The 55,937-nt window shown below is 67.4% G+C and carries 51 protein-coding genes, 1 pseudogene and 1 riboswitch (1 of these 53 cut by a window edge); of the genes and pseudogenes, 18 read left to right on the top strand and 34 right to left on the bottom strand.

The window, feature by feature from the left end; all coding sequences use genetic code 11:
• From F3I16_RS01935 to glyQ, 6 genes are all read right to left on the bottom strand, one after another.
• Positions 1-1,265, bottom strand: the 5' portion of a protein-coding gene (locus F3I16_RS01935; RefSeq protein ID WP_160492085.1) for a bifunctional alpha/beta hydrolase/class I SAM-dependent methyltransferase. Its footprint begins 490 nt before the window's first position; only the first 1,265 of its 1,755 coding nucleotides appear in the window; the start codon lies at positions 1,263-1,265; its stop codon lies off the left edge, out of view.
• Positions 1,266-1,284: 19 nt separating this feature from the next.
• Positions 1,285-1,899 (bottom strand): CDP-alcohol phosphatidyltransferase family protein, encoded by a 615-nt coding sequence (locus F3I16_RS01930; protein WP_160492084.1) that lies wholly within the window; start codon positions 1,897-1,899, stop codon positions 1,285-1,287.
• Between the two features lie 218 nt (positions 1,900-2,117).
• Positions 2,118-2,891, bottom strand: a complete 774-nt coding sequence (locus tag F3I16_RS01925) for a 1-acyl-sn-glycerol-3-phosphate acyltransferase (RefSeq protein WP_160492083.1) — start codon at positions 2,889-2,891, stop codon at positions 2,118-2,120.
• Between the two features lie 12 nt (positions 2,892-2,903).
• Positions 2,904-3,434: a D-glycero-beta-D-manno-heptose 1,7-bisphosphate 7-phosphatase gene (gene gmhB, locus F3I16_RS01920; RefSeq protein WP_160492082.1), complete on the bottom strand. Its 531-nt coding sequence runs from the start codon at positions 3,432-3,434 to the stop codon at positions 2,904-2,906.
• Positions 3,435-3,437: 3 nt separating this feature from the next.
• Positions 3,438-5,492, bottom strand: a complete 2,055-nt coding sequence (glyS, locus tag F3I16_RS01915) for a glycine--tRNA ligase subunit beta (RefSeq protein WP_160492081.1) — start codon at positions 5,490-5,492, stop codon at positions 3,438-3,440.
• The gene (gene glyQ, locus F3I16_RS01910) at positions 5,489-6,436 is read right to left on the bottom strand and encodes a glycine--tRNA ligase subunit alpha (protein ID WP_160492080.1); all 948 of its coding nucleotides are present in this window, start codon (positions 6,434-6,436) and stop codon (positions 5,489-5,491) included. The genes glyS and glyQ overlap by 4 nt, the downstream gene beginning before the upstream one ends.
• A gap of 81 nt (positions 6,437-6,517) precedes the next feature.
• Here glyQ and F3I16_RS01905 point away from each other — a divergent pair, with 81 nt between their 5' ends.
• The 3 genes from F3I16_RS01905 (at position 6,518) to F3I16_RS01895 (ending at position 8,339) form a co-directional block, all read left to right on the top strand.
• Entirely contained in the window at positions 6,518-7,069 is a 552-nt protein-coding gene (locus tag F3I16_RS01905; RefSeq protein ID WP_160492079.1) for a DNA-3-methyladenine glycosylase I, read from the top strand.
• 54 nt (positions 7,070-7,123) lie between these two features.
• Complete coding sequence (locus F3I16_RS01900; protein ID WP_160492078.1) at positions 7,124-8,011, top strand: lysophospholipid acyltransferase; 888 nt, start codon at positions 7,124-7,126, stop codon at positions 8,009-8,011.
• Between the two features lie 61 nt (positions 8,012-8,072).
• Complete coding sequence (locus F3I16_RS01895; protein ID WP_160492077.1) at positions 8,073-8,339, top strand: PilZ domain-containing protein; 267 nt, start codon at positions 8,073-8,075, stop codon at positions 8,337-8,339.
• Positions 8,340-8,549: 210 nt separating this feature from the next.
• Here the strand turns inward: F3I16_RS01895 and F3I16_RS01890 are convergent, their stop codons facing one another.
• From F3I16_RS01890 to def, 5 genes are read right to left on the bottom strand one after another with little or no spacing between them, the layout of a single operon-like run.
• Entirely contained in the window at positions 8,550-8,888 is a 339-nt protein-coding gene (locus tag F3I16_RS01890) for a tetratricopeptide repeat protein (RefSeq protein ID WP_160492076.1), read from the bottom strand.
• A gap of 9 nt (positions 8,889-8,897) precedes the next feature.
• Positions 8,898-10,271 (bottom strand): Trk system potassium transporter TrkA, encoded by a 1,374-nt coding sequence (trkA, locus tag F3I16_RS01885; RefSeq protein WP_160077369.1) that lies wholly within the window; start codon positions 10,269-10,271, stop codon positions 8,898-8,900.
• A gap of 11 nt (positions 10,272-10,282) precedes the next feature.
• Complete coding sequence (gene rsmB, locus F3I16_RS01880; protein ID WP_160492075.1) at positions 10,283-11,611, bottom strand: 16S rRNA (cytosine(967)-C(5))-methyltransferase RsmB; 1,329 nt, start codon at positions 11,609-11,611, stop codon at positions 10,283-10,285.
• Positions 11,608-12,540 (bottom strand): methionyl-tRNA formyltransferase, encoded by a 933-nt coding sequence (gene fmt, locus F3I16_RS01875; protein WP_160492074.1) that lies wholly within the window; start codon positions 12,538-12,540, stop codon positions 11,608-11,610. The genes rsmB and fmt overlap by 4 nt, the downstream gene beginning before the upstream one ends.
• A 60-nt stretch (positions 12,541-12,600) precedes the next feature.
• The gene (gene def, locus F3I16_RS01870; protein ID WP_160077363.1) at positions 12,601-13,107 is read right to left on the bottom strand and encodes a peptide deformylase; all 507 of its coding nucleotides are present in this window, start codon (positions 13,105-13,107) and stop codon (positions 12,601-12,603) included.
• A 133-nt stretch (positions 13,108-13,240) separates the two neighbouring features.
• On the opposite strand from def, the gene F3I16_RS01865 reads away from it, so the two are divergent.
• From F3I16_RS01865 to F3I16_RS01855, 3 genes are all read left to right on the top strand, one after another.
• The gene (locus F3I16_RS01865; protein ID WP_160492073.1) at positions 13,241-14,266 is read left to right on the top strand and encodes a LysM peptidoglycan-binding domain-containing protein; all 1,026 of its coding nucleotides are present in this window, start codon (positions 13,241-13,243) and stop codon (positions 14,264-14,266) included.
• Positions 14,267-14,330: 64 nt separating this feature from the next.
• Positions 14,331-15,428, top strand: coding sequence for a DNA-processing protein DprA (dprA, locus tag F3I16_RS01860; protein ID WP_160492072.1), 1,098 nt, complete (start codon positions 14,331-14,333; stop codon positions 15,426-15,428).
• 41 nt (positions 15,429-15,469) lie between these two features.
• The gene (locus F3I16_RS01855) at positions 15,470-16,027 is read left to right on the top strand and encodes an L-threonylcarbamoyladenylate synthase (RefSeq protein ID WP_160492071.1); all 558 of its coding nucleotides are present in this window, start codon (positions 15,470-15,472) and stop codon (positions 16,025-16,027) included.
• A 104-nt stretch (positions 16,028-16,131) separates the two neighbouring features.
• Here the strand turns inward: F3I16_RS01855 and F3I16_RS01850 are convergent, their stop codons facing one another.
• Positions 16,132-17,109, bottom strand: a complete 978-nt coding sequence (locus F3I16_RS01850) for an NADPH:quinone reductase (RefSeq protein ID WP_160492070.1) — start codon at positions 17,107-17,109, stop codon at positions 16,132-16,134.
• Between the two features lie 119 nt (positions 17,110-17,228).
• Here F3I16_RS01850 and hemF point away from each other — a divergent pair, with 119 nt between their 5' ends.
• The 3 genes from hemF to F3I16_RS01835 are packed head-to-tail and all read left to right on the top strand — an operon-like array spanning position 17,229 to position 19,853.
• On the top strand, positions 17,229-18,149 hold the full coding sequence (hemF, locus tag F3I16_RS01845; RefSeq protein WP_160492069.1) for an oxygen-dependent coproporphyrinogen oxidase: 921 nt from the start codon (positions 17,229-17,231) through the stop codon (positions 18,147-18,149).
• Positions 18,146-18,967, top strand: a complete 822-nt coding sequence (gene aroE / locus F3I16_RS01840) for a shikimate dehydrogenase (protein WP_160492068.1) — start codon at positions 18,146-18,148, stop codon at positions 18,965-18,967. Before hemF ends, aroE begins: the two co-directional genes overlap by 4 nt.
• Positions 18,968-18,971: 4 nt before the next feature.
• The gene (locus tag F3I16_RS01835; RefSeq protein WP_160492067.1) at positions 18,972-19,853 is read left to right on the top strand and encodes a DMT family transporter; all 882 of its coding nucleotides are present in this window, start codon (positions 18,972-18,974) and stop codon (positions 19,851-19,853) included.
• Here the strand turns inward: F3I16_RS01835 and F3I16_RS01830 are convergent.
• Complete coding sequence (locus F3I16_RS01830) at positions 19,850-20,383, bottom strand: flavin reductase family protein (protein ID WP_160492066.1); 534 nt, start codon at positions 20,381-20,383, stop codon at positions 19,850-19,852. The genes F3I16_RS01835 and F3I16_RS01830 overlap by 4 nt on opposite strands.
• Before the next feature lie 164 nt (positions 20,384-20,547).
• Between F3I16_RS01830 and pbpG the strand changes: the two genes are divergently transcribed.
• The gene (pbpG, locus tag F3I16_RS01825; RefSeq protein ID WP_160492065.1) at positions 20,548-21,462 is read left to right on the top strand and encodes a D-alanyl-D-alanine endopeptidase; all 915 of its coding nucleotides are present in this window, start codon (positions 20,548-20,550) and stop codon (positions 21,460-21,462) included.
• A 161-nt stretch (positions 21,463-21,623) separates the two neighbouring features.
• On the opposite strand, the gene F3I16_RS01820 is transcribed toward pbpG, so the two are convergent.
• The 3 genes from F3I16_RS01820 to F3I16_RS01810 form a co-directional block, all read right to left on the bottom strand.
• Entirely contained in the window at positions 21,624-22,976 is a 1,353-nt protein-coding gene (locus F3I16_RS01820; protein WP_160492064.1) for a glutamine synthetase family protein, read from the bottom strand.
• Between the two features lie 17 nt (positions 22,977-22,993).
• On the bottom strand, positions 22,994-23,545 hold the full coding sequence (locus tag F3I16_RS01815; protein WP_160492888.1) for a helix-turn-helix domain-containing protein: 552 nt from the start codon (positions 23,543-23,545) through the stop codon (positions 22,994-22,996).
• A 61-nt stretch (positions 23,546-23,606) separates the two neighbouring features.
• The gene (locus F3I16_RS01810) at positions 23,607-24,893 is read right to left on the bottom strand and encodes an FAD-binding oxidoreductase (RefSeq protein WP_160492063.1); all 1,287 of its coding nucleotides are present in this window, start codon (positions 24,891-24,893) and stop codon (positions 23,607-23,609) included.
• Between the two features lie 191 nt (positions 24,894-25,084).
• Between F3I16_RS01810 and F3I16_RS01805 the strand changes: the two genes are divergently transcribed.
• A complete protein-coding gene (locus tag F3I16_RS01805; RefSeq protein WP_160492062.1) occupies positions 25,085-26,209 on the top strand; it encodes a carboxypeptidase family protein in 1,125 nt (374 codons plus the stop codon).
• A gap of 10 nt (positions 26,210-26,219) precedes the next feature.
• On the opposite strand, the gene F3I16_RS01800 is transcribed toward F3I16_RS01805, so the two are convergent.
• The 4 genes from F3I16_RS01800 to trpB form a co-directional block, all read right to left on the bottom strand.
• Positions 26,220-26,444 (bottom strand): hypothetical protein, encoded by a 225-nt coding sequence (locus F3I16_RS01800; protein WP_160492061.1) that lies wholly within the window; start codon positions 26,442-26,444, stop codon positions 26,220-26,222.
• Positions 26,445-26,603: 159 nt separating this feature from the next.
• Complete coding sequence (locus F3I16_RS01795) at positions 26,604-28,709, bottom strand: TonB-dependent receptor (RefSeq protein ID WP_372239590.1); 2,106 nt, start codon at positions 28,707-28,709, stop codon at positions 26,604-26,606.
• Between the two features lie 164 nt (positions 28,710-28,873).
• A complete protein-coding gene (trpA, locus tag F3I16_RS01790) occupies positions 28,874-29,683 on the bottom strand; it encodes a tryptophan synthase subunit alpha (protein WP_160492060.1) in 810 nt (269 codons plus the stop codon).
• Complete coding sequence (gene trpB / locus F3I16_RS01785) at positions 29,680-30,891, bottom strand: tryptophan synthase subunit beta (RefSeq protein ID WP_160492059.1); 1,212 nt, start codon at positions 30,889-30,891, stop codon at positions 29,680-29,682. The genes trpA and trpB overlap by 4 nt, the downstream gene beginning before the upstream one ends.
• Positions 30,892-30,995: 104 nt before the next feature.
• Here trpB and F3I16_RS01780 point away from each other — a divergent pair, with 104 nt between their 5' ends.
• The 4 genes from F3I16_RS01780 to F3I16_RS01765 all read left to right on the top strand — a co-directional run bounded on the left by F3I16_RS01780 (position 30,996) and on the right by F3I16_RS01765 (position 33,637).
• Positions 30,996-31,883: a LysR family transcriptional regulator gene (locus F3I16_RS01780; RefSeq protein ID WP_160492058.1), complete on the top strand. Its 888-nt coding sequence runs from the start codon at positions 30,996-30,998 to the stop codon at positions 31,881-31,883.
• Between the two features lie 48 nt (positions 31,884-31,931).
• Complete coding sequence (locus F3I16_RS01775) at positions 31,932-32,147, top strand: dodecin (RefSeq protein ID WP_160077337.1); 216 nt, start codon at positions 31,932-31,934, stop codon at positions 32,145-32,147.
• 156 nt (positions 32,148-32,303) lie between these two features.
• Entirely contained in the window at positions 32,304-32,528 is a 225-nt protein-coding gene (locus F3I16_RS01770) for a DUF1161 domain-containing protein (RefSeq protein WP_160492057.1), read from the top strand.
• Positions 32,529-32,638: 110 nt separating this feature from the next.
• Positions 32,639-33,637 (top strand): LLM class flavin-dependent oxidoreductase, encoded by a 999-nt coding sequence (locus F3I16_RS01765; protein WP_160492056.1) that lies wholly within the window; start codon positions 32,639-32,641, stop codon positions 33,635-33,637.
• A 99-nt stretch (positions 33,638-33,736) separates the two neighbouring features.
• Here F3I16_RS01765 and F3I16_RS01760 read toward each other — a convergent pair whose 3' ends face one another.
• From F3I16_RS01760 to F3I16_RS01740, 5 genes are all read right to left on the bottom strand, one after another.
• Positions 33,737-34,144, bottom strand: a complete 408-nt coding sequence (locus tag F3I16_RS01760) for an SMI1/KNR4 family protein (protein ID WP_160492055.1) — start codon at positions 34,142-34,144, stop codon at positions 33,737-33,739.
• A gap of 148 nt (positions 34,145-34,292) precedes the next feature.
• Complete coding sequence (locus tag F3I16_RS01755; protein ID WP_160492054.1) at positions 34,293-36,296, bottom strand: PhoX family phosphatase; 2,004 nt, start codon at positions 36,294-36,296, stop codon at positions 34,293-34,295.
• 177 nt (positions 36,297-36,473) lie between these two features.
• Complete coding sequence (locus F3I16_RS01750; protein WP_160492053.1) at positions 36,474-36,920, bottom strand: hypothetical protein; 447 nt, start codon at positions 36,918-36,920, stop codon at positions 36,474-36,476.
• Between the two features lie 12 nt (positions 36,921-36,932).
• Positions 36,933-37,301: a VOC family protein gene (locus F3I16_RS01745; RefSeq protein WP_160492052.1), complete on the bottom strand. Its 369-nt coding sequence runs from the start codon at positions 37,299-37,301 to the stop codon at positions 36,933-36,935.
• A 285-nt stretch (positions 37,302-37,586) separates the two neighbouring features.
• Entirely contained in the window at positions 37,587-38,429 is an 843-nt protein-coding gene (locus F3I16_RS01740) for a Tim44 domain-containing protein (RefSeq protein WP_160492051.1), read from the bottom strand.
• A gap of 160 nt (positions 38,430-38,589) precedes the next feature.
• Here F3I16_RS01740 and F3I16_RS01735 point away from each other — a divergent pair, with 160 nt between their 5' ends.
• Positions 38,590-39,222 (top strand): FMN-binding negative transcriptional regulator, encoded by a 633-nt coding sequence (locus tag F3I16_RS01735; protein WP_160492050.1) that lies wholly within the window; start codon positions 38,590-38,592, stop codon positions 39,220-39,222.
• Positions 39,223-39,259: 37 nt separating this feature from the next.
• Here the strand turns inward: F3I16_RS01735 and F3I16_RS01730 are convergent, their stop codons facing one another.
• Together F3I16_RS01730 and uvrD are read right to left on the bottom strand one after the other, a co-directional pair.
• Positions 39,260-39,835, bottom strand: a complete 576-nt coding sequence (locus F3I16_RS01730) for a TetR/AcrR family transcriptional regulator (RefSeq protein WP_160492049.1) — start codon at positions 39,833-39,835, stop codon at positions 39,260-39,262.
• A gap of 158 nt (positions 39,836-39,993) precedes the next feature.
• Entirely contained in the window at positions 39,994-42,204 is a 2,211-nt protein-coding gene (gene uvrD, locus F3I16_RS01725) for a DNA helicase II (protein WP_160492048.1), read from the bottom strand.
• A gap of 137 nt (positions 42,205-42,341) precedes the next feature.
• On the opposite strand from uvrD, the gene F3I16_RS01720 reads away from it, so the two are divergent.
• Entirely contained in the window at positions 42,342-44,024 is a 1,683-nt protein-coding gene (locus tag F3I16_RS01720; protein ID WP_160492047.1) for a molecular chaperone HscC, read from the top strand.
• 6 nt (positions 44,025-44,030) lie between these two features.
• On the opposite strand, the gene F3I16_RS01715 is transcribed toward F3I16_RS01720, so the two are convergent.
• Positions 44,031-46,739 carry a J domain-containing protein gene (locus F3I16_RS01715; RefSeq protein WP_160492046.1) on the bottom strand — a complete coding sequence of 903 codons (2,709 nt, stop codon included), beginning with the start codon at positions 46,737-46,739 and terminating at the stop codon, positions 44,031-44,033.
• Positions 46,736-47,428: a DUF1266 domain-containing protein gene (locus tag F3I16_RS01710; protein WP_160492045.1), complete on the bottom strand. Its 693-nt coding sequence runs from the start codon at positions 47,426-47,428 to the stop codon at positions 46,736-46,738. The genes F3I16_RS01715 and F3I16_RS01710 overlap by 4 nt, the downstream gene beginning before the upstream one ends.
• Before the next feature lie 231 nt (positions 47,429-47,659).
• On the opposite strand from F3I16_RS01710, the gene F3I16_RS01705 reads away from it, so the two are divergent.
• On the top strand, positions 47,660-50,539 hold the full coding sequence (locus F3I16_RS01705; protein ID WP_160492044.1) for a bifunctional diguanylate cyclase/phosphodiesterase: 2,880 nt from the start codon (positions 47,660-47,662) through the stop codon (positions 50,537-50,539).
• A gap of 6 nt (positions 50,540-50,545) precedes the next feature.
• On the opposite strand, the gene F3I16_RS01700 is transcribed toward F3I16_RS01705, so the two are convergent.
• From F3I16_RS01700 to F3I16_RS01680, 5 genes and pseudogenes are all read right to left on the bottom strand, one after another.
• A complete protein-coding gene (locus F3I16_RS01700; protein WP_160077567.1) occupies positions 50,546-51,166 on the bottom strand; it encodes a trimeric intracellular cation channel family protein in 621 nt (206 codons plus the stop codon).
• 118 nt (positions 51,167-51,284) lie between these two features.
• A riboswitch (glycine riboswitch) is annotated at positions 51,285-51,373 on the bottom strand.
• 111 nt (positions 51,374-51,484) lie between these two features.
• On the bottom strand, positions 51,485-52,813 hold the full coding sequence (yegQ, locus tag F3I16_RS01695; protein ID WP_218573084.1) for a tRNA 5-hydroxyuridine modification protein YegQ: 1,329 nt from the start codon (positions 52,811-52,813) through the stop codon (positions 51,485-51,487).
• Between the two features lie 159 nt (positions 52,814-52,972).
• Positions 52,973-54,070, bottom strand: coding sequence for a hypothetical protein (locus F3I16_RS21145; RefSeq protein ID WP_256670053.1), 1,098 nt, complete (start codon positions 54,068-54,070; stop codon positions 52,973-52,975).
• Positions 54,071-54,650: 580 nt separating this feature from the next.
• Positions 54,651-55,079: pseudogene (locus F3I16_RS01685) on the bottom strand (transposase); the annotation flags it as partial.
• 190 nt (positions 55,080-55,269) lie between these two features.
• A partial coding sequence (locus F3I16_RS01680) for a hypothetical protein (RefSeq protein ID WP_160492043.1) occupies positions 55,270-55,937 on the bottom strand: 668 nt, incomplete at its 5' end.

The following is a 55,937-nucleotide window of genomic DNA, read 5'->3' as shown; positions in this document are numbered from 1 at the left end:
AGGATGTAGCGGCCGTGGCCGGCGGCGATATCGACGATGCGCACCGCCTTGCCGGATTCGCGCAGCTGGCCCATGGCCAGGCGCAGCAACTCCTCGGCATGCACCTTGCGCTGGCGGATGCCACGCCAGCCGATGGAGTTGAGGTAGTTCGCATCGATCAGCCGACCCAGGGCGCTCTTGCCGCTCGGCGTGTTGCGGTAGACATAGTCCAGGGTGCTGCCGGAGTCGAAGCCGGTGGCGAAGCCCAGCTTGACCCCGTCGGACAGCCCGCTGCCGAGCTTGAGGCCGGCCCGGGTGGCGCGCCAGTACAGGTCGGCGCAGGAGTTTTTCGGCAGTGGCGCCGCCAGCTCCTCGGCTTCCGCGCAGGTGGCGCCGAGGCGGTCGGCATCCAGCAGCGAGGGGCGGTTCAGCGGCTCCTCGAAACTGCGCAGGATAAAGCGCCGCGCACGCACCAGGGCATGGGCGCGGTCGCGCTCGCCGAGGGTGTCGTGGAAGAAACCGGGGAGGATGTGCTTCTCCTTGCGCAGGCTGTCCAAGCGCTCGAAGAACTGTTCCTGCGGCTTGCGGTGCACCACGAAGTCGGCGCCGGAAATCAGCAGCTGGGTGGGAATCTGGATCGCCTGGGCATCGGCCACCACACGGTCGGCGGCTTCGTACAGGCCGAGCAGCATGTTCACCGAGATCGGCCGGCTGATCAGCGGGTCGCTGTCGAAAGAGGCGATGCGCTCGGGGTCATGGCTGAGGAACCTGGCCTTGACGTAGCTGTTGACGAAGAAGTTGCCGCGCCAGGCGCGCATCAGCTTCAGGCCGGGACGGGCGAACGGCACGTAGAGCTTGACCTTGAACGCCGGCGAGGCGAGCACCAGGCAGCGGATCTGTGGCGCGTAGTCGTGGGCCCAAGTCGACACCACCACGGCGCCGACGCTCTGCGCCAGCACGGCCATATCCGTCTGCTGGATGCCATGGGTGGCGCTGATGTGGTCGAGGAAGGTCTGCACGTCGCGCACGCTGGTGGCGAAGCTCGGGCTGTCGCCGCGGGCGCCGGGGGACAGGCCGTGACCGCGGGCATCCCAGGCGAAGAAGTCGAACTCGGGCAGGTCCAGCTCGCCCGGCAGGTGGGCCATGCGCCCGCCGTGCTCGTGGCCGCGGTGGAACATCACCACGGCCTGGCGTGGGCCTGCAGTCGGGGCGGTGGCGGGCCAGTGGCGATAGAGCAGCTCGACGCCATCGTGGGTGGTGAAGATGTGGTTCTGAGATTCGCGCATCGAAATATCCTTATTCCGATCAGGAGGGTTGTGTCGCCTCGGCCAGACCTTGGCGCACGCGGTTGAACAGGGTGTACAGCAACAGGGCCAGAATCACGGCGAGCAGCCCGTTTATCCAAGACGCCGCCAGCAGCCCGCCCGCCACACCGGCACCCAGCACGCCGAAGCAGAAGGCACGGTCGCTCTTGCCCATGGGCCCGTCGTAGCGCCGCGCGGCGCCGACCATCGGGCCGAGCACCCCGGCGTATTCGCTGATCACGGCGAACAGCACCACCAGCACCACCAGCAGCGGCGAAACGCCTGGCAGCAGGGCGAATGGCAGGTACAGGGCGCTGTCGGCGATCACGTCGCACAGCTCGTTGAGGTAGGCGCCGAGCTTGGACTGCTGGCCGAACTCGCGGGCGAGCATGCCGTCCACGGCATTCAGCGCCATGCGCAGCAGCATCCACAGCGGGATCAGGGCGAACAGCCAGACGTGGCCGGGCAGCAGGGCGAGGAGGCCGCCGAGCAGCAGCGAGACGATCCCGGCGGCCAGCGTCACCTGGTTGGCGGTGACGCCACGATCGAACAGGCGTTGCACGCCGGGGCGCAGCAGATTCTGGAAACGCGGTTTGAGCTGATAGATCGACAGCATGAACGAAATTCCTTTTTCAGCGGGGCCGGCGGCCAGCTCCTAGCTTAGCCCGGTTGCCCTGGGTGCCAGCGTGCGCAATTCGTGGATTTGGCCGCCCGGTGCGGCGGGAAAAAACTTATGCCCCGCCGTGGGTTAGCCATGAACTACAGTTAATCCTTGTATTTCAACAACTTGTAGATAATGAGTGGATTTCGTGCACAGCTTATCCACAATCGCCCTCAAACGGTTTCGGATGTCTCTACGGGCTCGTCCCGCAGCGGCACGGCGGAGATTCGCTGCTGGGTCTGCTTGACCCAGGCGAAGGCCCGCTCGTTGAGTTCGGCGATGGCGCGCGGGCCGCTGCCCTCGGCATGCATCACCGGGCCGATCACCACCTTGATGGTGCCCGGGTACTTGGCCCAGCCCTGCTTGGGCCAGAACTCGCCGGCGTTGTGGGCGATCGGCAGCACCGGCAGGCCGGCATTCACCGCCAGTGCCGCCCCGCCGCGGGAGAACTTGCCGATCTGCCCTGGCGGAATCCGCGTGCCTTCCGGGAACACCAGCACCCAGGCGCCCTGCTCCAGGCGTTCGTGGCCTTGCTTGGCCAGTTGCTTGAGCGCCGCCTTGGGATTGCTGCGGTCGATGGCGATGGGCCTGAGCAGGGCCATCGCCCAGCCGAAGAACGGCACGTGCAGCAGCTCGCGCTTGACCACCTGCGACAGCGGCTCGAAGAAGGCGGAGAGGAAGAAGGTTTCCCAGGTGCTCTGGTGCTTGGCGAGGATCACGCAGGGCCGCTGCGGGATGTTCTCCACGCCTTCGACCTCATAGCGCAGACCCACCACGGTTTTCGCCAGCCAGGTGGCGCAGCGGCACCAGGTCTGGATCACCAGGCGATAGCGGGCGCGGAACGGCAGCAGCGGCGCGATGAACACGCACAGGGTGCACCAGACGAACGCGCTGGCAGACAGCAGCAGGTAGAAGAGGACGGTTCTGAGGGCCTGCACTGTCGACATTGAGCTTTGACCTTAGAGAAGAAGCTGATCGGCGATGGCCGCCAGATCATCGAATACCAGGGTCCCCGCGGGCAATGGCTTGCCGAGGGTCCGTTCGCCCTTGCCGGTTTTCACCAGTACGGGCTGGCAATGGACGGCCAGCGCGGCCTCGAGGTCACCGCGACTGTCGCCGATGAACCAGATCCCGTCCAGTGGCACGGCGTAGTGCGCGGCGATCTGCTGCAGCATGCCCGGTTTCGGCTTGCGGCAGGCGCAGCCATCGTCCGGGCCGTGTGGGCAGTGCACGATCAGGCCGACTTCGCCGCCCTGCTCCGCCACCAGCTCACGCAGGCGCGCGTGCATGGCGTCGAGGGTGCTCTGGTCATAATAGCCGCGGGCCAGGCCGGACTGGTTGGTGGCCACCGCCACGGTCCAGCCGGCCTTGCTCAGGCGGGCGATGGCCTCGACCGCGCCGGGCAGCGGAATCCACTCCTCCAGCGACTTGATGTAGGCGTCGGAGTCGTAATTGATCACGCCGTCGCGGTCGAGGATCAGCAGCTTCATCGATCAGCCCAGCAGCGAGATGTCGGCCACGCCGAGGAACAGGCCGCGCAGCTTGGCCAGCAGGGCGTAGCGGTTGGCCCGTACGGCGGCATCCTCGGCGTTGACCAGCACCGCCTCGAAGAACGCATCCACCGGCTCGCGCAGGCTGGCCAGTTGCTCCAGCGTCTCGCGGTAGCGGCGTGCGGCGGCCAGCGGTGCCACGGCCTGTTCGGCGGCGGCGACGGCGGCGGCCAGGGTCTGCTCGGCACCGGCTTCCAGCAGGGCGTTGTCGACGCTGGCCGGGATCTGCCCGTCGAACTTGCCCAGCAGGTTGGACACGCGCTTGTTCGCCGCGGCCAGGGCCTCGGCTTCGCTGCGCGCGCGGAAGGCCTGCACGGCCTGCACGCGCTGGTCGAAGTCCAGAGGCGCGGTCGGGTTGAGGGCACGCACGGCCTGGTACACGGCGACGTCGACGCCTTCGTCCTCGTAGCGCGCACGCAGGCGGTCGAAGATGAAGTCCTGCACCTGGGCGGCCAGGCCGTCGGCCTTGACCTTGTCGGCGTACTGGTCGATGGCGAAGGCGATGGCTGCGCCCAGATCCAGATCCAGCTGCTTCTCGATCAGGATGCGCAGCACGCCCAGGGCGGCACGGCGCAGGGCGTAGGGGTCCTTGGAGCCGGTGGGCAGCATGCCGATGCCGAAGATGCCGACCAGGGTGTCGAGCTTGTCGGCCACGGCCACGGCAGCCCCGGTGAGGGTCTGCGGCAGCTCGGCGCCGGCGCCGCGCGGCATGTATTGCTCGTTCAGCGCCTGGGCCACGTCGTCGGCCTCGCCGTCGTGCTTGGCGTAGTAGTAGCCGGCGATACCCTGCATTTCCGGGAACTCGCCGACCATCTCGCTGGCCAGGTCGCACTTGGAGAGGATGCCGGCACGCTCCGCACGGGTGGCGTCGCCGCCGATGCGTGCGGCGATAAAGCCGGCCAGGGCGGAAACCCGCTCGGCCTTGTTGAACACGCTGCCGAGCTGGGCCTGGAACACCACGTTGGCCAGGCGCTCGTTGCGCTGTTCCAGCGGCTGGCGCTTGTCCTGCTTGAAGAAGAACTCGGCGTCGGTGAGGCGCGGGCGCACCACCTTTTCGTTGCCGGAAACGATCTGCGCCGGGTCTTTCGACTCGATGTTGGCGACGGTGATGAAGCGCGGCAGCAGCTTGCCGTTGGCGTCCAGCAGGCAGAAGTACTTCTGGTTGTCTTGCATGGTGGTGATCAGGGCTTCCTGCGGCACTTCGAGGAAGCGTTCCTCGAACGAGCAGACCAGCGGCACCGGCCATTCGACCAGGGCGGTGACTTCATCCAGCAGCGCCGGCGGCACGATGGCGGTGCCGTTCTCGGCCTTGGCCAGTTCCGCCACGCGGGCGGCGATCTGCTCGCGGCGCTTGGCGAAGTCGGCGACCACGAAGGCGCCGCGCAGGTCGTGGGAGTAGCTGGCCGGGCTCTCGATCGCCACTTCGAAGTTGGCGTGGAAGCGGTGGCCGCGGGACATGCGCCCGGCCTTCTGGGCGAGGATCTCGCAGTCGACCACATGCTGGCCGAACAGCATCACCAGCCACTGGCTGGGGCGGACGAATTCGGTCTTGCCGGCGCCCCAGCGCATGCGCTTGGGAATCGGCAGGTCGTTCAGCGCTGCGGCGACGATGTCCGGCAGCAGGCTGACGGTCTTCTGCCCGGCGATGGACTGGCTGAACTTCAGCTTCGGGCCGCTCTGGTCGATCTGGCTCAGCTCGACGCCGCACTTCTTGGCGAAGCCCAGCGCTGCTTGAGTGGGGTTGCCGTCCTTGTCGAAGGCGGCCTGCACGGGCGGGCCGTCGAGGTTGACGGTGCGGTCCGGCTGCTGGCTGGCCAGGGTCTCGACCAGCACGGCTAGGCGGCGTGGCGCGGCGTAGTAGCGGGCCTTGACGTAGCCCAGGCCGGCGCCCTTGAGGCCCTTCTCGACACCGGCGAGGAAGGCTTCGCCGAGGCTCTTCAGGGCTTTCGGCGGCAGCTCTTCGGTGCCCAGTTCGACCAGGAAATCATGTGCACTCATTCTGCAATCTCCAGCTTCGCCAGTACTTCGTCACGCAGTTCGGGGGTGGCCATCGGGAAGCCGAGCTTGGCGCGGGCCAGCAGGTAGCTCTGGGCGATGTTTCGCGCCAGGGTGCGCACGCGCAGGATGTACTGCTGGCGCGCGGTCACCGAGATGGCGCGGCGGGCATCCAGCAGGTTGAAGCTGTGCGAGGCCTTGATCACCATTTCGTAGGCCGGCAGCGGCAGCTGCAGGTCCATCAGGCGGTTGGCCTCGGATTCGTAGAAGTCGAACAGGTCGAACAGCTTGTCGACGTTGGCGTGTTCGAAGTTGAAGGTGGACTGCTCCACTTCGTTCTGGTGGAACACGTCGCCGTAGGTGACCTTGCCGAACGGGCCGTCGGAGTAGACCAGGTCATACACCGAGTCGACGCCCTGCAGGTACATGGCCAGGCGTTCCAGGCCGTAGGTGATCTCGCCGGTGACCGGGTAGCACTCGACGCCGCCGACCTGCTGGAAGTAGGTGAACTGGGTGACTTCCATGCCGTTCAGCCAGACTTCCCAGCCCAGGCCCCAGGCGCCGAGGGTCGGCGATTCCCAGTTGTCTTCGACGAAGCGGATGTCGTGGACCAGGGTATCGACGCCGATGCGGCGCAGCGATTCCAGGTACAGGTCCTGGATGTTCGCCGGGTTCGGCTTGAGCACCACCTGGAACTGGTAGTAGTGCTGCAGGCGGTTGGGGTTCTCGCCGTAGCGACCGTCGGCGGGACGCCGGGACGGCTGCACGTAGGCGGCGTTCCAGGTCTCCGGGCCGATGGCGCGCAGGAAGGTGGCGGTGTGGAAGGTGCCGGCACCCATTTCCATGTCGTAGGGCTGCAGGATCACACACCCCTGCTCGGCCCAGTAACTCTGCAGGGCAAGGATCAGACCTTGGAAGGTGCTCACGTCGGGCGTAGTCTGGCTCACGAATTTCACCGGTATCGAGGCTTGGGCATAAAGCCGGGCAGTATACCCGATCAATTCTGCGGAAAGCGCAAGGAAGGCCCCATGCCACGCTGCTTCTGGTGCAACGACGACCCGCTGTACATCGCCTATCACGACCAGGAATGGGGCGTGCCGCTGCGCGATCCCCAGCGCCTGTTCGAGTTGTTGCTGCTGGAGGGCTTCCAGGCCGGCCTGGCCTGGATCACCGTGCTGAAGAAGCGTGCGCGCTACCGCGAAGTGCTGTGGGACTTCGATGTGCAGCGCCTGGCGCAGATGAGCGACGAGGAGATCGACGAGCTGATGCAGGACCCCGGCATCATCCGCAACCGCTTGAAGCTCAAGGCCGCACGGCAGAACGCGCGGGCCTGGCTGGAGCTGGAGGATCCGGTGGCGCTGCTCTGGTCTTTTGTCGGCGGTGCGCCGAAGATCAACCACTTCGCCGGCCGTGGTGATGTGCCCGCGGTGACCGCCGAGGCCGAGGCGATGAGCAAGGCGCTGAAGCAGCGCGGCTTCACCTTCGTCGGCCCGACCATCTGCTATGCCTACATGCAGGCGGCGGGGATGGTCATGGATCACACCAGCGACTGCGACCGTTACCACGCATTGCGTGGCTGAACCCGGCGGTCACACTGGTTACAATGCCCGCCCCTTTCCGTTCGGGAGTTGCTCGTGGAGAAGTTCAAAGGCGCCCTGGTCGTCGGTTTCCTGCGCTTGTTCGCCCTGCTGCCCTGGCGTGCCGTGCAGGCCGTGGGCAACGCCATCGGCTGGCTGCTGTGGAAACTGCCGAACGGCTCGCGCGAGGTGGTGCGCATCAACCTGGCCAAGTGCTTCCCGGAGCTGGATGCCCAGGCCCGCGAGGCGCTGGTCGGGCAGAGCCTCAAGGACATCAGCAAGACCCTGACCGAGAGCGCCTGCGCCTGGATCTGGCCGGCGCAGAAATCCCTCGCGCTGGTGCGTGAAGTCGAAGGGCTGGACGTGCTGCATGCGGCGCTGGCCAGTGGCAAGGGCGTGGTCGGCATCACCAGCCACCTGGGCAACTGGGAAGTGCTCAACCACTTCTACTGCGCGCAGTGCAAGCCAATCATCTTCTACCGGCCGCCGAAGCTGCAGGCGGTGGACGAGCTGTTGCGCAAGCAGCGGGTGCAGATGGGCAACCGGGTGGCGCCGTCGACCAAGGAAGGCATTCTCAGCGTGATCAAGGAAGTCCGTCGTGGTGGTGCCGTGGGCATTCCGGCGGACCCCGAGCCGAGCCGCAGCAGCGGGGTGTTCGTGCCGTTCTGCGGCACCCAGGCGCTGACCAGCAAGTTCGTTCCGGGCATGCTGAGCGGCGGCAAGGCGGTCGGCGTATTCCTGCATGCCCTGCGCCTGGACGATGGTTCCGGCTACAAGGTGATACTCGAAGCGGCTCCCGCCGGCATGTACAGCGAGAACGTGGAAGAAGGCGTGGCGGCCATGAGCGCAGTGATCGAGCGCTACGTGCGGCGCTACCCCAGCCAGTACATGTGGAGCATGAAACGCTTCAAGAAGCGTCCGGCTGGCGAGAAGAAATGGTATTGATGCGCTAGCCGTTAGCCAGTACCGTCAGCACAACTTTCCACGGCAAGGCAGCAGGGTAGGCATGGACAACAAGCGCGAGCACAACCGCACCCCGCTCAAGGTCCAGCTGCGCATCGACCATCCGGTGCACGGCCAGATGATGGTGACCACCCGCGACATTTCCGAGAGCGGCGTGTTCGTGGTGATCGACGATGCCCAGCGCCTGCTGCAGATCGGCGAGAGGGTCAGTGGCCAGGTGCAAGGCCTGCCCATGGAGGCGCCGGTGGTGCAGATGGAAGTGGTGCGCTTCGAGCCCAGTGGGGTAGCGCTGATCTTCCAGCGCGACTGAGAACCTGCATAGGGTCTCTTGATCGTCGGCCATGCTGCGTTGAAATCGGGCTCGGATTGCTCATTTACACTTCGTAAACTCCGCGTCCTCGCCCAATTTCGCCTTGCCTGGCTCTAGCTCAAAAGACCCTAAGTAGGTTCTAAGGGCTAGCCTAGGGTGCGCCGTGCGCACCGGGAAACCCACAGACGCCAATGGTGCGCACGGCGCACCCTACGGGGCCTGGTGACCCTGGCCCGCCGTCTTCTCCAGGCGCCGTAGAAACACCAGCATTTCCTTTTCCGTCTGCTTGTCGCCGCGCTTGCGCGCCACTTCCAGGCCGTTGTGCCAGGCCAGGCGTGCCTCCTCGAGCATGCCCTGACGCAGGCAGGCCTGGCCCAGCAGTTTCCACGCCGCCGAATAGTTGGGGTCGAAGCCCAGGCACTTCTGCAGGTGCTCGGCGGCCAGCGCCGGCTCGCCGGCATCGAGGTAGCCCTTGCCCAGGCCGAAGCGTAGCAGGGCGTTGTCGACGCCCTTGGCCAGTAGCTTTTCCAGGGAACTTGGCGTGGTCATGGCATCGCCTCAGAAGAAGGTCAGGCCTACCTGGAACAGACGCTCCACATCGCGAATGTACTTCTTGTCGACCAGGAACAGAATCACATGGTCGCCCGATTCGATCAGGGTGTCGTCGTGGGCGATCAGCACTTCCTCGTCGCGGATGATCGCGCCGATGGTGGTGCCTGGCGGCAGGGCGATCTCCTCGATCATCCGCCCGACCACCTTGCTTGACTTGGCGTCGCCATGGGCGATGGCCTCGATGGCTTCCGCCGCACCGCGGCGCAGCGAGTGCACGCTCTCGATGTCGCCGCGGCGCACATGGGTCAGCAGGGTGCCGATGGTGGCCAGCTGCGGGCTGATGGCGATGTCGATATCGCCGCCCTGGACCAGGTCGACATAGGCCGGGTTGTTGATGATGGTCATCACCTTGCGCGCGCCCAGGCGCTTGGCCAGCAGGGACGACATGATGTTGGCCTCGTCGTCGTTGGTCAGGGCCAGGAAGATGTCGGCGTCGTTGATGTTCTCTTCCACCAGCAGGTCGCGGTCGGAAGCGCTGCCCTGCAGGACGATGGTGCTTTCCAGGTTCTCCGAGAGGTAGCGGCAGCGCGCCGGGTTCATCTCGATGATCTTCACCTGGTAGCGGCTCTCGATGGCCTCGGCCAGGCGCTCGCCGATATGCCCGCCGCCGGCGATCACCACTTTCTTGTAGCTGTCTTCGAGGCGGCGCATCTCGCTCATCACCGCGCGGATATGCGCCTTGGCGGCGATGAAGAACACCTCGTCGTCGGCTTCGATCACGGTGTCGCCCTGCGGCATGATCGGCCGGTTGCGCCTGAAGATCGCCGCCACCCGGGTGTCGACGTTGGGCATGTGCTGGCGCAGCTGCTTGAGTTGCTGGCCGACCAGCGGGCCGCCGTAGTAGGCCTTGACCGCCACCAGCTGGGCCTTGCCCTCGGCGAAGTCGATCACCTGCAGGGCGCCGGGGTATTCGATCAGGCGCTTGATGTAGTTGGTCACCACCTGCTCGGGGCTGATCAGCACGTCGACCGGGATCGCCTCGTTGTCGAACAGGCCGGCGCGGGTCAGGTAGGCCGCCTCGCGCACCCGGGCGATCTTGGTCGGGGTGTGGAACAGGGTGTAGGCGACCTGGCAGGCGACCATGTTGGTCTCGTCGCTGTTGGTCACCGCCACCAGCATGTCGGCGTCGTCGGCGCCGGCCTGGCGTAGCACGGTGGGAAAGGAGCCGCGGCCGACCACGGTGCGGATGTCCAGGCGGTCGCCAAGGTCGCGCAGGCGGTCGGCGTCGGTGTCGACCACGGTGATGTCGTTGGCTTCCCCGGACAGGTGTTCGGCCAGTGTGCCGCCGACCTGGCCGGCACCGAGAATGATGATCTTCACTGATCGCTCCGTTAGCCGCGCGCTGAGGCGGCGATTTTTATCAGCTTGGCATAGTAGAAGCCGTCGTGGCCGTCGACCTGCGGTAGCAGCTGGCGGCCATGGGCCGTTTTCAGGCCGGCGGTCGGTTGTCCAGGCGGGCCGGCAATATCCAGCTCGCGCGCACCCGGGGTACGGGCGAGGAAGGCGGCGATGTTGTCACTGTTCTCCTGCGGCAGCACCGAGCAGGTGGCGTAGAGCAGCACGCCGCCGACCTCCAGGATCGGCCACAGGGCATCCAGCAGTTCGCCCTGCAACTGTGCCAGGGCAGCAATATCTTCGGGTTGGCGGGTCAGTTTGATATCCGGATGGCGACGGATCACCCCGGTGGCCGAGCAGGGTGCGTCCAGCAGGATGCGCTGGAACTGCTGGCCGTCCCACCAGGCGGCAGTATCGCGGCCGTCGGCGGCGATCAGGGTGGCGTCGAGCTGCAGGCGGTCGAGGTTTTCCTGCACCCGGGCCAGGCGGCTCGGCTCCAGATCCAGGGCGACTACTTGTTTGAGGCCAGGTTCGGCTTCGAGTAGATGGCAGGTCTTGCCGCCGGGTGCGGCGCAGGCATCCAGCACGCGCTGGCCGGGTGCCAAGTCGAGCAGCTCGGCGGCCAGCTGGGCGGCTTCGTCCTGCACGCTGACGCGGCCGTCCAGGAAGCCCGGCAGGGTCTTCACGTCGCAGGGCGCCAGCAGGCGGATGCCGTCGCGGCTGAAGGTGCAGGGTTCGGCCGCGAAGCTGGCGGCCTGCAGTTCGACCAGGTAGGCGTCGCGGCTGCCATGGCGGCGGTTGACCCGCAGCAGCAGCGGCGGATGCTCGTTGTTGGCGGCGCAGATCGCCTGCCAGTGCTCGGGCCAGTCGGCCTTCAGGCGTTTCTGCAGCCAGCGCGGGTGGGCGGTGTGCAGCACCGGGTCCTTGTCCAGGCTGGCGCACAGCGCTTCGCCGTCGCGCTGGGCGTTGCGCAGCACGGCGTTGAGCAGGCCCTTGAGCGAGGACTTCTTCAGCTTGTCGACGCAGGCCACCGTCTCGCCGATCGCCGCATGGGGCGGGATGCGGGTGTAGAACAGCTGGTACAGGCCGATCAGCAGCAGCGCCTCGACATCGCGGTCGGCGGCCTTGAACGGCTTCTGCAGGAGCTTGTCCATCAGCAGGGCCAGGTGCGGTTGCCAGCGCGCGGCGCCGAAGGCCAGGTCCTGGGCCAGGCCGCGGTCGCGCGCCTCGACCTTGTCCAGCAGCGGCGGCAGGCTGCTGCCCAGCGAGGCCTTGCCATTGAGCACGGCGGCCAGGGCGCGGGCGGCGGCCAGGCGCGGGTTCATTGCCCGAGCACCAGATCGATGGCGAACTGCTCGCGGCGGCTGTTGTACAGATCGCTGAAGGCCAGCGGCTTGCCGCCCGGCAGCTGCAGGCGGGTCAGGCGCAGCGCGCCCTCGCCGCAGGCCACGGTCAGGCCGTCCTTGCTGGCGGCGAGGATCTGTCCGGGCTGGCCTGCGCCCTCGCCCAGGCTGGCGGCCAGCACTTTCAGCGGCTCGCCGTTCAGGCTGCTGTGGCAGATTGGCCAGGGGTTGAAGGCGCGCACCAGGCGCTCCAGCTCCACGGCCGGACGGCTCCAGTCCAGGCGCGCCTCGTCCTTGTTCAGCTTGTGCGCGTAGGTGGCCTGGCTGTCGTCCTGCACTTCGCCGTGCAGCTCGCCGGCGGCCAGCTTGTCCACCGCTTCAACCACCGCCGCCGAACCCAGCTGGGCCAGGCGGTCGTGCAGGCTGCCGCCGGTATCGTCGGCGCTGATGGCGGTGCTGACCTTGAGCAGCATCGGCCCGGTATCCAGGCCGGCCTCCATCTGCATCACGGTGACGCCGCTGCTGGCATCGCCGGCCTGCACCGCGCGCTGGATCGGCGCCGCACCGCGCCAGCGCGGCAATAGCGAGGCGTGGCTGTTGATGCAGCCCAGGCGCGGGGTATCCAGCACCACCTGCGGCAGGATCAGGCCGTAGGCCACCACTACCATCAGATCCGGCTGCAGCGCGGCCAGTTCGGCCTGGGCCGCCGGGTCGCGCAGGGTCTGCGGCTGGTACACGGCGATGCCGTGCTGCAGGGCCAGCTGCTTGACCGGGCTGGGCGCGAGCTTCTGCCCGCGTCCGGCGGGGCGGTCCGGCTGGGTGTAGACGGCGACGATCTGGCGACCGGCGTCGAGCAGGGCCTGCAGGTGCTGGGCGGCGAATTCCGGGGTGCCGGCAAAAACGATACGCATGGATGACTCGCTACAGAAAAAGAAAAAGGCTTGCCGCAGCAAGCCTTTGGATATCGGGGGTCAAGCTTGCTGGCGGTGCTGTTTTTCCAGCTTCTTCTTGATCCGGTCGCGCTTGAGGCTGGACAGGTAGTCGACGAACAGCTTGCCGTTGAGGTGGTCGCACTCATGCTGGATGCACACCGCCAGCAGGCCTTCGGCGATCAGCTCGTAGGGCTGGCCGGTACGATCCAGCGCCTTGATCCTGACCTTCTGCGGGCGGTCGACGTTCTCGTAGAAGCCCGGTACCGACAGGCAGCCTTCCTGGTACTGGTCCATCTGTTCGGTCAGTGCTTCGAACTCGGGGTTGATGAACACCCGCGGCTCGCTCTTGTCCTCGGACAGGTCCATCACCACCAGGCGCTTGTGCACGTTGACCTGGGTCGCGGCCAGGCCGATACCGGGCGCGGCGTACATGGTCTCGAACATGTCGTCGATCAGCTGTTGCAGCGCGCCGTCGAACTGGGTGACCGGCTTGGCAATGGTGCGCAGGCGCGAGTCGGGAAATTCGAGGATGTTGAGAATCGCCATAGATGTTTGTGATGCACTTGTGGAATAAAGTCAAAAAGCGCTGCTAAGATGATGAACAGCTTTGAAAAACGGCTTTGAAGCCACGTATTCTGCGGCTTACAGGCGCCAGCCACATAATAAAGGGATTCACCGCATGAGGAAATCACTACTCGCCCTGCTGCTTCTCGCCGTTGGCGGTCTAGCCCAGGCAGAAGTGCAGCTCAAGGAAGGTCATCCAGACCGCTATACCGTCACCAAGGGTGACACGCTCTGGGATATCTCTGGCAAGTTCCTCAGCCAGCCGTGGAAGTGGCCGGAACTCTGGCATGCCAACCCGCAGATCGAAAACCCGCACCTGATCTACCCGGGCGATACCCTGAGCCTCATCTACATCGATGGCCAGCCGCGCCTGACCCTCAATCGCGGCGCCTCGCGTGGCACCATCAAGCTGTCGCCGCAGGTGCGCAGCACGCCGATTGCCGAGGCGATTCCCGCCATTCCGCTGGAAGCGATCAACAGCTTCCTGTTGACCAATCGCATCGTTGACACCCCGGAAGACTTCACCCAACGGCCTTACATTGTGGCCGGCAACGCCGAGCGCGTGGTCAGCGGCTCGGGTGATCGCATCTATGCCCGCGGCACCTTCGACCAGGCTGACCCGGTGTATGGCATCTTCCGCCAGGGCAAGGCCTATACCGATCCGGAAACCAATGAGTTCCTCGGCATCAATGCCGACGATATCGGCAGCGGTGAAGTGGTGGCCCAGGAAGGCGATGTCGCCACGATCAGCCTGAGTCGCACGACCCAGGAAGTACGTCTGGGTGACCGCCTGTTTCCCACCGAGGAACGGGCGGTCAATTCGACCTTCATGCCCAGCGAACCGGCCACCGATGTTTCTGGCGTGATCCTCGATGTGCCGCGCGGCGTGGCCCGTATCGGCCAGTTCGACGTGGTCACCCTGAACAAGGGCAAGATCGACGGCCTCAGCGAAGGCAACGTCCTGGCGATCTACAAGACCGGCGAAACCGTGCGCGATCGCATCACCGGCGAGTCGGTGAAGATCCCGGACGAGCGTTCCGGCCTGCTGATGGTGTTCCGCACCTACGAGAAGCTCAGCTACGGGCTGGTGCTGTACGCTACCCGCGACCTGGCGGTGCTGGACAAGGTGAAGAACCCGTAATACCCGGAACCCCCGCTGCTGCGGGGGTTCTGCTTTCTGTCTGCGCTTCGTCAACCGATCAAGGATGATCGCCGTGACCGTCACCTCGCCTGCCGAACTCGAGGCGCGCCTGCGCCTGCACTGCCTGCCCGAACTGGGGCCCCGGCGTTTCCGTCGTCTGCTCGATGCCTTCGGTTCGGCATCCGCCGCCCTCAGCGCGCCGGCTTCGGCCTGGCGCTCACTGGGCTTGCCGGCGGCCTGCGCGGAACTGCGCCGCGCGGCGAAAACCCGTGAGCGGGCGGCGCAGGCGCTGGCTTGGCTGGAGCAAGCCAACCAGCATCTGCTGATGTGGGATCAGTCGGCCTATCCGGCCCTGCTCGCCGAACTGGTCGATGCCCCGCCGCTGCTGTTCGTCGCCGGCGATCCGAACATCCTCGAACTGCCGCAACTGGCGGTGGTCGGTAGCCGCCGCGCCTCGCGTCCGGGGCTGGATACCGCCCAGGCCTTTGCCCGCAGCCTGGCCGGCGGCGGTTTCGTCATCACCAGCGGCCTGGCCCTGGGCATCGATGGCGCGGCCCACCAGGGCGCGCTGGATGCCGCCGGCAAGACGGTGGCGGTGCTCGGCACCGGCCTGCTGCGGCTATACCCGCAGCGCCATGTCGGCCTGGCCGCACGGATCGTCGAGGGTGGCGGCGCGCTGGTCTCCGAGCTGCCGCTGGACTGCCCGCCGCAGGCCAGCAACTTCCCCCGGCGCAATCGCATCATCAGCGGCCTGGCCCTGGGCGTGCTGGTGGTCGAGGCCAGCCCGTCCAGCGGCTCGCTGATCACCGCCAAGCTGGCGGCGGAACAGGGCCGCGAGGTCTACGCGATTCCCGGCTCGATCCATCATCCCTGTGCGCGTGGTTGCCACCAGCTGATCCGCGACGGCGCGACGCTGGTCGAGAGCGTCGAGCATATCCTCGAAGCCCTGCGCGGCTGGCAGAGTGTGCCGCCCGCCTCCGCCAGCCTACCGGTCGAGGAGCATCCGCTGCTGCTGCACCTGCGCGCGGCGCCACAGAGCAGCGAAAGCCTGGCGCAGGCCTGCGGCATGGCGCTGGGCGAAACCCTGGCGCTGTTGACCGAGCTGGAGCTGGAGGGCCGCGTGGTGTGTGAGGCGGGGCGCTGGCTACACCGCGCCGGCTGAGGCCGGTACACTCGCGCCAGTGATTCTGGCCGGGGGTAGGCATGTACAGCAGTTGGCAGGTAAAACGCATCGCGCAGATCGTTCGTCAGGGCGGGGTGGTCGCCTACCCGACCGAGGCCGTCTGGGGCCTGGGTTGCGATCCGTGGAACGGGGACGCGGTAGAACGCCTGCTGGCGCTCAAGGATCGCCCGCTGCACAAGGGCCTGATCCTGGTAGCGGACAACATTCGCCAGTTCGACTTCCTCCTCGAAGACCTGCCCGAGCGCTGGGTCGACCGTCTGGCCAGCACCTGGCCGGGACCGAACACCTGGCTGGTGCCGCACCAGGACCGCCTGCCCGCGTGGATCACCGGGCAGCACAACAGCGTGGCCCTGCGCGTCAGCGACCATCCGCTGGTGCGCGATCTTTGCGCCCTCACCGGCCCACTGGTGTCGACCTCGGCCAATCCGGCCGGGCGTCCGTCCGCCCGTTCGCGCTTGCGCGTCGAGCAGTACTTCCACGACCAGCTCGACGGCGTACTCGGCGGTGCCCTCGGTGGGCGGCGCAATCCCAGCCTGATCCGCGACCTGCAGACCGGCAATGTGGTGCGCCCGTCGTAGGTTGGGTTGAGGAGCAACGCGACGAAGCCCAACGGGCAATAACTGGCTCAGCCACAGAGGCGTCAGCAGGATTGCCCGTTGGGCTTCGCTGCGCTCAACCCAACCTACGGCAACAGGATGGTCGAGCCGGTGGTCTGCCGGCTGCTCAGCGCCGCATGGGCCTTGGCCGCCTCGGCCAGGGCGAAGCGCTGGCCGATGTCCACCCGCAGCTGGCCGTCGGCGACCAGGGCGAACAGCTCGTCGGCCATCGCCTGCAGGTGTTCGGCCGTGTTGGCGTAGTGGCCCAGGGTCGGCCGGGTGACATACAGCGAGCCCTTCTGCGCCAGGAGGCCCAGGTTCACCCCGGTGACCGCCCCCGAAGCGTTGCCGAAGCTGACCAGCAGCCCGCGCGGCGCCACGCAGTCCAGCGACATCTCCCAGGTGTCCTTGCCCACCGAGTCGTAGACCACCGGGCACTTCGCCCCGCCGGTCAGCTCCAGTACCCGCGCCGGCACGTCCTCGCGGCTGTAGTCGATGGTCGCCCAGGCGCCGTGGGCCTTGGCCAGCGCGGCCTTTTCCGCTGACGACACGGTGCCGATCAGCTGCACGCCGAACGCCCGTGCCCACTGGCAGGCGAGCAGGCCGACGCCGCCGGCCGCGGCGTGCCAGAGAATGGTCTGCCCGGGCTGCACCGCGTAGGTCTGGCGCAGCAGGTACTGCACGGTGAGACCCTTGAGCATCAGCGCCGCGGCCTGCTCGAAGCCGATCGACTCCGGCAGCCTGACCAGGTGGCTGGCCGGCAGCACGTGCAGCTCGGCGTAGGCGCCCAGCGGTCCGGTGGCATAGGCGACGCGGTCGCCCACCTTGAGGTGGCGCACCTCGCGGCCCACTGCCTCGATTTCGCCGGCGCCTTCGCTGCCGAGGCCGGACGGCAGCGCCGGCGGTTGGTACAGGCCGCTGCGGTAATAGGTGTCGATGAAGTTCAGGCCGATTGCCCGGTTGCGCACCCGCACTTCCTGCGGGCCCGGCTCGGCGGGAGTGAAGTCGGTGTATTCGAGCACTTCGGGGCCGCCGTGGCGGGAGAACTGGATGCGTTTGGCCATGTCCGCGATTCCTTGACGAAAGAGCCTCCATGCAAGCGCTCCGGCTGACCGCCGTCAAGCCTGCGGGACGGACGACGATGGTATGCTTGCGCCCTTTCCAGCTCGTCCGGATGACTGCCGTGAGTGACCGTACCCAGGCCGTGAAGGCCTACCTGCTCGACCTGCAAGACCGTATCTGCGCCGCCCTCGAAGCCGAGGACGGCGGCACCCGTTTCTTCGAGGACAGCTGGCAGCGCCCGGCCGGTGGCGGCGGCCGCACCCGGGTGATCGAGAACGGCGCACTGATCGAGAAGGGCGGGGTCAACTTCTCCCACGTGTTCGGCGACAGCCTGCCGCCGTCGGCCAGCGCCCATCGCCCCGAGCTGGCCGGGCGCGGCTTCGAGGCCATGGGCGTATCCCTGGTGATCCACCCGGAAAACCCGCACGTGCCGACCTCCCACGCCAACGTGCGCTTCTTCAGCGCCGAGAAGGCCGGCGAGGAGCCGGTCTGGTGGTTCGGCGGCGGCTTCGACCTGACCCCCTACTACGCCCATGAGGAAGACTGCGTGCACTGGCACCAGGTGGCCCGCGCCGCCTGTGCGCCGTTCGGTGCCGAGGTCTACCCGAAGTACAAGGAATGGTGCGACCGCTACTTCCACCTGAAGCACCGCGGCGAGCCGCGCGGCATCGGCGGGCTGTTCTTCGACGACCTCAATCAGTGGGACTTCGACACCAGCTTCGCCTTCCTGCGCGCCATCGGCGATGCCTACATCGACGCCTACCTGCCGATCGTCCAGCGGCGCAAGGCCACCCCGTTCACCGAGGCGCAGCGCGAGTTCCAGGCCTACCGCCGGGGCCGCTACGTCGAGTTCAACCTGGTGTTCGACCGCGGCACCCTGTTCGGCCTGCAATCGGGCGGGCGTACCGAGTCGATCCTCATGTCCCTGCCGCCGCACGTGCGCTGGGGCTACGACTGGAAGCCCGAGCCCGGCACGGCGGAAGCGCGCCTGACCGAGCACTTCCTCAAGGATCGCGACTGGCTGGCGGAGGCCGGGCTGTGACCGATCGTTACGGCGTATTCGGCAACCCCATCGGCCACAGCAAGTCGCCGCTGATCCATCGCCTGTTCGCCGCGCAGACCGGCCAGGATCTCTCCTACGAGGCCCTGCTGGCGCCGCTGGATGACTTCGCCGGTTTCGCCCGTGCCTTCTTCGCCGAGGGCCAGGGCGGCAACGTCACCGTGCCGTTCAAGGAGGAGGCCTATCGCCTGGCCGACGAGCTGAGCGAACGGGCCCGCCGCGCCGGCGCGGTGAATACCCTGAAGAAGCTGGCCGACGGCCGCCTGCTCGGCGACAACACCGACGGCGCCGGCCTGGTCCGCGACCTGACGGTGAATGCCGGGCTCGACCTGGCGGGCCAGCGCATCCTCCTGCTCGGTGCCGGCGGCGCCGTGCGCGGCGTGCTGGCGCCGCTGCTGGCGCACAACCCGCAGGCGCTGGTGATCGCCAACCGCACCGTGGCCAAGGCCGAGCAGCTGGCCCACGAGTTCGCCGACCTCGGCCCGGTGGCCGCCAGCGGTTTCGACTGGCTCAGCGAGCCGGTCGACCTGATCATCAACGGCACCTCGGCCTCGCTGGCCGGCGAGCTGCCGCCGATCGAGCCGAGCCTGATTCGGCCCGGCCACACCGTCTGCTACGACATGATGTACGGCAAGCAGCCGACCGCGTTCAACCGCTGGGCCTCCGAGCATGGCGCCGCGCGCTGCATCGACGGCCTGGGCATGCTGGTGGAGCAGGCCGCCGAGGCCTTCCTGCTGTGGCGCGGCGTGCGGCCGGACAGCGCGCCGGTGTTGGCGGAACTGCGCAAGCAACTCGCCTGAGCCGATGCCCTACCTGCTGACCGTCACCGCGATCTGGGCGTTCTCCTTCAGCCTGATCGGCGAGTACCTGGCCGGCCAGGTCGACAGCGACTTCGCCGTGCTCGCCCGGGTGGCCATCGCCGCCCTGGTGTTCCTGCCCTTCCTCCGCTGGCGCGGCGTGCCCAGGCCGCTGCTGGCCGGCTTCTGGCTGGCCGGGGCATTGCAGTTCGGCGTCACCTACCTGTGCCTGTACCGCAGCTTCAGCGTGCTGACGGTGCCGGAAGTGCTGCTGTTCACCGTGCTCACGCCGATCTACGTGACCCTGCTCGACGACGCCCTGGCCCGGCGCTTCAACCCCTGGGCCCTGCTGGCTGCGCTGGTGGCGGTGGGTGGCGGGGTGATCATCCGCTTCGAGCGCCTGGAGGGCGACTACCTGCTCGGCTTCCTGCTGCTGCAGCTGGCCAACCTGACCTTTGCCGCCGGCCAGGTGCTGTGCCGCCAGTTGCTCGTGCGTTACCCGACCGCGCTGCCGCTGCCGCGCCTGTTCGGTCATTTCTTCCTCGGCGCGCTGGTGCTGGTATTGCCGTCGTTCCTGCTGTTCGGCAATCCGGAGCGCCTGCCGCAGACGGCGGTGCAATGGGGCGTGCTGCTGTGGATGGGCCTGTTCGCCACGGCGCTGGGCATGTTCTGGTGGGTCAAGGGCAGCACCCGGGTCGATGCCGGCAGCCTGGCGGTACTCAACGAACTGCACGTGCCGGCCGGGCTGCTGGTCAACCTGCTGATCTGGAACCGCGACTTCGACCTGCCGCGCCTGGCCCTCGGCGGCGCGGTGATTCTCGCCTCGCTGGCGCTGCTGCGCGTCGGCCGCCGGGCACAACCGGCCAGCACCAGACGCCGGCCTGCCTAGGGCATGCGCGAGGCCAGTACGATCTCCTCGCCGGCCACCATGAAGGTGCCGTAGCCGCGGTGATGCAGGGTCTGTGGCTGGCTCACGTCGGGATCGTGCCAGGCCTTGAGCACTTCCAGCACGAAGAAGTTGTAGGTGTTCACCAGGCGCGTATCGACCACCCGGCATTCCAGGTTGGCGAAGCATTCGGCGATCAGCGGCGCCTCGACCAGGCTGGCCGGCTCGGCGTGCAGGCCGAAGGTGGCGAACTTGTCCAGGCTGCGCCCGCTGCTGTTGCCGCAGGCCACCAGCTGTTCGGCCAGGTCGCGCTGGGGGATGTTCAGCGTGCAGACCCGGCGGTTCTTCAGCGCGGCGAAGGAGAAGTCGTTGCCGCTGACCACGCAGCCGATCAGCGGCGGCTCGAACTCCATCATGCAGTGCCAGGACATCGGCATCACATTGGGCACGCCACGGCGCTGAGTGCCGAGCAGCAGCACCGGGCCCGGCTCGATCAGGCGATAGACCTCGGATAACGGCAGCGGGCTTTTCATGGCGGGCCTCGGCGGTGACGGATAGCGCTCGCCCCACTCTACTCCGCGCCAGGCCGCCTGCCAGCCGGGAAAAAGCGCTCCGGCCTGTCATCAGCCTGACTTATACTGACAAGGCCTGCACGGACGCCCTGGCCTCTTCATTCCTACTCCAGGGGACCGTCTCCGTGAATATCCGTCATTCGCTCGTTGGCCTGCTGCTCGCCGGCCTTGCCATGGTTGCCGCGTCCGTCAGCGCGGCCGAACGCAGCGGCGCGACCCAGGAGCTCGCCTCCGGCAGCGCCCTGCTGGTCGACCTCAAGACCAACCAGGTTCTCTATTCCAGCAACCCCGACCTGCAGGTGCCGATCGCCTCGGTCACCAAGCTGATGACCGCCATGGTCACCCTGGATGCCCAGCTGCCCATGGAGCAGAGCCTGCCCATCGTGATCAAGGACGTGCGCGAGATGCGCGGGGTCTATTCGCGGGTGCGCATCGGCAGCGAGCTGAGCCGCCGCGACATGCTCCGGCTGACCCTGATGTCCTCGGAAAACCGCGCCGCCTCCAGCCTGGCCCACCACTACCCGGGCGGCGTGCCGGCCTTCGTCGCGGCGATGAACGCCAAGGCCCGTGCCCTGGGCATGACGCGCACCCGCTACAGCGAGCCGACCGGGCTGTCGGAAGGCAACGTCTCCACCGCCAGCGACCTGGTCAAGCTGGTCGAGGCCAGCGCCCAGTACCCGCTGATCGGCCAGTTCAGCAGCACCCGCGAGCACACCCAGGCCTTCCGCAAGCCGGCCTATACCCTGGGCTTTCGCAACACCAACGGCCTGGTGCACAAGCCCAACTGGAGCATCCAGCTGACCAAGACCGGCTTCACCAACGCCGCCGGTCACTGCCTGGTGATGCGCACGCAGATGGCCGGCAAATCGGTGGCCTTCGTGGTGCTGGATGCCTTCGGCAAGTACACCCACATGGCCGATGCCAACCGCCTGAAGAAGTGGCTGGAAACCGGCCAGGTGACCAAGGTGGCGCCGGCGGCGCTGGCCTACAAGAAGCAGCGGCAGGTCGAGCGGGCGCGCACCATGCAGGCGGCGCAGTAACTCCCGACATGCAAAAATCCCGGCAATCGCCGGGATTTTTTGTTCCAGGGGCTGAGTTAGCGCGTAGGTTGAGAAGCGTAGCGACGAAGCCCAACCCAAGGATTCCGCCGCCACCGTTGGGCTTCGCTGCGCTCAACGCCAACCTACGGTCACGCGATGCCTCAGAGGAACCAACGGTACTCCCGCGCACTGACCTCGTGCATGAAGTCCAGGTGGTCCTGGCGCTTGTTCTCGCAGTAGACGAAGACGAACTCGCTGCCCAGCTTGTCCTTGACCACCTCGTGCGAGGCCATCGCCGCCACGGCGGTGAGCATGTCCTTGGGGAAGTCGATGCCGCTGCCACGGTCCTCGTTGAGCGAGGGGATCGGCTCACGGGCCTGGTCCAGGCCATGTTCCATGCCGCTGAGAATGGCCGCCAGCACCAGGTAGGGGTTGGCGTCGGCGCCGGCCAGGCGGTGCTCGATGCGCAGGTTCTTGCCGTCCGACTCGGGGATGCGGATGCACGCATCGCGGTCCTCGAAGCCCCAGCTGGCCTTGCTCGCCGAGTTGACCATGGCGCCGTAGCGGCGGAAGGCGTTGTGGTTGGCGGCGAAGATCGGCATGCAGTGCGGCAGCAGTTCCAGGCAGCCGGCCACGGCGTGGCGCAGCGGGCGCTGCTGGTCGCCATCGAGCAGGTTGCGGCCGCCCTCGTCGTACAGGCTGACGTGCACGTGCATGCCGCTGCCCGGTGCCTGCAGGTAGGGCTTGCTCATGAAGCTGGCGCGGCAGCCATGCTGCATGGCCACGCCGCGGGTGCTGCGGCAGAACAGCGCGGCCTGGTCGGCGGCGTGCAGGCCGTCGTCGCAGTGGGCGAAGTTGATCTCGAACTGGCCGGGGCCGAGCTCGGCGGTGATCACGTTGGCGTCCACGCCCTGTTCCCGCGCCGCTTCCACGGTTTCATGCAGCACGTCGGAGAAGCGCGTCAGGCGTTCGATGTGCATGTTCGGCTGGTCGTCGGCGTCGCCGGTCAGCGGGTCGCGGGGGAATTGCGGCAGGCCGTTCTCCAGTTTGCGGTCGAACAGGTAGAACTCCAGCTCGAACGCCACCACCGGGCGAATACCTCGGGCCTGCAGGCGCTTGAGCACGCGGGCCAGCACTTCGCGCGGCTCGAATTCGATCGGTGCCTCGGTGCCGTCGGAGCTGATCAGCATCTGCGCCATCGGCTGCTTCTCCCAGCGCACCGGCTTGAGGGTGCCGGGGATCAGGCGGCGCGGTGCGTCCGGGTCGCCGTCGTTGAAGCAGTAGTCGCCAATCGGGTGCAAGCCGCCCTGGGCGCCGAGCAGCACGCAGTTCTGCGGCACTTTCAGCGGGCCGCCGGCGGCGACTTTTTCCAGCATGTCCATGGGGTAGCGCTTGCCGTAGAAGTGCCCGGGAATGTCCAGGCAGATCAGTTCGACGTAGCGCACGTCGGGGTGGGCGGCGCGGAAGGCACGCACTTCGCTGAGCAGGTCGGGGAATGTCGTTGTTGTTGTCATGGGGGGTATCTGCGCGGTCAGGTGAAGACCCAGAGCACTCGTGTGGGTTTATCGGTGAGATTGGCGTAGCGGAACTGGGCGTGCGGCGGCAGCTGGAAGCTGTCGTTGGGGCCGAGGGTGACCGGTTCGGCGGCGTCGCCGTACCACAGGGTCAGCTCGCCTTCGAGGACGAAGCCGCCCTGCTCCGAGCTGTCGTCCAGGTGGCCTTCGCCGCTGCTGGCGCCGGGTTCGAGATGGCTTTCGAGCATGGAGAAACCGCCGGACATGGTCGGCGAGGCCAGCACGTCGGTGATGCCGCCGGCGTAATAGAGGGTGCGTCGCTCGTCCGGACGGGTCACCCAGCGCACCTCGCGCGGCTTGTTCAGGCTGTAGAAGTAGGTGGTGGGCACGCCCAGCGCTTCGCTGATGGCGGTGAGGTCGGCCACGGTCGGGCGCGACAGGCCGCGCTCGACCTGGGACAGGAAGCCCACCGAGCGGCCGATGCGTTCGGCCAGTTCGTTGAGGGTGACGTTCTTGTGCTTGCGCAGGTCGCGCACCAGGATCGCCAGCCCTTCTATTTCATCCTGCATGTCCACGGGGTATTTCCTTCAATCGGGTTTCTGCTGGGCGCCAACCGTGCTGGCGGCCAGTTCAAATGGTGTCGCGCAGCCGGTACCAGGCCTTGCCCACCGCTTCGATCGGCGCGGCCAGCAGGTCGCCACCGGGGAAGCGCGGGTTGCTCAGGCCCTGGTACAGGCCGAGCAGCTGTTCGTCGCCGAGGATGGCGTCGCTCACCGCGCGCGCCGCGGCCAGGGTCGGCAGGATGCCGTGGCCGGAGAAGCCCTGCAGCCAGTACTTCTGGCCCTGGCGGCCGACATCCGGGGTGCGGTGCATGGTGCAGTCGATATGCCCGCCCCAGCCGTAGTCGATCTGCACCCCACGCAGCTGCGGGAAGACCCGTTCCAGATAGGGCCGGGTAGCCGCCGGCACGTCCTTGGGGATGCCGCCGAGATAGGTGCAGCCGCCGCCGAACAGCAGGCGGTTGTCCGGGGTGACGCGGAAGTAGTCGGGGACGAACTGGTTGTCGATGGCGCAAGTGCCGCGCGGGAACAGCGAACGCGCCAGTTCCGGGTCCAGCGGCGCGGTCGCCACCTGGTAGGAGCCAACCGGCAGCAGGCGCTTGGACAGCGTGCGGTCAAGGCGGTCGATGTAGGCGTTGCAGGCCAGCACCAGCACGTCGCCGCGTACCTCGCCGTGTTCGGTACGCGCCACATAACCTTCGCCAGTTTCGCGGTAGTCGAGTACCTGGCTCTGCTCAAAGATGCGCCCGCCGGCCGCCTCGATGGCGGCGGCCAGGCCCTGGGCCAGTTTCAGCGGGTTGAGGTGGGCGCCACCGGCGTCATGCAGGGCGGCCAGGTAGCGCGGGCTGGCGATCCACTCGGGCAGGTCCTGCTTGGGGATGAAACTCAGCTGCTGGTAGCCGTACTTCTGCTCGGCCTCTTCGAGGTTTTCCTGCAGCTGGCGCACGCGGCGCGGCAGCACGGCGGTGTAGATCGCGCCCGTGCGGTAGTCGATGTCGAAGCCGTGGCGCAGGGGCAGCTCGCGCATCTCGTTGGCGGCCCAGGTCATGCTGTCCCACAGCTGGCGGGCCCGTTCCAGCCCCAGGGCCTTCTCGAACGGCGGCATGTCGCAGGACCAGCCCGGCAGCGCCTGGCCGCCATTGCGCCCGGAGGCGGCCCAGGCCAGGCGGCTGGCTTCCAGCAGCACTACTTTTTTGCCGGCCAGGGCCAGGCGCAGGGCGGTATGCAGGCCGCTGAAGCCGCCGCCGATGACCAGTACCTGGCACTCTTCGCTGCCGGCCTGGCTCGGACGCAGCGGGATGCTGCCGTAGGTAGCGGCGTAATAGGTACCGATGTGCTGCGCGGATTGCTTGAACATACAGGCCTCATGAAATTATCTGTTTTGTATTTCATGAAAAAATACATCAGATAATTCACGAAGCCAAGCCCGGCCGATGACTGGTGCTGCGCCGAGTCCCGTTTCGTCGCGCCGCGGGCACCGAGCGGATCGCCATGCACGGGCTGGCGGTGGCGGTTATCCTGCTGTCATTCCCAGCGAGAGGCCCGGCCATGCAGATTCGTAGCGACTTCGACAGCGGCAATATCCAGGTGCTGGACGCCGGCAACCCGCAGCAGGTGCGCCTGGCGATCCGCAAGGACTTCGCCAGCGAGCACTTCCAGTGGTTCCACTTCCTCGCCGAGGGCCTGAGCCCCGGCCAGCGCCATGGCTTCAGCCTGGTCAACGCGCCGCAGTCCAGCTACCAGAACGCCTGGAGCGGCTACCAGGCGCTGGCCAGCTACGATGGCCAGGACTGGTTCCGTGTGCCGACCCGCTATGACGAGGGTGGCCTGCACTTCGAGCTGGTACCTGCGCAGGCCCAGGCCTATTTCGCCTACTTCGAGCCCTACAGCCGCGCCAGGCACGCGCAATTGCTGGTGCGCGCCCTGGCCCTGGCCAACGTCGAGCTGCTGGCCTGCGGCAGCAGCCTGCAGGGCCGCGAGCTGCCGCTGCTGCGCGTGCGCGGCACGGCCAGCGCGCCGCGCAAGATCTGGCTGATCGCCCAGCAGCATCCGGGCGAGCACATGGCCGAGTGGTTTATGGAAGGCCTGATCGAGCGGCTGCACGAGCCGGATGAGGAGCTGCGCGGGCTGCTGGCCCAGGCCGATCTGTACCTGGTGCCGCACATGAACCCGGACGGTGCCTTCCTCGGCAACCTGCGCACCAATGCCGCCGGCCAGGACCTCAACCGCGCCTGGCAGGCGCCCAGCGCCACGCACAGCCCGGAAGTGCTGTTCGTCCAGCAGCAGATGGCCGCCCACGGCGTCGACTGCTTCCTGGATATCCACGGCGACGAGGAGATCCCCTACGTGTTCACCGCCGGCTGCGAAGGCAACCCCGGTTTCACGGCGCGCCTGGATGCGCTGGAGCAGGAGTTCCGCCGGCGCCTGATGGCCTGTGGCGAGTTCCAGGTGGAGCACGGCTACCCGCGCGACGAGCCCGGCCAGGCCAACCTGGCGCTGGCCTGCAACTGGGTCGGGCAGACCCATGACTGCCTGGCCTTCACCGTCGAGATGCCGTTCAAGGACCACGATCTCAGCCCCGATCCGCGCACCGGCTGGAACGGGGCGCGCAGCAAGGCCCTGGCGCGTGCCGTGTGCAGCGTGCTGGCGGCACTGGCCGGCCGGCTGCGCTGATCCGCCAGCCCTAGAGCTCCCACTCGGGCAGGTGCGGGCGGCGGTCCCCGCCGCTGCGCCGATCGGCCTCGAAGCGGATGGTTTGCCGGCGCTCGCCGTTCTGCCGGCGGTCGGGTCTGTGCTTGTCGCGGCTGTCGATCTGGAAGCTGGCCTTCTGCTTCGGCGCATTCGGCGGCGGGGAGGATTCTTCCAGGGACTCCAGGCTGAGTTCGAGAGGGGGAAGATCGTCGTTCATGCTACGCCTCCAGCCTCCGCCGCTCGCCCGGGGAGGGCGAACGGCTGGCGGAGGCCATCACCGCTCAGGCTAGACAGGCGCCATGGGGGGTGCCATGTCGTTCGTCCGGATGGGCCGGCCGGCTGTAGCCTGCCCCGGCTGCTCTAGCGGTACTGAGACTCAGAAGCGGTAGTTGGCGCTCAACTCCAGGGTGCGCGGCGCGCCGGGGGTGATCAGGTCCACCGAGCCGTGGGCGGAGGCGTAGTGGTCCTTGTTGGTCAGGTTGCTCAGGCGCAGGGCGGCGTCCCAGGTCGGCTCGTTGTACAGCAGGGCGGCGTCGAAGGTGGTGTAGCCGGGCATCACCGTCACGTTGTCCAGCGCGGTGTAGCGCTCGTCGACGTAGTTGGCACCCATGCCCAGGCGCCAGCGCGGGGCCAGCTGGCGCACCAGCCAGAGGTTGGCGCTGTTGCGCGGGGTCAGGGTCGGCGTCTGGCCTTCGTTGGCCACGCCGTTGGTCTTGCTGTTGGACTGGGTGATCTCGGCGTCGAGGTAGGCGTAGCCACCATAGACCTGCCACCGGTCGCCGAGCTCGCCGCTGAAGGTGGCCTCGAAGCCGTCGGTGCGCTGCTCGCCGGCGAGGACCAGCAGGGCCGGGTTGGCCGGGTCGGCGGTCTTCATGTTGGTGCGCTCGAGGCGAAACACCGCGGCGGTGAGCGACAGGCGGCCGTCGAACAGCTCCCACTTGCTGCCCAGCTCGTAGTTGGTGGTCTCCTCCGGCTCCAGGTCGGCGTTGGCCGCGTTGACGGCGAACACTTCCCCCGAGGGCTGGTAGCCGCGGCTGACCGAGACGTAGTAGGACTGCACCTGGTCGGGCTGGAACACCAGGCCGGCGCGCGGGCTCCAGGTCTTGTCGGTGCGGTCGAGGTCGACGTTGGCCGCGCGCTCGTCGTCGTACTCCTGGCCGAAGATGTCGTAGCGCACACCCAGCAGGGCCTTCCACTGGGCATTCAACTCGATCAGGTCCTGCACGTAGAAGCCGGCGGTTTCCTGGAAGTTGGTGCCCTTGGATGTCAGGGTGCCGGCGTGCTCCGGCACGACGACCAGGGCGTCGCGATACACCGGCACCTGGGCCACGTTGCTCTGGCTGAATACCCGCTGGTGCTTGTCCTGATGGCCCAGCTCGACGCCGTAGAGCAGGCTGTGCTGCAGGCCGGCCAGCTGCGCCTGCTGCTTCAGCTCGGTCTGGTTGAAGACGCCGTATTCGTCGCGGGCGACATTGCCGCGGTTCAGCTTGACCAGCAGCTCGCCGTTCGGCGCGGTGACGAAGCGTTTCGCGCCGGAGTCGGCCAGGGTGTTGTTGCGGTCCAGGTCGTAGTGGTAGTAGCGGGTGTTGTTGCTCAGGCTGAGGCCGTCGTCGATCTGGTAGTCGAAGCCGGCGGTCAAGGTGAATACCTCGCTGCGCGCGTAGTCCTGGTCCGGGTCGCCGGAGCCGAAGCGCTTGTCGCGGTCGACGTCGACCGGGCGGCCGTCGCGCGCGGGGATGCCGAAGTCGATCAGGCGCTGGTCGTACAGGTAGGTGGCGCCGAGGTTCAGCTCCAGGTCGTCGGACAGGCGGAAGTAGGCCGAGGGCGCGATGGCCTTGCGTTCGGTATAGCCGTCGTCGCGGAAGGTGTCGCTGTCCTCCAGCGCGCCGGTGAGGCGCAAGGCCTTGTCGCCCTGCTGCTGGTCGGCCCAGCCGGCATCGAACTGGCTGCGGCGCTGGCCTTCGCTGTCGAAGCTGACGCCGACTTCCTGTTGCGGGGCGAAGTTCGGCTTCTTGCTGACGTTGTTGATCAGCCCGCCGGAGGAGCCGCGGCCGTAGAGCACGGCGGCCGGGCCCTTGATCACCTCGACCCGTTCGATGTTGGACAGGTCGCGGAAGTACAGGGCGTCGTCGCGGAAGCCGTCGACGAAGATGTCGCCGATGGCGCTGAAGCCGCGGATGGTGACCTGGTCGCGCTGGCCGTCGCCGTTGGAGAGGCCGATGCCGGGCACGTTCTTCAGCACGTCCTCCATGGACTGGGCGCCCTGATCCCTGATCACGCTCGCGGGCACCACGTTCACCGTCTGCGGGATGTCGCGCAGCGGGGCGTCGGTCTTCAGCGCCCCCTTGCTCTCGGTGGCCTGGTAGCTCTGTTGGGCGTAGTCGCCCTGGATGGTGGTGGCCGGCAGGGTCGCGGCTGACAGGGCGGGGGCAACGAGTAGGCCGACCAGTGGCAGGGTCGAGGGGATACGCGAGAAGATCACCGGACAGCTCCTTCGAAAATGGTTCGCATATGGTAACAATTCTTATACGTATTTCGAAGAGCTATCACAACGCAAGCGCCATGTTTCGGCCCGGCCTATGGCGCAGGCAGCAAAAAGCCGCTGCCTGCGCGAGCAGGACAGCGGCTCCGGTGGTGCGGGATGGCTTAGCGGCGCGCGCCGCGCACGCCCTCGGCCAGCTGGTGGCACAGGCCGAGCACGCCGTCCACGGCCTGCTGGTCGTCCTTGGCGCCGGCGATCTGGTCGACCAGCGCCGAGCCGACCACCACGCCGTCGGCCAGGCGGGCAATGGTCGCCGCATGTTCCGGGGTGCGGATGCCGAAACCGATGCTGATCGGCAGGTCGGTGTGGCGGCGCAGGCGGGCCACGGCTTCCTGCACGTGCTCGACGCTGGCGCTGCCGGCGCCGGTGACGCCGGCCACCGAGACGTAGTAGACGAAGCCGGAACTGCCGTTGAGTACGGTGGGCAGGCGCTGGTCGTCGGTGGTCGGCGTGGTCAGGCGGATAAAGTCGATACCGGCGGCCTGGGCCGGGTCGCACAGGTCGAGGTTATGTTCCGGGGGCAGGTCGACCACGATCAGGCCGTCCACGCCGGCCTCCTTGGCGTCGGCGATGAAGCGCGGCACGCCGTAGTAGTGGATCGGGTTGAAGTAACCCATCAGCACCAGCGGCGTGCTCTGGTCGCCTGCGCGGAATTCGCGGACCATCTGCAGGGTCTTGGCCAGGTTCTGCTTGCCGGCCAGGGCGCGGATATTGGCCAGCTGGATGGCCGGGCCGTCGGCCATCGGGTCGGTAAAGGGCATGCCCAGCTCGATCACGTCGGCGCCAGCTTCCGGCAGGCCCTTGAGGATCGCCAGGGAGGCATCGTAGTGGGGGTCGCCGGCGGTGACGAAGGTCACCAGGGCGGCGCGGTTCTGCTGTTTCAGCTCGGCAAAGCGCGTCTGCAGGCGGCTCATGCGTGCTTCTCCTGTTCGCTCATATGGTGCATCACGGTCTGCATGTCCTTGTCGCCGCGGCCGGACAGGTTGACCACCATCAGGTGATCCTTGGGCAGCTGGGGTGCGCGCTTGAACACTTCGGCCAGGGCGTGGGCGCTTTCCAGTGCCGGGATGATGCCTTCCAGGCGGCAGCAGGTGTGGAAGGCTTGCAGGGCCTCGTGGTCGGTGATCGAGCAGTACTCGACGCGGCCGATATCGTGCAACCAGGCGTGTTCCGGGCCGATGCCGGGGTAGTCGAGGCCGGCGGAAATCGAGTGGGCGTCGATGATCTGGCCATCGTCGTCCTGCAGCAGGAAGGTGCGGTTGCCGTGCAGCACGCCCGGCACGCCGCCGTTCAGGCTGGCCGCGTGCTTGCCGGTGTCGATGCCGTGGCCGGCGGCTTCGACGCCGACGATCTTCACGCTGCTGTCATCGAGGAAGGGGTGGAACAGGCCCATGGCGTTGGAGCCGCCGCCGATGCAGGCGACCAGGCTGTCGGGCAGGCGCCCTTCCTTCTCCTGCATCTGCTCGCGGGTTTCCTTGCCGATCACCGCCTGGAAGTCGCGCACCATCGCTGGGTACGGGTGCGGGCCGGCCACGGTGCCGATCAGGTAGAAGGTGTTGTGCACGTTGGTCACCCAGTCGCGCAGCGCTTCGTTCATCGCGTCCTTGAGGGTGCCGGTGCCGGCCACCACCGGGATCACCGTGGCGCCCAGCAGCTTCATGCGGAACACGTTGGCCTGCTGCCGGTCGATGTCGGTGGTGCCCATGAAGATCACGCATTCCATGCCGAAGCGCGCGGCCACGGTGGCGGTGGCCACGCCGTGCATGCCGGCGCCGGTCTCGGCAATGATGCGCTGCTTGCCCATGCGCTTGGCCAGGAGGATCTGGCCGATGCAGTTGTTGATCTTGTGCGCGCCGGTGTGGTTCAGCTCTTCGCGCTTGAGGTAGATCTTGGCGCCGCCGCAGTGTTCGGTCAGGCGCTCGGCGAAGTACAGCGGGCTGGGCCGGCCGATGTAGTCGCGCTGGAAGTAGGCCAGCTCCTTGAGGAATTCGGGATCGGCCTTGGCCTTCTCGTATTCGGCGGCCAGGTCGTGGATCAGCGGCATCAGGGTTTCGGCGACGTACTGACCGCCGAAGTGGCCGAACAGGCCGGTGGCGTCAGGGCCGGTGCGCAGTGAAGTCATGGAGCTCTCCCAGGGAGGATGTGCGATGGCGCCATTCTACCCCTGGCCGCTGCCCTGAAAAGCGATTAGATTGCCGTAACTCGTCAGTAAAACTCACAGATAGCATGAGCCGAGAACTGCCCCCGCTGAATGCCCTGCGCGCCTTCGAGGCCGCCGCCCGCCTGCAGAGCGTCAGCCAGGCCGCGGATGAACTGAGCGTTACCCATGGCGCGGTGAGCCGGCAGATCCGGCTGCTGGAGGAACAGCTGGGGGTGGCTCTGTTCGGCAAGGACGGGCGTGGCGTAAAACTCACCGATGCCGGGGTCCGCCTGCGCGACGCGGCGTTCGATGCCTTCGAGCGCCTGCGCAGTACCTGCGCCGAGCTGAAACAGCAGCAGGTCGACGCCCCCTTCGTCCTCGCCTGCCCCGGCAGTCTGCTGGCGCGCTGGTTTATCCCGCGTCTCGACAGATTGCAGCGCGAGCTGCCGGAACTGCGCCTGCAACTGTCGGCCAGCGAGGGTGAGCTGGACCCGCGGCGCCCCGGGGTCGACGCCACCCTGTGCTTCGCCGAGCCGCCCTGGCCGGCGGATATGCGGGTATTCGAGCTGGCCGCCGAACGCATCGGCCCGGTGCTCAGCCCGCGCTACCAGGGCCACGCCCGCCTGAGCGCCGCGCCCGCCGCGGTGCTGCTCGGCGAGCCGCTGCTGCATACCGTGTCGCGGCCGCAGGCCTGGCCGCAGTGGGCCCGCGCGCAGCGCCTGGATGCCCGGCGGCTGCAGCTGGGCCAGGGTTTCGAGCACCTCTACTACCTGCTGGAAGCGGCGGCGGCCGGCCTCGGCGTGGCCATCGCGCCGCAGCAGCTGGTCGCCGACGACCTGGCCGGCGGCCGCCTGCTGGCGCCCTGGGGCTTCGTCGAAACCCCGGCCCGCCTGGCCCTGTGGGTGCCGGCGCGGGCTCGCGATGCGCGCGCCGAGCGCCTGGCGCAATGGCTGCGCCAGGAGCTGGCCGGCTGATTCTCGACTAGCCTCAGACAGGAACAGTCCTGCCCGAGGAGAAGCAGCATGTCCGATCACCGCACCTACAAGAAGATCGAAGTTGTCGGTACCTCCAAGCTGAGCATCGAGGATGCCATCAGCAACGCCCTGGCCGAGTGTGCCAAGTCCGTGCGCAACATGGACTGGTTCGAGGTCATCGATACCCGTGGCCATATAGTCGACGGCAAGGTGGCGCATTACCAGGTCGAGCTGAAGGTCGGCTTCCGCATCGGCAATAGCTGAGGCGTTGGCAGAAATTCCCCGTTCCTTGCGCTAGGCTGCCCGAGGTCTGGCAGCGTGGCGCCGGGGTTCGCCCAACGGCGTCCGCCCCTGCCGCCTGGGGTGGAGTGCCCCGTCACGGCTCGTATGAGCCCTTTGCCTAACGAAGGAGCGTTAACCATGAAGCAACTGATCCTGGGCCTGGCCCTGTTTTCCCTGGCCGGCTCGGCCCTGGCGGCGGCCAAGCCGTGCGAGGAACTCAAGGCGGAGATCGACGCCAAGCTCAAGGCCAAGGGCGTCGCTGCCTACAGCCTGGACGTGGTGGACAAGGACGGTGCCGGCGACAAGACTGTGGTCGGCACTTGCGAAGGTGGCAGCAAGGTAATCGTCTACCAGCGCGGCTGAGCGTAGCGCTCGTCGGCACAGGCCGGGGTTCCCGCAAGGGGCTCCGGCCTTTTCGTTGTTGCCTTTCGCCGCGCCGCCCCCATAAAGCAGGGATGACCTCAGGAGGCTGTATGAGCAGGCTATCCACCACCCCGTTTTCCATCCTCGACCTGGCGCCGATGCGCGACGACGAGACCGGCCCGGCGCCGGCCCTGCAGCGTTCCCTGGCCCTGGCGCAGCATGCCGAGCGCCTGGGCTTCTCGCGCTACTGGGTGGCCGAGCACCACAACATGGAGGGCATCGCCAGTTCGGCCACCGCCGTGCTGCTCGGCTACCTGGCGGCCGGCACCAGTACCCTGCGCCTGGGTTCCGGCGGCATCATGCTGCCCAACCATGCGCCGCTGGTGGTGGCCGAGCAGTTCGGCACCCTCGCCGCCCTCTATCCGGGGCGCATCGAGCTGGGCCTGGGCCGCGCGCCGGGGGCCGACCAGCAGACTGCCCGCGCCCTGCGTCGCGACCGCCTGGGCAGTGCCGACGACTTCCCCCAGGATGTCGAGGAACTGCAGGCCCTGCTCGGCCCGCGCCAGCCGGGGCAACAGGTGATCGCCATGCCCGGCCTGGACAGCAACGTGCCGCTCTGGCTGCTCGGCTCCAGCCTGTTCAGCGCCCAGCTGGCGGCGCAGAAGGGTTTGCCCTATGCCTTCGCCGCGCACTTCGCGCCGCGCTACCTGCACCAGGCGCTGCGCGTCTACCGCGACAACTTCCAGCCCTCGGCCGTGCTCGACAAGCCCTATGCCATGGTCGGCGTACCGCTGATTGCCGCGCCGACTGACGAGGAGGCCGAGTTCCTCGCCACCACCGCCTTCCAGCGCGTGCTGGCGCTGCTGCGCGGGCAGAGCCTGGTGCTGCGCCCGCCGGTGCAGAGCATGGCCGGGCGCTGGCAGCCCCATGAGCAGCAGGCGGTGGGCGATTTCCTCGGCCTGGCGGTGATCGGCGGGCCGCAGAAGGTGCGTGCGCGCCTGGAGATCCTGCTGGAGCAGACCGGCGCCGACGAGCTGATCTTCACCGGCGACCTGTACCAGCACGAACATCGCCTGCGCAGCTTCGAGATTGTTGCCGGCTTGCGCTAAGGCCTGTGCGGGGCAAGGGGGAGCGATGCGCCGTGCGCACCGCGCTCTATATGGTCTATCTGGTGCGCGCGGTGCACCCTACGGTTGTGTGGTGTTGTTTCAGCTTTCCAGCCAGACGTCGCGGGCCCAGTGCCACACCGAGTCCCAGCTCTCGTCGGTCAGTTCGCCTGCGTCGCCGTCCCACAGCCAGACCTGGCCTTCCACATCCACGGCGTAGTAGTCGCGGCCGTCCTGGCACAGCGGCACCAGGTCGCGCGGCAGGCCGAGGTCCCAGGCCACCGAGGCGACTTCCGGCAGGTAGGTGTGCGAGTGTGGGTCGGCGGCGGTGACCGGCTCCAGGCGGCCGTAGACCACGTCGCTGACCTTGAGCAGGAATTCGCGCAGCTCGAAGGGCAGGTGGATGAGGATCTGCTCCTGGATTTCCACCAGGGTTTCCTCTTCCGGCAGCTCCAGGGGAACGGGAACCGGCTCGTTGAGTTCACGCAGCTGTTCGATGACTTCTTCCACGGGGCTTCTCCAGGCAGAGCGGTGGTCGGCTAGAGGGTAGCCGATCGACCCGCGCCTTTTACCCCGAGGGGCCCGCCGGCACAAGGCCGTCGGCCGAAAAGCACGCAGCCGGGGCTGGCCCGGCTGCGTGTTGCGGGGCGTTAGCGCTTCAGAGGATGCGCTTGCCGTCCTCGCGGGTGATCACCACGGTGGCCGAGCGTGGGCGGCGGCCGGGGCCGTCCGGCCAGGTGCTGAGCAGGTTGGTCGCGCTGGAGCCTTCGCCCGGGTGCTGGATATTCACGAACAGGGTGCGGAAGTCCGGCGTGGCGCTGATGCCGGTGACTTCGGCGCCGATCGGCCCGGTGAGGAAGCGCTTGATCTCGCCTGTGCGCGGGTCGGCCACCAGCATCTGGTTGTGGCCGAACGGGCCGCTGGCCAGCTGGCTGCCGCTCATGTCGGTCTGGATCCACAGGCGGCCGTCCGGGTCGAACCACAGGCCGTCCGGGCTGGCCAGGATGTTACTCTCGTCCAGCGCCGCGCCGCCGGGGCCGCGGCTGTCGGCCTGCGGCCCGGCGAGCAGGAACAGGTCCCAGGCGAAGTGCTGGCCGGCGTGGTCGCGGCGGTCTTCGCGCCAGCGGATGATGTGCCCGTAGGGGTTGGCCGCGCGCGGGTTGGCCGCGTCCGCCACGGTGCGCGAGCTGTTGTTGGTCAGGGTGAAGTACACCTCGCCGTTGTCCGGATTGACCGCGCCCCATTCCGGGCGGTCCATCTTGGTGGCGCCGGCGATGTCGGCGGCCAGGCGGGTGTTGATCAGCACTTCGCCCTGGTCGGCGAAGCTGACCCCGGCGGCGCTGCAGGCGGCCTGGAAGGCGGCGTCATGGATATCCAGGGCCAGCCAGTCGCCGCTGCCGTCGGCGTTGAAGCGCGCCACGTACAGGGTGCCCTCATCCAGCAGGCGGCCCGGCTGGCGCAGCAGCGGCCGGTACTTGGCGCGGCTGACGTACTTGTAGATGTATTCGTTCTGCGAGTCGTCGCCGGAGTAGCACACCAGCGGCTTGCCGGCCTGCACCGGGGCGAAGATCAGGCCTTCGTGGGCGAAGCGACCGAGGGCGCTGTGCTTGACCGGGGTGGAGTCGGGGTCGAAGGGATCGATCTCGACGATCCAGCCGAAGTGGTTGGGTTCGTTGCGGTAGTCGCCTTCGGCGGCGGCGGCCTTGCGGGTGGCGTCGAAGCGCTGGAATTCGTCGCCGGGCAGGGTGTCCCAGCCGAAGCGGCTGGTGGCGCGCAGGCCGTAGCGCTTGAGCTCGCGCGGCAGGTCGGCGTCGCGGGTGGCGAAGTAACCGGCCCAGTTCTCTTCGCAGGTCAGGTAGGTGCCCCAGGGCGTGTAGCCGTTGGCGCAGTTGTTCTGGGTGCCGCGGCTGGCGGTGCCGTCCGGGCTGTGCAAGGTCTTGAGCAGGGCGTGGCCGCGCGCCGGGCCGGCCATGCGCATCGGCGTGGCGGCGGTGACGCGGCGGTTGTAGCGGCCGGGCACCACCTGCCAGTCGCCGCGCACGTCGCGGCGGATCTCGATGATGGTGACGCCGTGGGCGTTGATTTCCTTGCGCACTTCCTCGGCCGAGCTGCGCTTGCCGTCCACCGTGGTCGGGCCGTTGGGGTGCAGCAGCGGAGCGTCGATGTATTCGTTGTTGAACACCAGCAGGCCGTGGTTGGACTGGCGCCCGCCGACCAGGCTGCGCTGCGCGTCGAGGGGGAAGAAGTGCATGCCGTCGTGGTGCATGCCGACCTGCTCGGCCTGGTCCTGGGCGCTGTTGCTGGCGTCCTCGAGGAAGGCTGGGTAGCGCCCGCAGATCGGCGTGCCCCAGGGCACGAAGGCCGTGGCACGGTAGCCGGCCGGCACCGTGATGGCGTCGGCGCGGCTCACCGCCACGGCGTCGAACGGCAGGCGGTTGCGCTTGCCGAACGGCGGCCGCGCGGCTGCGCTCTGCTCGGCGGCTGCCACCGCCTGCGGCAGGCTGACGCCGAGGAAACCCAGCGCGCCGAGGGCCGCGCCGCCGGCCAGCAGCTGGCGCCGGCGCTGGTCGATCAGCTCGCTCAGGTGCGGGTTGTGGGAGTGGTTGCTGGGGAGTTCATCGCCGCTGCCAAACAGCACGGCGTTGTGGGGATCTAGGCTCACGGTTCGGTTCCTTCTGGGAGGATGGCGACGGAGCTCTGACGCTAGCGAGGGAAGAAGACGGAAGCGTGACGCTTGTGTGGCGAGTCGATGCTTTGTGCGGGCGTTAACCTTTGCCATGGTGCCCGTCGAGCGTGGTGCCGGAACTGCGTTGGCGTCCTTTCGCGGCTAAAGCCGCTCCTACGCGAGCCCCGAGGGTTTTGCCGCACGGCTCATCAGGCGCGCATCGAGCAGGGCGTGATGGGGGATCGCCGCCTCGTCGAGGTCGCTGAGCAGGCTGACCTCCTCACGGCAGCTGATATGGGCGGGCAGGCCGGGGCGGCCGAGCAGTTCGAGCAGCAGCGGCCAGTCCCAGGCCAGGGCGTCGCTGACGATTTCCACGGCGCTGTAGCCCTGCAGGAACTGCTGCAGGGCGGCGCGGGCCTGGCTGCGGCTGTGGCCGTGGCGGGCCAGGTCGAGCTGGGGCAGGACGATGGCCTGGACGAACTCGGAGCAGTCGGCGGCGTCCCAGCCGTCGCTGAGTTCCACGTAGAACTCGGCGCCGGCGGGGTCAACCAGGGCCAGGCTGATCAGCCGGTAGTCGGCGCTCAGGCTGGTGAACTCGGTATCCAGGTACAGGGTGTGCATATGCAGCGGGCGTCAGCCCATGTGGAAGAAGGCCAGCTTGTGGCCGTCGAGGTCGCGGAAGTAGCCGGCGTAGAAGCCCGGCATGCGCTCGCCGGGGGCGCCTTCGTCGCTGGCGCCGAGGCTGATGGCCTTGGCATACAGCTTGTCGACGTTGTCCCGCGAGCCGGCAGGCAGGGCGATCATGCTGCCATTGCCGACGCTGGCCGGCTGCTTGTCGTAGGGCAGGCACACGCCCAGCATCGGCTGGTCCATGGCCTTGCCGTAGAAGGCCGCGCGGCCGACATCCATCACCAGCTTGGCGCCCAGTTCGGCGAGCAGCTCGCCGTAGAAGGCCTTGGCTTTGTCCAGGTCGGCGGTGCCGATCATTGAGTATCCGATCATGACGATGTCCTTGGTTGGGGGTGGGCAGAATCTAGCGCAAGTGCGCGCAAGTACAAGGCGAAATACGCTGGGGTGGGCCGGCTATGAAGCGGTTACCTGTTGCTGCGCCGCACCGGGGTGTGGTGCAGGTGCTTGCGGTTGTTGGTGGGCGCGAATGCATTGGCGATAAGGGCTGGCGCTGAGCGGCCTGTTAATCGCGGATAAATCCGCTCCCACTAGAGCTCGATGACGGGGGCGGGAATAAAAAACCCGGGCCAGGCCCGGGTTTTTCGTAGTGCCTGCGGTTCAGCCGTTCTGGCGGATGCCGGCGACCAGCCAGGGCTGGTTCTCGCCGTTGATCCGCTCCATGCGCCAGCTTTCGCTGAACGGCTCGCCCTGGTCGAAGCGCGAGGTCTTGGCCACGCCGCGGAAGGTCAGGGTGGCGACGGTCTTGTCGGCCAGTTCGTCGATGCCGTCGAGCTGGGCGTCGAGGTCGTCGATGTAGGTGGACTGGAAGCCCTCACCCAGGCTGGCGCGCTCTTCCTTGAGGAAGCTGAGCATCTGCGGGGTGACGAATTCGCCGATCTTGTCCATTTCGGCGGCGTCCCAGTGCTGCTGCAGGGCGAGGAAGTGCTCGCGGCCGGCGGCGATGAAGCGCTGCTCGTCGAACCAGGCCGGCGCCTTGATCACCGGACGGGCGGCTGCGCCGCCGCCAGCACCGAAGATCGCTTGCTGCGGCATCTGCCGCTGCATGCCACCGGGCATGGCCGGCTGGCCATGGGCCTGACGGCGCGAGGCGATCAGGCGGAAGATGACGAAGGCGACCAGGCCGAGCAGGAGGATGTCGAGCAGCTGGATGCCTTCGAAGCCGTCGCCCATGAACATCGAGGCGAGCAGGCCGCCGGCGGCGATGCCGGCCAGCGGGCCGAGCCAGCGCGAAGCGCCGCTGGCGGCCGGCGCGGTACGCCCGGCGGTGGCGGCAGTGCCGGTGGCAGCCGCAGGTGCGGCGGTTGGCGCATCGGCCTGGCGGGTCTGGTGGGTCGGCGCGGAGCCGAAGGTCTTGCCGCCACCCATGCGCTTGGCGCTGGCGTCGAGGCTGAGAGTCAGGCCCAGGCACAGAGCCAGGGCGATGCTGAGAAAGCGCTGCATGAGGGTATCCCGGTAATGTGGTGGTACGCGCGTCATCCTGCCCAGTCCGGCGGGCAAAGGCCAGCCCAGTGTGTTTCCGGATTTATGTACAACTGTGTCTGTTCGCCCTGGCGGGCTTGCGGTACATCTGTACCCTGCGCGTTTAGCCCGAGGTGTCTGCATGTATATCCCCAAGGCGTTTGCCGTCGGCGAGCTGGCCGAATTGCACGGTTTGATCGAGCACAGTGGCGTGGCCACCCTGGTCTGCCAGGGCGAACAGGGCCTGCAGGCCAGCCATCTGCCGCTGCTGCTGGTGCCGGGCGAGGGTGAGTTCGGCACCCTGTACGGTCACTTCGCCCGGGCCAACCCGCAATGGCGTGCTCTGGCTGACGGGGCCGAGGTGCTGGTGGTGTTCCAGGGCGCCGAGGCCTATGTCAGCCCGAGCTTCTACCCGGCCAAGGCCGAGCACGGCAAGGTGGTGCCGACCTGGAACTACCAGGCGGTGCATGCCCATGGCCGCGCCGAGGTGTTCGACGAGCGCGAACGCCTGCTGGCGCTAGTCGGCGCGCTGAGCGACAAGCACGAGCAGCGCCGCGAACGACCCTGGGCGGTGAGCGATGCGCCGGCCGACTATATCGACAGCATGCTGCGCGCCATCGTCGGCTTCGCCCTGCCGATCAGCCGCATCGAGGGCAGCTTCAAGCTCAGCCAGAACAAGAATGCCGCCGACTTCGCCGGGGTGCGCGACGGATTGGCCGCGTCGCCGCAGGACAGCGAGCGACGCCTGGCCGCGTGCATGCAGCGCTTGCCCTGAGCGTCTAGGACCTTCCAGCCTGCCGCACTGGCGCACCCTACTTGAGCAGCCAGGGCAGCGGGCCACGGCGCAACTGGCGGCGCAGCAGGGCGCGCAATTCGGCCTCTCCCTCCGCGGGGTGGCGCAGCCAGTGCACGAAGGTGCGCAGATAGACGGCAGTCAGCAGGCTTTCCTCGGCGATGCGGGAGAGGTGCAGGTTCTGTCGCAGCGCCGCCTCGCGCCACCACTGCACGGTGCGGCTGATGCGCAGCAGGCCGCCGAGCTGCAGGTGGACATGTCCCGGCTCCAGCTTGTACAGCAGCATCTGCCCGGTCACCGCGCGGTGCGTGGCGAGGCTGGCCAGCCAGGCGACCAGCAGTTCCTCCAGGCGCTTCTCCGCGTTCAGGCCGGGCAGGTCGGCAGCTTTGGCGCGGGCCAGCAGGGCCTGGTCGGCGCGGTCGAACCAGGCTTCGACCAGGTCGTCCTTCTGTTGGTAGTGGCGGGCGATGGCGGCCAGGTCGCTGTCCAGCTCGGCGGCGACTTCGTGCAGGTGCAGGCGTTCCCAGCCGCAGCGGTCGGCCAGGTGCAGGGCAGAGTCGAGGATCTTGTCGGCGGATGGATTGCTGCGGGGCATGGGCTCACCTCCGTCCACCAGTATGGCGAGGTCACTGGACTGGGCGGGGGAAGCTGACCGGCGGAACGGTGCTGCTGCTCGTTATCTAGGGTGCGCCGTGCGCACCTGAGAGATGCGCGGAGTTCGCGGTGCGCACGGCGCACCCTACATGAGGGCTGTTACAGCGCCTCCAGCTTGGCGTAGCCGAGCATCAGCCACTTGCTGCCTTCGGCCTCGAAGTTGACCTGTACCCGCGCCTGGGCGCCGCTGCCTTCGAAGTTGAGGATCACCCCGTCGCCGAACAGCGCGTGGCGCACGTGCTGGCCGAGGCGGAAGCCCGTATCCGGCACTTCGGCGTTGGCGAACATGCTCATGCTGCTGGTACCGCTGCTGCTGGCACTGCCGCTGCCATAAGGGCGGCTGACGCTGTTGCTCAGGCGCACTTCCTGGATCAGTGCCGGCGGGATCTCGCGGACGAAGCGCGAGACCTTGTTGTAGGTCTCGCTGCCGTACAGGCGGCGGGTCTCGGCGTAGGTCAGTACCAGGTGCTGCATGGCGCGGGTCACGCCGACATAGGCCAGGCGGCGTTCCTCTTCGAGGCGGCCGGGCTCTTCCAGGCTCATCTTGTGCGGGAACAGGCCTTCTTCCATGCCGACCAGGAACACCATGGGGAATTCCAGGCCCTTGGCGCTGTGCAGGGTCATCAGCTGGATGCTTTCTTCGTGCTCGTCGGCCTGGGTGTCGCCGGCCTCCAGCGAGGCGTGGGTGAGGAAGGCCGCCAGCGGGCTCATTTCCTCTTCCTCGTTATTCTCGAAGTTGCGCGCGGCGCTGACCAGTTCCTCGAGGTTTTCCACCCGCGCCTGGGCCTTCTCGCCCTTCTCGGCCTGGTGCCAGGCGATCAGCCCGCTCTGCTCGATCACCGTCTGCGCCATCAGGTGCAGCGGCATGTCCAGGGTCTTGGCGGCGAGGTTCTCGATCAGTTCGACGAAGGCGGCCAGGGCGCCGGCGGCGCGGCCGGGCAGGGCCTTGGCGGCCAGCAGTTGCTGCATCGCCGCCCACATCGACAGCTCGCTGTGGCGCGCGTGCTCGCGGATCGCCTCGACGGTCTTCTCGCCGACGCCACGGGTCGGCACGTTGATCACCCGCTCCAGCGCGGCGTCGTTGTGCCGGCCCTCGAGCAGGCGCAGGTAGGCCACCGCGTTCTTGATCTCGGCGCGCTCGAAGAAGCGCTGGCCGCCGTAGATGCGATACGGGATTTTTTCCCGCAGCAGGGCCTCTTCCAGCACCCGCGACTGGGCGTTGGAGCGGTAGAGGATGGCGATTTCGCTGCGCGACAGGCCGGTCTTCAGCGCCCGCTCGATGCTCTCGACCACGTAGCGCGCTTCGTCGTGCTCGTTGAAGGCGGCGTACAGGCACAGCGGTTCGCCGTCGTCGCCGTCGGTCCACAGCTCCTTGCCCAGCCGACCGTTGTTGTTGGCGATCAGGGCGTTGGCGGCCTTGAGGATGCCGGCGGTGGAGCGGTAGTTCTGCTCCAGGCGGATCATCTGCGCGTCCGGGAAGTCGCTGCTGTACTGCTGGATGTTCTCGATCTTGGCGCCGCGCCAGCCGTAGATCGACTGGTCGTCGTCGCCCACCACCATCAGGCTCTCGCCGCCCTTGGCCAGCAGGCGCAGCCAGGCGTACTGCACGGCGTTGGTGTCCTGGAACTCGTCGACCAGGATGTGCTTGAAGCGCTGCTGGTAATGCGCCAGCAGGCCCGGGTTGTCGCGCCACAGGTCGAGGGCGCGCAGCAGCAGCTCGGCGAAGTCGATCACCCCGGTGCGTGCGCAGGCCGCTTCGTAGGCCTCATAGATCTTCAGCATGGTGGCGAGGAACAGGTCGCCGCCGGCCTGGATGTTCTTCGGCCGCAGGCCTTCGTCTTTCTGCCCGTTGATGAACCACTGGGCCTGTTTGGCCGGCCAGCGCTGCTCATCCAGGCCCAGCTCGCGGATCACCCGCTTGACCAGGCGCTGCTGGTCGTCGGAATCGAGGATCTGGAAGTTCTCGGCCAGCCCGGCTTCCTGCCAGTGCGCACGCAGGATGCGATGCGCCAGGCCGTGGAAGGTGCCGACCCACATGCCATTGGGGTTGAGGCCGAGCATCTGCTCGATACGCTGGCGCATCTCGGCCGCCGCCTTGTTGGTGAAGGTCACCGACAGGATGCTGTAGGGCGAGGCGTTGACGATCTGGATCAGCCAGGCGATGCGGTGCACCAGCACGCGGGTCTTGCCCGAGCCGGCGCCGGCCAGCACCAGCTGGCGACCGAGCGGGGCTGCCACGGCCTGGCACTGCGCATCGTTGAGGGAAGCGAGGAGGAGTTCGGGGTCGAAACGGGCGGGATCATTGTGCATCGCGGCATTCTACGGTCCGGGGCAGGGGGCGGCAAACCGCCGCTCGGCGTGTCGCAGGTCGCGCAATGGCCGCAACCGCGCCTGGCCTCGCCTGCGTCGCGCTAGAATCGCCGCCGACAAGGACGCACGAGGTTTACATGCAGGAAGCCACCCCACCGTTGCTCGGTATCGACCTGGGCACCACCAACAGCCTGATCGCGGTCTGGCGCGCCGGACGCGCCGAGCTGATCCCCAACGCCCTCGGTGACTGCCTCACGCCCTCGGTGGTGAGTGTCGACGAGGACGGCAGCATCCTCGTCGGGCATGCCGCGCGGGCGCGCCTGACCACCCACCCCGAGCGCAGCGCGGCGGCGTTCAAGCGCTTCATGGGCAGCGACAAGCGCTTCGAGCTGGGCGGGCAGAGCTTCAGCCCGGAGGAGCTGTCGGCCCTGGTACTCGGCACCCTCAAGCAGGACGCCGAGGCCTGGCTGGGCTGCCCAGTGCAGGAGGCGGTGATTTCGGTGCCGGCCTATTTCAGCGACGAGCAGCGCAAGCGCACCTGTTTCGCCGCCGAGTTGGCCGGGCTCAAGGTGCAGCGGCTGATCAACGAGCCCACGGCGGCGGCCATGGCCTACGGCCTGCATGAGCAGCAGTGCGAGCGCACGCTGATCTTCGACCTGGGCGGCGGCACCTTCGACGTCACCGTGCTGGAATACGCCCTGCCGCTGATCGAGGTGCATGCCTCCACCGGCGACAACTTCCTCGGTGGCGAGGACTTCACCGCCGCGCTGCTGCAGGCCTGCCTCAAGGACTGGCAACTGGCCCCCGCCGCCATCGACGCGCAGGCCCTGGCCAGCCTCGGCGATGCGCTCGAGCAGCTCAAGCGCCAGCTCGGCGAAGGGCCGCAGCAATTGACCTGGAGTGGTGCCGGCGAGCCGCGCGAATGGTCGCTCGACGAGGCCCGCGCACAGAAGATCTGGGAGCCACTGCTGGCGCGCCTGCGCGCGCCGATCGAGCAGGCCCTGCGCGATGCGCGACTGAACCCGCGCGACCTGGACAGCCTGGTGCTGGTCGGCGGCGCCACGCGCATGACTGCGGTGCAGCAACTGGTGGCCACCCTGTTCGGCCGCCTGCCCTACCGCCACCTCGACCCGGACACCATCGTCGCGCTCGGCGCCGCCACCCAGGCGGCATGCAAGGCCCGCGAGCAGGCCATCGAGGAGATCATCCTTACGGATGTCTGCCCCTACACCCTGGGTATCGCCTCGCTGCGTGGCGAGGGTGTCAGCGGCGCGTTCTCGCCGATCATCGAGCGCAACACGGTGATCCCGGCCTCGCGGGTGCAGCGTTTCTACAGCACCCATCCCCAGCAGAGTGCCGTGCGCATCGAGGTTTATCAGGGCGAGCGGCCCTGGGTGCGCGACAATATCTTCATCGAGGCCTTCGACGTGGCGCTGCCGCAGACCGGCGCCATCCAGGCGCTGGACGTGCGCTTCAGCTACGACATCAACGGCCTGCTGGAAGTCGATGTGACCTTGCTGGAGGGCGGCGGGCGGCATGCACACAGCATCGACCGCAGCCCCGCGGGGCTCGGCGCAGAGGCGCGCCAGGCCAGTCACGCACGGCTCGCCGCGCTGAAGATCCACCCGCGCGACGCCTTGCCCAACCGCACCCTCAGCGCGCGTCTGGAGCGCGCCTGGGTGCAGACCCTGGGCGAGGAGCGCGAGCGGATCGGCGCCTGGCTGGATGAGTTCAACAGCGTGCTCGGCGGCCAGCAACCCCAGCAGATCGCCGCCAGCCGCCAGCGCCTCAACAGCGCGTTGGACGAACTGCGCCTGTAGCCGCCATCAGGCTGGCGGGCGCCAGCCGTTCAGACCGCGCAGGACCGCCTGCAGTCCTCCGGGCAGGGCGCCCTGGGCGGCGCTGCCCGGCGGCATGCCGTAACGGTTGGGCAGGGGATCGCCCGAGACGAAGAACAGCGCCAGCGGGGTTAGCGGCAGCACCAGCGTCAGGCCCAGGTAGAGCAGCAGCATGCCCACACCGTGGCCAGCATCGTGCAGGCGGCGCAGGCTCATGCCGAGCAGGGCGACCAGCTCCAGCAGGAGAATGGCGCAGGCCAGGCCGATGTTCTCCGCACCCGCCACCAGGCTTATCGCCAGACCGCTCGCCAGCAGCAGGCTGGAGATGCTGCACAGGGCGAAGCCCGCGCGGCCCAGGCGACTGCCCAGGCGCCAGAAGGCCCAGGGGGCCGCAGGTTTGGCTGTGGCTTTGGCCAGCAGCAGGCGTTCGCACCAGGACAGCAGGGCGCTCATGGCCAGGCGCAGGCCCAGGGGGTTGGCGCTATCGTCCTTGGCCTGCTGCAGGCGCTTGAGTACGGCGCTGCGCGGCACGCCGGCACTGCCGTGGCGGATCAGCCCGGCGAGCGTATCGAGGGCGGCGTAGCAGGGTTCCGCGGCGATTCCGGCGCTGCGCAGGACCGCGCGGGGAGGGTGTAGCGGCCGGCCGCGGATCAGGCCATCGCGGAATGTCTCGAACCACGCCCCGGCGGACGTGAAGGCGGCGATCTCCTGCAGGACCACGCCGTGCTGCTCGGCATTCAGCAGCGGGTCGTGGTAGAGCACGGCGCAGAGCAGCAACAGACCCAGCGGGTCGTTATCGAAGGCCGCGAAGTTGTCCTGGTAGCAACCGAACAGCCGATCGTTGCTCAACAGGCAGGTGGCATCCAGCGCCTGCTGAACCTGGAACAGACGTCTGGCCACGAGCTGCTGGACGGGGTCGGCGCGATCCAGCCAGGCCAGCAGGCCGGCATGGTCGCCCTGCTGGCGGCGCAGGCGCAGCAACAAGTGCTGCAGGTCGTGCAGGGGGTGCGCCGATGCCACCGGCAGGCTGTCCAGCAACTCGCCGGGCAACAGCTCCAGGCAACGCTGCGGCTGCTCGAGCAGGGCGAGCAACAACAGCGTCTGGCGGTGCCATTGCCACAAGGCTGCGCCAGGCTCGGGGGCGGGCAGGGGCCTGCCGCGTTCGGCCAGTTGCTGCAGCAGGTGCAGCCCGTGCAGGGGCGTGTCCTGCTTATGCAGGGCGAAGGCCTGGTCCAGGCGCTGTAGGGCTTGGGCAGTGTAGGGGCGCAGGCGGCGTAGCCAGAGCAGGCACAGATCGCGGGCCTCGCCCGGGGCGACCAGTGCCGGGTGCGGCTCGGTCTGCGGGCTGGGGCTGGCGAGAAAGTCCTGCAGTGCCAGTAGCACCGGCGCCTGTTGCAGCCAGTGCAGTTGTTGTTCGGCCTGGGCCTTGAAGCTGTCCACGATCAGCACGTCGAGCGCACTGCCCCGGTCCTGCTCGTCGAGCACCTGACGCAGCAGGTCGCTGTCGCCGCGCTGCAGAACCCAGGCGTGGCGATACAGGCGCGTCAGCAGGTGGTCGCCGGCGTCGCCGAGCAACCAGGCCAGCAGCGGCAGTTCGTCGTCGTCCAGGCGCCATTGCACGAAGGCCGCGGCAAGGCCGTCGAGCCCGCTACGCGCGGCCCGGCTCCAGCGGGCCAGGGTTTCCGGGCGCTGCGCCGGACTGCCGTAGGCCTGGCTGTCGTCGGCCAGATCGGCCGGCCACTGGCGGTAGCCGTCCTGCAGGTCGAAGGCCTGGATCAGCAACGGCAGGCGCTGCGGTTCATGGCGGGCGCACCAGTCCAGCAGCCAGGCGGCAGCGCGGGGGTGGCGGTGCTGCTGCCACAGCTGCAGCCAGTGTGGCAGGGCCTGCTCGTCCAGGCCGAGGGCGCTGCTCTGGCAGGCCAGCAGGTAGCGCCAGTCGGCGTCCTCGGGTGCCTGGCGCAGGCGCTCGACGCACAGCTCATGCAGGCATGGGCTGCCGATCCCGGCCTGGCTGAACTGCACCAGCAGGCGCTGCAGGTAGGCCTCGTCGTGGGGCAGGGGCAGGCAGGTATGGATGGCGGCGAAGGCGGCGAACTCGTGCAGGGGGCGGTTCTGGTAGAGGTGCTCCAGGGTGCGCGCGTACCACAGGGTTTCCAGCTGGGCGGCCGGCGACCAGGCGGCCATCAGGTCGAGGTCGAAGGGGTCGTCCTGCTCGATGCGCTGGAGAAACTGGTCGGCGCGCTGCGCGCTATCGAACTGCAGCTGCAGCAACTGGCCGGCCCAGCCCAGGCGCCGGGCCAGCAGGCGTGCGCAGGCATGCGAGAGCGGCCCGCTGTCGAGCAGGTGGCCCAGCAGCTCCCAGCCCAGTGGTTCGAGCAGCTCCAGCGGGATCGGCTCGAGGCGGGCGATAAAGGCTTGCCAGGCCGGCGAGCTGAAGCGCCGGCTGGGGTCGTCGAGCAGCGCCTGGAAGTCTTCCAGCAGCTGCTCCATGGGGTCGGGTCCTGCACCTGGGGGCGGTGGCTCGGCCTGGGGCGGCGTGCGGGCCTGCCGCAGGGCCGCTTCATAGGCCGCGCGCAGGGCCTGGAAACCCTGCGGGTCGGTTTCCGGGTGATGCTGGGGCAGCAGGGTGCGGTAAGCCAGACGGATGGCGTCCTGGTCCTGGGTCGGCGCGATGCCGAGGCGTATCCAGCAGCTCATGACCAGTTGAACTCCTCGAGCGAGACCGGTTTGTCAGGCCGCGCCAGGGGCAGATCCCAGGGCAGCTCGGCGAAGGGCACTGCAGGGTCGAGGCCGAGCTCGCGCATTATGCCGAGATTGCCGAGGTAGGAGCCCTGCCGCTCGAGCTCGTGACCGACCTGCTCGTCGCTGTTGCCGAGGCAGTTCCAGAAGGCGCGCCCGATGAAGAAGCCGGCCACGTAGGTGGACCAACTGTTGTAGTAGTGGCGTGCGCGCACGGCCAGGCAACTGTGCAGCCAGAGGCTTTCGTCCAGATCGATCCAGGCGTTGCCCCGGGCGCAGCGCAGCAGGAAGCTCATGCGTCCCAGGTCCCAGGCGCGAATACCACCGGGGCCGCATTCGCCGGCGGTGCGGCTGGCGTACTGGTGGAGAATGCGCTCGCGTGGCGCGAGGCTGGCGAGCAGGGTCTGCCACTGGCTCGGCAGGCAGCGCTGCCACTGCCAATAGGCCGCGGCCAGCTGGCTGGCGTGGCCGTTATCGGCCATGCGCAGCATGTCGAGCAGCTCCGCGCGATTGTGGATGCCCCAGCCATCGACCAGGTTCACCCTGCGGTCTGCGTAGAAATCGGGTGCCGTATAGCTGGCGCCTGGGTTGAGCGCCACCATCGGCGCGGACAGGGCATACAGCCAGTGCTGCGCGCGCTCATCCATAAGCAAGGTCTCCAGGGTTTCGGCTGCGGCCGGCAGCGTCTCTCGGTCGGGGATTCTAGGGATGGCTGTCGGCGAGGGCAAACCGTGACCGGATTGAACCGATCAGTCAGTGAACAGCTGTGCGCCTTTTGTCGGTGCGCGGTTGCGCCGGGCCTGCAAAAGGCTTGGGCGAGCCCTCTAGCTCGGGTATGCTCGGGCAAAGTCGGGCAAACCATTACAAGAAAATCGCCTATGACCACCCCCGTTACAGGATCGACGGCAGCCCTGTCGCTCGATGATGCGCGCGCCATTCGCCAGCAGTTCGCCAGTGAAATAGCGGCCGAACAGACGCGCCTGCTCTATCAGGGCTCCCAGGTGCCCACCCTGTTCATGCTGCTCAACGCGCTGGTCTGTGCCGGTCTGCTGTGGGGCGGCGAGCAGAGCCTGCTGCTGGCCGGCTGGCTGGTCTGGGTGGTGCTGCTGGCGGTGCTGCGCCTGATCCAGATGGCCTCGTTCAATAGCGCCCCGCCTGCACGCCAGGCCAGCCCGCAGTGGCGGCAGATGTTTTTGCTCGGTGCCGGGCTGTCCGGCCTGACCCTGGCGTTTGCCGCGGTGGTGCTGGTGCCGGGCGATCGCTTCCTGCTGCAGGCGCTGGTCTACGGCCTGATCGCCGCCGCCATTTTGTTCGCCAGCGTGGCCTATGCCGTCAGCCGTTCGGCCTTCCTGGTGTTCGCCCTGCCGTGTCTGCTGCCGTTCATCGCCTACACCCTGCTGAGTGCGCAGCCGCGGCTGCAGGCCTGGGGCGCGCTGGGCCTGCTGCTGTTGCTGAGCCTGTGCGTGGTGGCCTGGCAGGTCAATCGCCTGGTCCAGCGCAGCCTGTTGCAGCGCTTCCAGAACCAGGCGCTGATCAGCGGCCTGGAGCAGGCCCGCGCGAGCGCCGAGGGGCTGAATCAGGAGCTGGCCCGCGAAGTGGAGCAGCGCCGCCGCGCCGAGCGCGAGCTGCGCCAGGCCCACGACGAGCTGGAAATCCGCGTGGCCCAGCGCACCCTGGAGCTGGACGATGCCAGCCATGCCCTGGGCAAGAGCGAGGCGCGCCTGGCCCTGGCCCTGGAGGCCAGCGAGCTGGGCCTGTGGGACTGGGACCTGCAGACCGACCAGGTGCACCACAGCCACCTGGAAAGCATCTTCGGCATCAGCCAGGAGCAGGTGAAGGGTGTGCTCAGCCACCTCAAGCCGCGCCTGCACCCGGACGACCTGCCGCTGCTGCGCCGCGCCCTGGTCGAGCACCTCAAGGGCCGCACCGACGGCTACTGCGTGGAATACCGCGTGCGCCATGCCGACGGCCGCTGGCGCTGGGTCGAGGATCGCGGCCGGGCGGTGGAGCGCGACGCGCAGGGCCAGGTGCTGCGCATGCTCGGCACCCGTCGCGACATCACCGGGCGCCGGCTGCGCGACGAGCAGCAGCGCCTGGCCGCCACGGTGTTCGAGGCGACCAGCGAGGGCATCGTCATCCTCGATGCCGACTACCTGCTGCTGTCGGTCAACCAGGCGTTCAGCCAGGTCACCGGCTACCGCAAGGACGAGGTGCTCGGGCGCAGCGTGGCGACCCTGATCAGCAGCCGCGACGCGCGCCGCCAGTACCAGCTGATCCGTCAGGAGCTGGAGCTGCACGGCTGCTGGCGCGGCGAGCTGATCGAGACGCGCAAGAATGGCGAGCTGTACCCGCAGTGGCTGCAGCTCAACGTGGTGCGCGATACGCGCGGCCAGGTCAGCCATATCGTCGGCTTCTTCTCCGACCTGTCGTCGCGGCGGCAGACCGAGGAGCGCCTGCGCTACCTTTCGCACTACGACGAGCTGACCGGCCTGGCCAACCGCACGCTGTTCCGCGAGCGCCTGCACGAGGCCGGCGAGTGCGCGCGGCAGAGCGGGCGCAGCCTGGCCATGCTGCATATCGACCTGGACCGCTTCAAGCTGCTCAACGACAGCCTCGGCCATGAAGTGGCCGACCAGCTGCTGCGGCAGATGGCGCGTCGCCTGACCCAGGCCGCGTCGGAGGCCAACACCATCGCGCGGCTGTCCGGCGACGAGTTCGCCATCCTGCTCGACGATTTCGGCAGCCTGTCGATCCTGGCGCGCACCGCCAGCCGCCTGCTCAGCAAGCTGCGCACGCCGATGGATGTCGGCGGCCACGAGCTGGTGCTCAGCGCCTCCATCGGCATCAGCCTGCTGCCGGACAACGCGCGGGAAATCTCCGCGCTGATCAGCCAGGCCAACATGGCCGTGCAGCATGCCAAGCACCTGGGCGGCAATACCTTCCAGTTCTACACCGACAACCTGCAGGCCTGCACCCTGGAGCGCCTGCAGCTGGAGAACCAGCTGCGCAAGGCGATCAGCGACGGCCAGCTGGAGGTGTTCTACCAGCCCAAGCTGTGCCTGGCCGACGACAGCCTGAATGCCGCCGAGGCATTGGTGCGCTGGCGCCACCCGCAACTGGGGCTGGTGCCGCCGAGCGACTTCATCCCGCTGGCCGAGGAAACCGGGCTGATCGCGCCGATCGGCGAGTTCGTCCTGCGCCAGGCCTGCCAGCAGGCGCGCGAGTGGCAGCGCCAGGGCCTGGTCGATCTGCGCGTGTCGGTCAACCTGTCGGTGCATCAGCTGCGCCAGGGCAACCTGGTCGGCCTGGTGCACCAGGTGCTCGACGAGACCGGCCTGCCGCCGCGCCTGCTGGAGCTGGAGCTGACCGAGAGCCACCTGCTGGACAACGTCGAGAACGTCATCAGCACCTTCCAGCAGCTGCGCGATTTCGGCGTCAAGCTGGCGATCGACGACTTCGGCACCGGCTATTCCTCGCTCAGCTACCTCAAGCGCTTCCCGGTGGACTACGTGAAGATCGACCAGACCTTCGTCCGCGACCTGTCGGTGGGTGGCGAGGACGCGGCGATCACCCGGGCGATCATCGCCATGGCCCACGGCCTGGAGCTCAAGGTGGTCGCCGAGGGCGTGGAAACCCAGGCGCAGATGGACTTCCTCAAGGCCCAGCGCTGCGATGAGATCCAGGGCTTCCTGATCAGCCCGCCGCTGCCGGCCGAGCAGTTCGCCGAGCTGCTGCGCGCCCACGCGGCGATCTGCTGAAGCGGGTCAGCTGTCCCAGCGTTCCTCGCTGTAGGAGAACACCGGCAGCGACCAGGACCAGCGGATCGCCGCCAGGCGCACGCTGAGGCCGAAGACGAAGGACGCCAGCAGGTTGAGGTCCTCGGCCACGCCGAGGTGGCGCAGGCCCAGGTAGAGCAGGGCGACCAGCAGCGAGACGCTGGCGTACAGCTCCTTGCGCAGCACCATCGGCGTGCGGTTGCACAGGATGTCGCGCAGGATGCCGCCGAAGATGCCGGTGATGATCCCGGCCATCACCACCACCGGTAGCGAATAGCCCAGGCGCAGGGCGACGTTGCAGCCGATCACCGTGAAGGCGATCAGGCCCATGGCGTCGAGCAGCAGGAACAGTCGGTGCAGGTGGTGCATGAAGCGCGCGACCAGCATGGTCGACAGGCCGGCGCATACGGTCAGGTAGATGTAGGCGGGGTGTTGCGTCCAGCTCACCGGGAAGTTGCCGAGCAGCATGTCGCGCACGGTGCCGCCGCCCAGGGCAGTGATGAAGGCGATCAGGCTGACGCCGAACAGGTCCATGTTGCGGCGCCCGGCGGCGAGCGCCCCGGACATGGCTTCGGCGGTAATGGCAATCAGATAGGCATAGGTCAGCACACAGAATTCCTGCGTTAGGTGCCTCTCCCCCTGTCCTGTGTACCTGAGAGTTTGTGCGGCGCTGAGCCGCTTGCCCCTTCGGTGGGTTGCCTGGGCAACCGCTCTCCAGTCGGCTGGTATGGATTCCGCAGTTCTGAGCCTGAGCGATTATGGGAGTTTGCGCCTTCGGCGGAGGGCCTGGGGCCCCCACTCTCCTGCGGGGCGCGGATTATAGGGGCTGCGCCCGCGCTTGTCCCCTCAGACCTTTGGCCAGCCCCACCGCCCCCGTAGGAGCGGCTTCAGCCGCGAAGCGCCCCGGCCCCGCGCACCGGCATGGCCTCAGTCGAGATGGCGCATCAGCAGGGCATAACGCGGGTCGATCTGCGCCGGTAGCGGCAGGTAGAGGATGTGGCCGTCGCCGGGGGCCACGGCCACCGCCTCGCCATTGGCCTTCTCCAGGTGCTCCAGGGTGAAGCTGAAATTGCCCCCGGGGGTCATCAGCTCCAGGCGGTCGCCGATGCCGAAGCGGTTCTTCACCTTGACCTCGGCCAGCGCGCCGCGGCGTTCGCCGGTCAGCTCGCCGACGAACTGCTGGCGCTCGGAGAACGAGTTGCCGCGCTGGTAGTTCTGGTACTCGTCGTGCACATGGCGGCGCAGGAAGCCCTCGGTGTAACCGCGGTTGGCCAGGGACTCCAGGTCGTCCATCAGGCGGCGGTCGAACGGCCGCCCGGCTACGGCGTCGTCGATCGCCTGGCGATACACCTGGGCGGTGCGCGCCACGTAGTAGTGGCTCTTGGTGCGGCCTTCTATCTTCAGCGAATGCACGCCCAGCTGCACCAGGCGCTCGACGTGCTGCACGGCACGCAGGTCCTTGGAGTTCATGATGTAGGTGCCGTGCTCGTCCTCGAAGGCCTCCATCAGCTCGCCGGGGCGGCTGCTGTCTTCGAGCAGGAACAGCTGCTCGGTGCTCGGCCCGGCACCGAGGGTCGGCGCCGCCTGGGCGCCGCAACTGCGCACGATCTCGCCCAGCTCGTTCTGCTCGCCCTGGTGAGCCTGGTACTGCCAGCGGCAGGCATTGGTGCAGCTGCCCTGGTTGGGGTCGCGCTTGTTGATGTAGCCGGACAGCAGGCAGCGCCCGGAATAGGCCATGCACAGCGCGCCGTGGACGAACACTTCCAGCTCCATCTGCGGCACCTGCTGGCGGATCTCGCCGATCTCCTCCAGGGACAGCTCGCGCGACAGGATCACCCGGCTCAGCCCCTGGCGGCGCCAGAACTCGACACTGGCCCAGTTCACCGCGTTGGCCTGCACCGACAGGTGGATCGGCACCTGCGGGAAGTGCTCGCGCACCAGCATGATCAGCCCCGGATCGGACATGATCAGCGCATCCGGGCCCATCGCCACCACCGGTTCGAGGTCCTTGAGGAAGGTCTTCAGCTTGGCGTTGTGCGGCGCGATGTTGACCACCACGTAGAACTGCTTGCCCTGGGCGTGGGCCTCGTCAATGCCGATGGCCAGGTTGGCGTGGTCGAACTCGTTGTTGCGCACGCGCAGGCTGTAGCGCGGCTGGCCGGCATACACCGCATCGGCGCCATAGGCGAAGGCATAGCGCATGGCCTTGAGGGTGCCGGCGGGGCAGAGCAGTTCGGGTTTGGCAAAGGTGGGCATGGCGGTAATCGACGGCAGTGTGAACGGCCGTCGATTCTAGGGCGGTGCGGGGCGCGGGGTATTGATATGGGTCTATGGCCTGGGTGCGGGGCTCGGCAGCGGCCGGCTCCGCTCCTGTGGCTCAGGGATAGTTTCCCGCGACGAATCCGACGCCCCGTTTCAACCTGTCGCAACAGGTATTTCGGCGGGTTCTTCAGTGAATTTGATCTTGTAGTAATCCAGCAGGTTCTGGCCTTTGGCGAAGGCGTTGCGGATTTCGGCGCTTTCCTTGAGCAGTGCCTCGCTCGGTTTGGCGTGCTGCTCGGTGGGCAAGGGTTGCGACCAGTCCAACACCTCTTGCGGAAACACCGCCTTGGGGCGGCGGTTGACCCACTGGGCGATATGGCAGGGCAGGGTCCAGCCGCTGCAGAACTGGATGACCAGAAAACCGAAGGCATAGCGTGGCCACCAGTGTTCCTGGCGGTACACGCCCCGGCACATGTGGAAGTAGGCCACGGTGCCTTCCTGGAACTCCTCGTCGGACAGCACCGGCGTTGGCAGGGCCGCGGGGCCGTCTTCCATATACACACGAATGGCCTCCCACTCGCTGACTACCAGACCCAGGTTGCCACCGGGTATGGTGACCCAGTAGACATCGCCGCTACTGGCATTGCGCAGGCCTAGCAGCAGGGCGAAGCTGGGCATGACCGCGTATTGGGTGACGATCTGGCTGGCCGAAACGCAGGCGATTACCTCTTCCCATGGCACATAGACAGGGGCTTCGCCGCGAAACACCAGGGCCACTTCGCGGCGCTGGCGGTTAAAACGCACGGGCGAGCGAGAGCCAATATTGCGGATAATGCGGTACATGTTGAAGCCGGCCAAAGCGGCAATGCAGGCAATAAAGCCCCACATGGGCGGAGTGGAAAAGCCATCGATCCAGCCATCAAGAAACGGTTCCTTATACCTCCGAAGCCAAGCTCCAAAGCCGGAGGCACAGAAGAATAAGATTATTAAGGTCATCACCGAGCCGATATAGGCCCTGGCTGCGAATTCGACGCTGGCCTGGCCGGCGCCCACATCCAGAAAGACTTCATTGGCCTCCTGGCGCAGGTTCTGCCCGCTGAAGGCCGGCATGCCGGTGGGCACCGGCCGGGGGGCCAGGTAGAACACCTCGGTGCCGGCTTCGCGCTCGAAGTCCCCGGCGTGGGGCAGGCGTTCGTATTGGTTTTCAGGCATGCAGGTGCTCCGGGGAGATTTCGATCCATTGCGGGGCAATACGGGTGGGGCCGACGGAGGGTTCGCCCTTGATCGGCTCGCTCGAAGCGGTGGAGCCTAACGGAATCGAGTAGTACAGGTATGCATCGTTTTGCTTGAGTGGTGTGCCGGCCAATTCCGGCTGTACCGCCAGGCGCAGGCGTAGGCGAGATTGTGCTCCGGACCAATCGGCCGCTATCTCCAGTTCGAGGGTGAGCGGATTGTCGCCGACTTGCCGCAGGTTGTTGCGTACGATCGTCGCCGACGTCCCTTGCTGGCCAGCCGAGTTGGTACTCCCATTCGGCGGTAAGGCGCAGCGGGCGCTGGCGCAGGCTGGCCAGGCTCACGCCCGGCAGACTCAGCAACAGGCGGCGCGAGTCTTCGCCATCCTGAGGGCGCTTGACCAGGCCCTGGTCGGTAACCAGCGGGCGCAGACTGGCTTCGGCCAGGCCCTGAGCGTGGGTGGGCCAGTCCCAGCCTTTGCTTTCCAGGCCCCAGCAGCAACCCAGCATCCAGCGCTGCTGATCATCCAGACTGCCGTAGTTGTACAGCGTCTCGCCGCCAAACTGCATGAGCCAAAAGGGGGCAGATTTATTTTCCAGTAACTAGACCATGGATAGTCACCCGCCTCTGCAGTCATGCGGGTACGCACCGGGTTGAGTTCGATATAACGGGAGCAGGCGAGCAGGTAAATGTCGGTTTGCACGACACTGGACTTGTAGCGACTTTCCCAAAGAGTCCCGCTGCGCCCCTCTAGGCGATTGCGATAGCGTGTGGCCCTTGCTGCCAGGGCCTTCATCAACTGCCCAAGCCCGGCCACCAAATCACCTGGAGCCAGCAGCAGGTGAACATGATTGGTCATCAGGCAGTAGGCATAAACCTTTACGCCGAATACATCCTTGAGCTCTCGAAGATCACCCAGGTAGCGCTGGTAGTCATCTTCCGCCGCAAATACCACCTGCCGATTGTGCCCACGCTGCGCCACATGATGCGGATAGTTAGGCAACACAATACGCCCCATCCTTGGCATGTCTTTCCCTCCATCCATGGAGGACTTCAGCTTAGTCGACCATATACATAGTCAGAAAATAAATCTGTCCCCTTTTTCGTCCCCTTTTTCCTAGTGGTGTTGCGGGAACTCGATGGGCTTGTTCCAGCGCAACAGGTCAAGAAGGATTTGCAGGTCGTTGTTCATGATTGAACTGGCTGTTGCGTTGAAGTTAGTAAACTTCGATCTTTTCTTCTTGCCATTCCAAGTGCGATAAATAATTTTTCAGAAAGTCGATGGCGGTGCTGAGTTCTTTCTTCTTGCAGTATATGAACAGGATGCCCTTGTCCATTTCCTGGCGGTGGGTGTTGAAGTAGTCGAAGTGTAGGCCGATGATTGAGCGCTGAGTGTAGATAGAGGCACGGTTGAATTTATCCCACTTGCAGTCCCGGTGGTGGTATTCGGTGTGCATGTCCTTAAAGCCTTTGGAGTTGGCCATTGCCAGATAGGCGAGTCCCATGCCACCGGGGCCGGCCAGGGCGAGTATGAATGCGCTGGGGTCCAAGGCAATGAGGAAAACGACGACAATGGCAGAGAAGATGGCGAACCACTTCACGAACACCAGCAGCGCTTGGGAAAGCTCCTTCCATTCGCATACCTCCATGCCTGCTTTGGTAAAGCGGTAGGCGAATTTGGTTTTTTGGTGGGTGGTTCCGTATAGGGCAGATATGAACAGTAGATAGACTAAAGTTCCTATAGTCATGGAGATAGCGGACTCGTCCTTGCTTCCTGCCCATGAGAAAAATAACGTTGCAATTATCGCCATGAAAGCAAACATGCCATTAGCAATGGTCGTGTTGTAGGGGCGGGCCCTAATACGCCATTCCAATAAGGCGGGTT

The sequence above is a fragment of the Pseudomonas sp. L-22-4S-12 genome (assembly GCF_009799935.1).
Taxonomy (GTDB): domain Bacteria; phylum Pseudomonadota; class Gammaproteobacteria; order Pseudomonadales; family Pseudomonadaceae; genus Aquipseudomonas.
Note: the sequence above shows the minus strand (reverse complement) of the source record. Positions and strands in the feature narration are given on the sequence as shown.

What these genes read in the sequence shown, in the direction of transcription:
- F3I16_RS01930 (WP_160492084.1), bottom strand. Translation starts at nt 1,899, where the DNA reads ATGCTGTCGATCTATCAGCTCAAACCGCGTTTCCAGAATCTGCTGCGC.
- F3I16_RS01925 (WP_160492083.1), bottom strand. Translation starts at nt 2,891, where the DNA reads ATGTCGACAGTGCAGGCCCTCAGAACCGTCCTCTTCTACCTGCTGCTG.
- gmhB (WP_160492082.1), bottom strand. Translation starts at nt 3,434, where the DNA reads ATGAAGCTGCTGATCCTCGACCGCGACGGCGTGATCAATTACGACTCC.
- glyS (WP_160492081.1), bottom strand. Translation starts at nt 5,492, where the DNA reads ATGAGTGCACATGATTTCCTGGTCGAACTGGGCACCGAAGAGCTGCCG.
- F3I16_RS01905 (WP_160492079.1), top strand. Translation starts at nt 6,518, where the DNA reads ATGCCACGCTGCTTCTGGTGCAACGACGACCCGCTGTACATCGCCTAT.
- F3I16_RS01895 (WP_160492077.1), top strand. Translation starts at nt 8,073, where the DNA reads ATGGACAACAAGCGCGAGCACAACCGCACCCCGCTCAAGGTCCAGCTG.
- F3I16_RS01890 (WP_160492076.1), bottom strand. Translation starts at nt 8,888, where the DNA reads ATGACCACGCCAAGTTCCCTGGAAAAGCTACTGGCCAAGGGCGTCGAC.
- rsmB (WP_160492075.1), bottom strand. Translation starts at nt 11,611, where the DNA reads ATGAACCCGCGCCTGGCCGCCGCCCGCGCCCTGGCCGCCGTGCTCAAT.
- fmt (WP_160492074.1), bottom strand. Translation starts at nt 12,540, where the DNA reads ATGCGTATCGTTTTTGCCGGCACCCCGGAATTCGCCGCCCAGCACCTG.
- def (WP_160077363.1), bottom strand. Translation starts at nt 13,107, where the DNA reads ATGGCGATTCTCAACATCCTCGAATTTCCCGACTCGCGCCTGCGCACC.
- F3I16_RS01865 (WP_160492073.1), top strand. Translation starts at nt 13,241, where the DNA reads ATGAGGAAATCACTACTCGCCCTGCTGCTTCTCGCCGTTGGCGGTCTA.
- dprA (WP_160492072.1), top strand. Translation starts at nt 14,331, where the DNA reads ATGATCGCCGTGACCGTCACCTCGCCTGCCGAACTCGAGGCGCGCCTG.
- F3I16_RS01855 (WP_160492071.1), top strand. Translation starts at nt 15,470, where the DNA reads ATGTACAGCAGTTGGCAGGTAAAACGCATCGCGCAGATCGTTCGTCAG.
- F3I16_RS01850 (WP_160492070.1), bottom strand. Translation starts at nt 17,109, where the DNA reads ATGGCCAAACGCATCCAGTTCTCCCGCCACGGCGGCCCCGAAGTGCTC.
- F3I16_RS01835 (WP_160492067.1), top strand. Translation starts at nt 18,972, where the DNA reads ATGCCCTACCTGCTGACCGTCACCGCGATCTGGGCGTTCTCCTTCAGC.
- F3I16_RS01830 (WP_160492066.1), bottom strand. Translation starts at nt 20,383, where the DNA reads ATGAAAAGCCCGCTGCCGTTATCCGAGGTCTATCGCCTGATCGAGCCG.
- F3I16_RS01820 (WP_160492064.1), bottom strand. Translation starts at nt 22,976, where the DNA reads ATGACAACAACAACGACATTCCCCGACCTGCTCAGCGAAGTGCGTGCC.
- F3I16_RS01815 (WP_160492888.1), bottom strand. Translation starts at nt 23,545, where the DNA reads ATGCAGGATGAAATAGAAGGGCTGGCGATCCTGGTGCGCGACCTGCGC.
- F3I16_RS01810 (WP_160492063.1), bottom strand. Translation starts at nt 24,893, where the DNA reads ATGTTCAAGCAATCCGCGCAGCACATCGGTACCTATTACGCCGCTACC.
- F3I16_RS01805 (WP_160492062.1), top strand. Translation starts at nt 25,085, where the DNA reads ATGCAGATTCGTAGCGACTTCGACAGCGGCAATATCCAGGTGCTGGAC.
- F3I16_RS01800 (WP_160492061.1), bottom strand. Translation starts at nt 26,444, where the DNA reads ATGAACGACGATCTTCCCCCTCTCGAACTCAGCCTGGAGTCCCTGGAA.
- trpA (WP_160492060.1), bottom strand. Translation starts at nt 29,683, where the DNA reads ATGAGCCGCCTGCAGACGCGCTTTGCCGAGCTGAAACAGCAGAACCGC.
- trpB (WP_160492059.1), bottom strand. Translation starts at nt 30,891, where the DNA reads ATGACTTCACTGCGCACCGGCCCTGACGCCACCGGCCTGTTCGGCCAC.
- F3I16_RS01780 (WP_160492058.1), top strand. Translation starts at nt 30,996, where the DNA reads ATGAGCCGAGAACTGCCCCCGCTGAATGCCCTGCGCGCCTTCGAGGCC.
- F3I16_RS01775 (WP_160077337.1), top strand. Translation starts at nt 31,932, where the DNA reads ATGTCCGATCACCGCACCTACAAGAAGATCGAAGTTGTCGGTACCTCC.
- F3I16_RS01770 (WP_160492057.1), top strand. Translation starts at nt 32,304, where the DNA reads ATGAAGCAACTGATCCTGGGCCTGGCCCTGTTTTCCCTGGCCGGCTCG.
- F3I16_RS01765 (WP_160492056.1), top strand. Translation starts at nt 32,639, where the DNA reads ATGAGCAGGCTATCCACCACCCCGTTTTCCATCCTCGACCTGGCGCCG.
- F3I16_RS01750 (WP_160492053.1), bottom strand. Translation starts at nt 36,920, where the DNA reads ATGCACACCCTGTACCTGGATACCGAGTTCACCAGCCTGAGCGCCGAC.
- F3I16_RS01745 (WP_160492052.1), bottom strand. Translation starts at nt 37,301, where the DNA reads ATGATCGGATACTCAATGATCGGCACCGCCGACCTGGACAAAGCCAAG.
- F3I16_RS01740 (WP_160492051.1), bottom strand. Translation starts at nt 38,429, where the DNA reads ATGCAGCGCTTTCTCAGCATCGCCCTGGCTCTGTGCCTGGGCCTGACT.
- F3I16_RS01735 (WP_160492050.1), top strand. Translation starts at nt 38,590, where the DNA reads ATGTATATCCCCAAGGCGTTTGCCGTCGGCGAGCTGGCCGAATTGCAC.
- F3I16_RS01730 (WP_160492049.1), bottom strand. Translation starts at nt 39,835, where the DNA reads ATGCCCCGCAGCAATCCATCCGCCGACAAGATCCTCGACTCTGCCCTG.
- uvrD (WP_160492048.1), bottom strand. Translation starts at nt 42,204, where the DNA reads ATGCACAATGATCCCGCCCGTTTCGACCCCGAACTCCTCCTCGCTTCC.
- F3I16_RS01720 (WP_160492047.1), top strand. Translation starts at nt 42,342, where the DNA reads ATGCAGGAAGCCACCCCACCGTTGCTCGGTATCGACCTGGGCACCACC.
- F3I16_RS01715 (WP_160492046.1), bottom strand. Translation starts at nt 46,739, where the DNA reads ATGAGCTGCTGGATACGCCTCGGCATCGCGCCGACCCAGGACCAGGAC.
- F3I16_RS01710 (WP_160492045.1), bottom strand. Translation starts at nt 47,428, where the DNA reads ATGGATGAGCGCGCGCAGCACTGGCTGTATGCCCTGTCCGCGCCGATG.
- F3I16_RS01705 (WP_160492044.1), top strand. Translation starts at nt 47,660, where the DNA reads ATGACCACCCCCGTTACAGGATCGACGGCAGCCCTGTCGCTCGATGAT.
- yegQ (WP_218573084.1), bottom strand. Translation starts at nt 52,813, where the DNA reads ATGCCCACCTTTGCCAAACCCGAACTGCTCTGCCCCGCCGGCACCCTC.